Genomic DNA, 57,671 nt, shown 5'->3' with positions numbered 1-57,671 from the left:
GATTGCCTTCGCCGCTGCCGGTAAACCAGGTGCAGAGCAGATCGCCGTTATCGAGCTCGAGCAAATTGGCGGCGTGGCTGTCGTTCGGATGCAGAATCGGCAAATAGGCTTCGAGAACCCGAGGGTTCGTCTCGGCGGGAGCGACGATTCCGTTAAATCGGTTCATCCTTCCACCTCTTTCTTTACAAACTGGCTAAATTCAAGTTCTGTATGAGTCAGCGTGTCGCTGAAGAATGCAAGCTTGCCGTCAATGTACAGCCTGTAGCCTGCTTCCAGCCCGTGCAGTTCGTCCGGCACAAGCGCCCTCGGGTTCCGGTACGTGATCCGGACGTCGAAACCCGCCGCCTTCACCCGATCCAGGCAAAAGTAGTCGAGACCCGTATCGATGGGATCGAGCACGATCCGGTCTTGTTCGACGGTCAGCCCGGCGACATGCGTAATAATAAGATCGATATAGAACGAATGATTGTATTCTTGCTCGTCGCTGAGCGGTTCGCCGGTTGCGCTGTTGTAATGCTCGACGAGTGCGGGTTGACCCAGGTCGCGGTTAAGGAAGTGAAGGAACGAATATTCCCGCAGGAAGTGGGCGAACCGGCCGTCGAAGATGTGCCCTCTGCGCTTGCTTTCCTTTGCCAGCGCATCGAGCGCTATCGAGTTCGTATAAGGCCACGTTGGACCGTCCCAGACGCAGCCGTTCCGTCCTTTGACGAAATGGCCCATCCAGCCGCCCTCCTTGGAATACGCCGGGCAATCGGCGGAGACGGAAGGAAACGGGCATTTGGTGGCGAATTCGCGCTCATCGAGCAGATGGCCGATCATCCCGTTGTACCGGTCGTCAATCATCCGAGCCCAGCCAGGGTAGATACCGACGATATTTTTGACCATCGCCTTCTCGTCCGTCTCGTAATGAAGATCGTAGAAGTACTCCGTTTCTCCGTCCCACATTTTGCCCAGGATATCGCTCTTAATGCTGTCCGCCAGTGTACCGAACTTGTCCGCATCGGGGTCGTCCAGCTCCCGGCACAGTCGAGCCACGGCGAGCGTATTCAAATAGTGATACACGGCGCGATCTACGCGCTTGAGATGGGTGTATGTCGTCTTATCCTTCGGATTCTTCGGATAATTATGGAAGTACCAGTAGCTCGGCTGATACTCTTTGCCGGTTCGCGTATGCTTATGCTCGATAAGCAGCTCGTCGCGCTCGTTCCCGTGTATGCGCTTCCATTCGACGATTTGACTTTTCAACGATGGAAGCAGTTCGGCGATCGTATCGCGATTGCGGTGAACAAGATAGAGCTGGTAAGCGGCCCAGCACGTAAAGTTGGCGAACGAGTGCATCACCGTATCGACCGTCAGGCAGCAAAACATCCCCCCTTCTCCCGGCGAGTCGGCCATATTGCGCAGCGGCCCTTCGCCGTAATGCGGGTCGTGATACCATCTGGCGTCCATCAAATGAAGGGGAACCGACAGGTTGATCAGCTTGCTGAACTCCCAGCCGCCCTTGGAGAAGGGCTCCTTGCTTTTCTTGTGGGATCTGCCCTCATAGAACAACGGGTGCCTCAAGTTGCCGTATTTAGGATCGGCCAGATTGTGCCTCAGCACAAACCATCGGTACGCCCAAGTGCGGTCAAGCAGCGGATCGCTGCTGGCAAAGACAGGTGTTTTCTCGAACCAAGAACGATAGTGATGGATATGATCGTTCGCGACCTGGCTCGGCGTTCGGCCGGATTCAGCATAGGCCGCCGCTCTCGCGAGCAGCATGCCGTCTCCGTCTTGCCCAGCGATGCCCAGCGACGCCGCAATAACGAACGATGCGGTTTGCCCGGGCTGAAGCCGCATACCGGTTAATAGCGCCGGTTCGCTGACGGCGATGCAGCCGGCAATATCGAAGCTGTAATGCTCGATCGGAAACCGGCCGAACAAGTGCCGGCCGCTTTCACGGAAGGCGCCTTCGTAAGCAGCTAACCGCAGAACGAGCTCTTCGCCGCTCCTGTTCGTCCACGTTTGGCAGCTGACTGCGCAATCGTCCCAGGTGATGAATTTCATTTCGGTCAGCGATAGCCGATTTCCCCTATATTCCATAAGCAGATGACTCGGAAACCATTCGGTGCGGCACGGTTCATAGCTGTCGGTGAGGCTGCAATGGACCGTGAACAGCAGCGGAATGTTGACTTTGTGTATGAAATCGAATCGGCCGGAAAAGCCGGGTGCGGGATCCACATAATCGGCCCACAGCCGGGCCCCGGTCGAACCGAGCAGAAGCGCGTCGGGTCGTGTCCGCAGCGTCTTCCTTCCGGCGCGAAGCTCTTGTTCAGCGCGGGAATACGCTAGATCCGCCAGCATGAAGCCGCATCCTCCCAATGAATGTTCTGGAAAACTTTAGTTTTCTGATTCTCATTATATACCAGCTTGATGAAATATTGGAGGTATTATTTTACGAAAATATAGGTCAATCCTGCTTTTCTGAGATCGATATGTGCTGGAAGGCGATGCGCTCCCGTTTCCACGTATAGGTTATATAAATCTGTTGTCCTCTGGAAATGACGGCCGGATACGAATACTGCTTCTCCCCTTCGTCCAGGAGCAGCTCGTCTTCCCACGTCAGTCCGTTATCGCGCGACAAGCGCATAACTAGCGGCGTTCTAGGGCCCTTCTTCTTGCCGGGCTCCGGACGGGTCGGGTTGTACACCAGCGCCAGCGTTCCGTCGTCCATTCGGACAAGGTCGATTCCGCTGTTGTTATTGGGCAATTCGGTCGGATAGGCCGGGCACCACGTTCTTCCTCCGTCGGCCGAATCGCTGCGCAGCAGCGACCCTTCCATGCTCCTGGCCAGCATATGGACATGGCCCGGTGCGGATTCCCACAGCGCCGGCTGAATGATGCCTTTGCCCTGCAAGCGGCTGCGGTCGAGCGGAACGGTTTCGCTTCGGACCCACGTTTCACCGCCGTCATCCGACAGATCGACGAATGCATCCCATGCCGGCTCCACCGAGGCCGGGGCCGCAAGCGTCCCGTCGTGCAGCACGATCGGTTTGTTTTTCACGGGGCCTCTTCCGCCCAAATCTCCTTCCACCAAAGGAACCGGCTCGGTCCAAGAAACGCCGTTGTCGGCAGACCGCATCACCATCGTCGTCCAATCCCTTATCTCCAGGCCAAGCTTATAATACAGAAACAGCACGCCGTCGTTTCTTCGAAACAGGACGGGATTCCAATGGGGGATCCCCTCCTTGTCGGCCACCTTCACGGGTGGCGTCCAGCCGCCCTCTCTTCGGTGCGACGTCCAGATCGCGACATCCCCCGCCTTCTCCTTCGTCCCGCCAAACCATGCGCAGACGATGTCCCCGCCCGGAAGCAGTTCGAGCGTGGAAGCATGACAGCTTGCAAAAGGACGGTCGTCTTCAAAAATAAATTGCTTATCTTGTCTCATGTATTTCATCCGTTATTCGGCTCCTTGGCACAATATCGTAGATCTGTCCCGCTTCCGTCCCGAACGCAATGAGGTGCGACTCCGGCGATGATTGGATGACGACCGCCGTCCCGCCGTGGACCCGGACCGGGCGCTGCGTTCGCAGCCGGCACGGCTTCCCCGCTTCGGAGCGGATGCGGGCGCGAAGCAGCTTGCCTTCCTCCCATTCGATATCGACCTCGAACGCTCCGCGTGCGCGCAGGCCCGTTATTTTCCCCCGCACCCACTGAGGCGGCAGTGACGGCAGCAGCTGCAGCTCGCCGCCATGGCTCTGCAGCAGCATCTCGACGATGCCGGAGACGCCCGCCAAATTTCCATCAATCTGGAAAATGTCCTGCTGCACCTTCGGATGGCGGTGCGCATTCATCAAGTTCGGATGCGCGCCGGCCAGCAGCTCGCGCAAGTAGCGGGCCGCCTGCTGCGGCTGGCTGAGACGGGCCCAGAAGTTGATCATCCAGGCGCAGCTCCAGCCCGTGTGCGCCCCGCCGTTGGCCAACCTCCGCTCGAGCGCCGTCCGGCATGCCGCCGCGAGCTTCGGCTCCCCGCGCAGCGTGATCTGATCGAGAGGATGAAGCGCAGTAAGGTGGGCGGTATGGCGATGACCCGGTTCGCGCTCCTCGAAATCGTCGTCCCACTCCTGAAGCTGGCCGTATGCCCCGATGCGGTACGGCGGCAGACGCTCAAGCGCCGCCTCGATCCGCTCCGCAAGCGCATCCCCGATCCCCAGAATTCGCGCCGCCTCCAAACAGTTCGCGAACAAATCGCGAATGAGCGCAGTGTCCAGCGTGGCGCTTTGGGTCACGCTGCTGCTTCGGCCGTCCGGAGCGATGAAGCTGTTCTCGGGCGAGGTGGACGGGCAAGTGACAAGGCCCCCGTTCGGCGCCTCGACGAGCCAATCCAGACAGAACAGCGCTGCCTCGCTCATGGCCGGATACGCCTGCCGCAGAAACTGCTCGTCTTGGGTGAAGGCGTAATGCTCCCACAAGTGGCGGCACAGCCAAGCTCCGGCCATCGGCCAAAACGCCCAGCTTGCCGAGCCGGACGCAGGCGTCGCCGTTCGCCACAGATCGATGTTATGATGAGCCGCCCATCCCCGGCAGCCGTAATGAACGCTCGCTACGTCCTTGCCGGTGATCCGCAAATCTTCTATGAAATCGAACAGCGGACGATGGCATTCCGCCAGATTCGTCAGCTCCGCCGGCCAATAATTCATCTCCACATTAATATTGGTCGTCCAGCTGCTGCACCACGGCGGACGCATCTTGTCGTTCCATATGCCCTGCAAGTTCGCGGGCTGCGTCCCCGGACGCGAGCTGGACAAGAGCAAGTATCGTCCGTACTGATAGAATAGCGCGATCAGCCCCGGATCCTCCGCTCCTTCGCGCAGCGCTTGCAGCCGGATATCCGTCGGCAGCATGCTTCGGTTAGCCGCTATGCCCGGGCCTGCTCCGCCCAGCTCGAACGTCGATCTGCCGAACAATGAGCGATATTCCTGGACATGGCGTGCCTTGATGCGCTCGTAGCCGAGCGCCGCCGCCTGCGCGAGCCGATCCGAGCATACCACTCCGGGATCTGCGCCGGAAGCCGACGGGTCGACGCGGAACCCGCCGAAACTGGTCGCTGCTGCCAGCAGCAGCGTAACGGGGCCTGCGCCGCTGAAGCGGATTCTGCCGCCGCTCGCCTCCACCCGGCCGTGTTCGGCCATCATCCTCAGCTTCGCCTCGAAGCGGATTCCTCTCCCGTCGGCATATTCGATCGGATCGTCCGACTTCACCGTGTTCGGAAGCACCCGTACCGGGGCCTGGCCGGTGAGCGTCACCTCGCCCGGAGCCGATAGCCTTACCCGAAATTGCAGCGGACTGTGCAGTACAGCGGTGAATTCAAATTTCCGCTCGCATTCCAGCCGTACGGCCATCACTTGATCGGCCGCCGAGACGAGGAGCTCCCGCGTGCAGTATGCATCGCCGAGCCTGTAACGGACGCGGGCGACGCCCTCCGACAGATCCAGCTCCCTGCGGTATTCCGCCGTCTCGCCCGCTCTATCGAACACAAGCTCCAAATCCCCAAGCGGCAAATACGACTCGATGTCGGGCCCCAGCATATGCTCTTCAATTACCGCTTCCGCATCCGCATGTTTGCCTTCGAAGATGAGCGTGCGGACAAGATCCAGATAGCCGGCCGCCTCATGGTTCAGCGTGTCGCGGGGCTCTCCGGACCACAGCGTATCTTCGTTCAGGGCGATCCGCTCCCGCTCCGTCCCTCCGAACACCATGCCGCCGAGCCGGCCGTTGCCGATCGGAAGCGCTTCGAACCAGGAGCCGGCGGGACGGTCATACCACATCGTCAATTTGTTGTCTGACATAAGGCCTGCATCCCTCCGCGCTTACTCATACAGCCAATCCAGCGTATCGACGCCGTCGTTCTTGTGTTCCACATCGCGCACCCGCATGCTTTGGTCTTCGGCGATGACGCCAAGTATGAGATAAGCCCCCCTGCCGAAATCGAGCGTATGCCGTCCGGCCTCATACTGGAAGGCATGCACATTCACGGACGGATACGCGTACAACCGAAGCCCTTTGCGCAGGATCGGCGCGTAGCCCCCCCGATCGTCGGCATGGGTATTCTCCTCCAGACTCGGTACCTGAAGCCACTGCTGATCCGGAGAATTGAAATAGCCGATCAGCACCTTCGCCGGCCGCTCCAGCTCCAGCTCGACGGCCACGCCGCTGCGCCCCGCGTCCATTTGGCTGAAGCGGACCCCGGTAAGGCCGGCCAGCTCCTCGGCGCAGCCCACGATGTGAATATCGCCGTCGGTGAAGACGCAAGCGCCTTTGTCCACCCGGAACGCTTCCGCATGTGCCGACAGCAGCTTGAACGGCGCTTCCCGGTAAGGCACAATCGGTTCCTTTCGGTTCTTCAGCGCCTCCGGCATCCGGCCGGTTTGAAGCTCATGCAGATGGCTGCGGAAGTTGTCCAGCTCTCTCTCGTAAACAGGCAGACACTCTTTCCAGTGCCGGAATTCCATACCGCCCCGGATCGGCACCTTCCGCTGCGGCGTCTGCATGCTGTTGGCATACAAATATGTGCTCTCGGCCAGCGCGCTCAGCTCCTTGTAGCTGGACAAGCTTTGCTCCAGCTCTCTAGCGGCTTCCTCCAGCAGCTCTAGTCGCTGGAAGTAATCCCCTTCCGCCGTCAGCTTGTAAGTCAGCACGAGCATCGCCGCCCGGACTTTGTGCGCGTACGACCGGACCATATGACGGATCGCCGCGATATCGCCGGCCAAGCGTTCATATTCGTCCCGGTTTCTGGTCACGAAGGCGTCCGCCCCGGCGATGGCCACCGCCGCCGTTTGAGCGTGCCGCAGCGCATCCTCGATAATGTCCGGCGGCGTTTCGCCGACATGCGGCTCGCCGCTGAGCTCTCGGGCGATGTAGGTTTCCAGCCTTTCTCCCTGCGGCGACTGCGACTCCCACAAATCGGGCCACGGCATGTGCCGCTCCGGATTCGTCAGCTGGCTCATCGTCATCCCCAGACTCATCGTCTGGCGGTTGCCTTCGGTAATCCCGAATCTGCGGAGCAGCTTGGGGGCGCATTCGCCGGCGGCCTCGTAGGCATCCAGAATCGCAGCCCCCGCCTCCCGGCTCCCGAATCGTTCGGCGAGCACGCCGATCCAGTATTTCCGCTCGGCGTCCGGATCCCGGTCAGGGTTCCACGCATACCGGAACCATGCCGCGTACCAAATCCAATCTCGGTCCAGCTGCCGGAGCCTCGGCTCCGCCTTGTCCGGGGCGTACGGCCAATCCCAGAAAAAGAGCGGATACAGATGAAGGCCGTTAGCCTTGAGCCTGTACGCAGCGGCCTGCATGCACTTCTGGATAAACGACGGCGCACCGTACCGGAAAGGCTCGAGATTGGCGAGAATATGCACGTTGACGATATGAATCGTCTGCAGCGAGCCGAGCCGGTTGTGGATGTCCTGCCATTTGCCGCGCGGCGTATATGTCGTCAGCGACTCGCCGTTATATTTGGCTTCCGTATACAAGTTCGGGTAAAGCGGAAGCGCGGCTTCGATCACCTTCTGCGGCTCGATCGCATGCGAGCGGAGAATGATCGGCGGCTTTTCCTTAACTTCGGAATGCTTCAATCCCTCGAGCAGCCCCGCCAGTATCGTATCGGTAAACCATTCCACCCCGTAAATCTGCCCCTGCAGCGCTTCGCCGAGACAAACCATCAGCCCCGCGTTCGGGAACGAACGAACGAAGGCCGCAATGGATTGCCGGTAATAATCGCTCGTCAGCGGCAGCGGCTTCGGCTGGTGCAGCTTGAGTCCGTGCTTCTCGGCGAACGGAAGCGGAATATGGATGTTATAAAACTTGAGCACGATCCAGATGCCGCGCCGGTCGGCCTCCTCTGTCAGCCAGCGGAACGTTTCCACGTTGCGGGCGAACTCCTCTTCGGTCACCTCAAGCGCCTCCGGGTAATCGTCCAGCTTCACCAGCGAGGAGAACGGATGGCCGCTCCAGATATACACGACGTTGCACCGCTGCTCCAGCAGCATATCCAGAAAATCAAGCCATAGCCCGCGGTCGTAAAACCACGGAAAACGGTCCGGCGTAATCGGATACTCGTACGTTTGGCGCGGCGGCTCCACGGTCATTTTCTGCAAGCCGATCGCCGGCCCCCGCAGCGCAAACCGCGGCGCGTCGCCATATGCGATATCAAGCGGAAGCCGGCCTTCGGCACGAATGCGGCGCGCGAGCTCCAGACAGCCGTACAGCGCGCCGGAATCGCTGCCGCCCGACACCGCGGTCAAGCCGCCGGGCAGCGACGCGAGATAAAACCCTTCCTTGTCGGGAGCCTGAGAATGGTACAGCAGCACGTCCTTCTCCTCGAGCTGCCGCAGCAGCTCCGATTCGAAGCGGTTGCCGACATAAATCTTGCTCTCCGGAGTGGTGCGGTAGTTATTCCAGCTCAGGGACGATTGAGTCGTCACTGCGTCGTATCCGCACTGTTCCAGCGCTTCCTTCAGCCTGGCGATGCCATAAGCAATCCGCGGGGACGCGTCTTCTTCCATAAAGAGAACAACGGCAGGGGCTTCAGCTGTCGTCATAGGCGGTCTCCTTTCAAAAACAGCTCGATCACCGGAACGGCGACGTCCGGCTTCTTCACCGGCAGCGACAGCACCAGCGTGCTCTCGTCCCGTCCTTCCTTATAGGCGCCGTTGTCGATACCGCTTTCCACACGTCCCTGCTTGAAGCGGATTTCCGACGCGTCGTTCAGCAGCTGCGCATACTCCACTTGGCCGGCCATGCCATACAGGTGAATGCTCTTGAACGGCCAGCTATAGACGTGCACATACAGCCTGTTCGTTAGCGGGTTGTAGGTCAGCCTGCAATCCTGCGGAGTCCGGATATGCCCGGGAGCTTCCGTACAGCCGTAGATCGAGCGGCTGTGACGTTTCATCCAAGCGCCGATTCCCCGCAAGCGGTCGATGGAGCGCTCGTCGAACTCTCCGCGCCCGGTCGGTCCGACGTTCAACAGCAAATTGCCGCCTTTGCTCACCACATCGATGAGCATTTTGACCAGCATGTCGACGCTCTTCCACGACTCCTCATCGCGGTAATACCCCCATGATCCGCTGAACGTATGCGGCGTCTCCCAGACTACGCGCTTGCCATCGATCTGCACCCACTTGGTCGGAATATACTGCTCCGGGGTCGTGATGTCGCCGCCGATCTGCAGCCGGTCGTTAAGCAGAATGCGGGGCTGCAGCTTGCGCACGAGACGAATCAGCTCCTCGCTGCCCCAGTCGTCTTTGCCCTTGCCCGGCAAACCGTTCTCGGCCGGGAACGAGAAATCGTAAAAGAGCAAATCCACATCGCCGTATTCCGTGAGCAGCTCCTTCGTTTGCCCGAACATATAGTCGCGGTACAGGGAAAAATCTTTATTTTCGCTATCGGCGACAGCCTCCGGGTCTCCGCGCAGCGGATGCTTCGTATCGATCGTGTAGTGAGGGTGATGCCAGTCGAGCAGCGAATAATAGAAGCCCAGCTTCATGCCCCGGCTGCGGAACGCTTCGGCCATCGGCTTGATCAAATCCCGGCCGGTCGGCGTGTTCGGCGCTTTGTAGTCGGTCAGCTTGCTGTCCCACAAACAAAATCCTTCATGATGCTTCGCCGTAACGACCGCATATTTCATTCCCGCCTCGAAAGCTAACTGCGCCCATAGGTCGGGATCGTACAAATCGGGATCGAACTTGTCGAAGTATTTGCTGCGGTACTTCTCTCCGCTTAGCCGCTCTCTGGCCTGCAGCCACTCGTGACGCGCCGCAAGCGAATACAAGCCCCAATGAATAAACAGGCCGAACCTGTCGTGCGTAAACCAGGTGCTGTCTCCAGCCGGTTGTTCAGCTTCCCATGTCATTGCCAGCCTTTCCCCCTTATCGGTACAGATGGTTTTGCCTCGGGGTTCAGTGTACCTGATATTCGGAAGGCGACTATAGGCCGAATTTATCGCATATATAGGCGGCGCATTGCAGTTTTGCAGGTATGCGGGCAGTATTGCCGTGCCGCACTTGATGGATGATGGAATCACGCTAACCCGATTCCTCAGGTAAAGCATTCGGTTAGCCTAGCTGCTGCAGGGAATTTGTACTAACGTTATTGGGGCATTCTGTTCTCGCTTATCCCTCTATGGGAAAAGAAAGATCGCTGTCTTCCAGACGCGCGAGATTCACGGTGTAATATAAGCCGTCTTATTGGGCTCAGCTATATATGATAGTTACATATAAAGCGCGGCCTCCCGTTCAAGGGATGACCTCGTCTTTTCTCAACAGGGGGTTGAGGTGGCTGATGCGGTTCGTTAGCGGATTTGGAGGGTCTCATTTTAGCGTTATCGCACTTTTTCTTCAAAATAGCGGATTTTGGCGGTGCTATCGAATACCACTGGATGAAATTGGGCTTGATTTTTCCCGATTGCTGGAACATAACGCCATCAAAATCCGCTAAATCGGGGAGACATCAAATCTCGAGCCAAATAAAGGCTTCGGAAACCGTTAAAACTCACAAGTTTTTCCGCATACTGGATTTTATGACGGTTTTGCTTGAAGCAAAAAAAGCGTATACCCATTACGCCTGCGTACATATAAAAATCACTCAAACAGCTAGCTTGCCTGATTTTGATTGCAGCGCAAATGCAGGCATTTACTGCTGATAGCCGATGAATGAGCAAAATGGCTGCGCCTTCGCATGAAGCCTCCGATCAAACGCACCATTCAAATGAAGTCCATTCCGGCAAGAACGTGGCTAAACATAAGAAAGCCGCCGGAATCCGGCAGCCCTCTCCAATTTATCCCTAGCTCTCTCACTCCATGCGAGCTGCTCTCCTCCGCTCGTCACACGCCTCCGGTAACAGCCTTGAGCCATGTCGTCGCCATCAGCATGTCGCCAAGCGGATTCATATGTACGCCATCCGTTGTCAGATCCTGGCCGGTTCCGGCCTGCAGGAAGTCAAGGAACGCTTGGTGCGTCGGCACCAGCACGGCGTCGTACTCCTCGGCAAGCCGATTCACCGCTTCCACGTAAGGGACAAGCAGCCGGTTGCCCGTCGCATCGAGATATTCCCTGATAATCGTCGGCTGCATGAGAATCGCCCGGCTGCCCGGAACTTCCTCCTTCAGCCGCTCGAGCAAACGGCGGTAAACGGCCTCGTACCTGTCCGGGTACACTTGCTCCGCTTCCGGTGAATCCAGCTGGCGCCATACGTCGTTGATGCCGATCGACACGGACACCCATTGCGGACGGTGATCCAGTACGTCGAGCAGCCATCTTCTCTCCAAATCGATAATCCGGTTGCCGGATACCCCTTCGTTAATCACTTTGATAGACAGCTGCGGATACACCGCCGTCAAATAGTCGTGCAGCACCCGAACGTAACCCGAGCCCAGCTTCAGGGGATCCTTCTTGCGCCCTTTGTCGGTAATGCTGTCGCCGATAAATACGATTTTGTCGTTCTTTTGCAGCAGCATGGCTATGTGATCGCTTCCTCTCTGTTCGATAGTTTATGCCGTTGCGGCGGTAAGCTGCTTCCGTACGAGCCGGTACAGTGCGTCCAGCTGCTCCACTTCCAGCCTGTGATTGGCTTTGAACGCCTCCGCATCCTTCGACCGGCAGTGGAGCTCAAGCGGCAAGCCGCTTCGCTGCAAATGATATTTGGCATTGACGGGGTACTGCTGCAGCTCGATGAGCGACGCCGCTCCGAGATATGCCTGTACCGTTTCGGCGGTCTTCGGCTGAGAGCTCCAATGCTCCGTGAGCCAAACGTACAGGTCCGGGTGGAAATTGGCCATGACCCCGCTGAAGCCGGCCGCGCCTAAACGCAGCGAAGCAAGCAGCGTCGCCGAATTGGCGTTGAAAATGCTCAGGCTGCTGCCTTTGACGGCGTCGAGTTTGGCGGCAAGCTGTCCGGCGTCGCAGCACGTATCCTTCAGGAACGAAAATCTCCCCGTGTCGGCACACTGTCTAAGCAGCTGCGGCGTCATCAGCCTCTTGTACGGGTACGGGCATTCATAGACGCCAAACTGCACGCCCGGCACCCGATCCAGCAGACGCAGCGCACGCTCCAGCCAAATGCCGTCGCCCTCCTCCGGTGCGGCCAGACGGTTGCTGACCAGCACAACCGCCTCTACTCCCGTATCCGCCATACGAAGCAGCTCCTCTGCTTGCTCATCCTCCCCGTCCGAGACGTGCCCCGAGGCGATGACCGGCACCCGGCCTCCCGCCGACTCAACGACAAAACGGGCGATCCGCACTCTTTCTTCCAGACTCAAATAAAACATTTCACTCGACTGGCAAACGGCGAACAAGCCGTGCACGCCTTGCCCGATATACCAGTCGACAAGCGCCTCAAGCGCCGCATAGTCGACTTCGCCGGCTCCGGTAAATGGCGTCACCATTGTCGGCCACACCCCGTTCGGAATATTCCGTGCCATAAGCCTTCACTCCTTCGCGTACCGCCTTATGCCCCCTCATCCTAAGCTCCGCTGTAAGCGATGTCAATGCAATCGCAGGCTGTCGATCGCATCGGCCTATATATCCGATACGATCCCCCCCACTGTATGAAAGCGGATAATTGTACGCTGGATGCAAGTTCCCATCTAACCTACTATTTTCAGCGTTAAAGGAGCGTATCCGCTTGAATATCGAGCCCTACTTGACCCCTTACAAATGGGGCAAACCGGTCTTGACCGGCTCCGGCAGGCCCGGCGCTTTCGACGAGCGCGCTGTCGCTTGCCCGTTCGTCTTTCAGCATAACGGCAAGTTTTACATGATGTATGTCGGCTTTGACGGGATCGGCTATCAAACTGCGCTGGCAGTGAGCGACGATCTGCTGAGCTGGGAGCATCTTGATCTGATTTTGACCCGCGACGACAACGGAGCCTGGGACTCCGTCAACATCGCCGGAACATGGATCCTGAAGGAAAACCGGATTGATGCCCCGCCCGTGCTCAAGCGATGGAACGGCAAATATTGGCTCGTCTATCATGCCTACCCCGAAACCGGCTACGAGGAAGGCTCGGCCAAAATCGGGATCGCTTGGACGGAGGACGAGCGGCTGCTGGAATGGAACCGGCTGCCCGAACCGATTCTCACGCCGGAGGACGGCGCGGACTGGGAGAAAGGCGGCTTGTACAAAGAATGCCTGGTCAAGCACGAAGGTACGTTTTACTTGTACTACAATGCCAAGAACACCAACAAAGGGCGCTGGATCGAGCAGACCGGAGTCGCCTTCTCGGAAGATTTGCTCCATTGGCGGCGGTACGAGCACAATCCTGTCCTGCCGGTTACCCCGGAGCGCTGGGACTGCGGCTTCGCCAGCGACCCCTGCGTTTTGTACGACGACGCCAACAGGCAGTGGGTCATGTTTTATTTCGGTTACAACTACAAACAAGCGCAGGAAGGCATCGCCCTGTCGCCCGACATGCTGAGCTGGATCAAACACCCCGATCCGATCATTACGGTCGGAACGGGCGATGAGATCGACGCCATTTTCGCCCACAAGCCTTCCGTCATTACCCATCAAGGCATCCTATACCACTTCTACTGCTCGTGCCGCAAGTTCCGTGAAGGCGATCCGACCAAAAATTACGGCAAGGAATTCCGGACGATCTCCGTCGCAACTTCACAGCCGCTTGCCGTGCCATCAAACCCGTAAAGGAGCGCGCAGCCATGCTTGTTAGCGAGATGTTCGTCGACGGAAGAGACCGCCCGCTCGGGGTCGACGCGGAACGTCCGGCCTTCGGCTGGAGCTTCGCGCCGTCTGCCGAACGCGGCCAAGTGCAGACCGCTTACCGTATCCTTGTTTCGGATAACGAGGAACGCCTGCTTGGCGAAGGCGGCAGCGTATGGGACAGCGGCCGGCAAACCGGCTGCAGCCATGCGCATGTCCTCTATGAGGGTCCTCCGCTGCGGCCGAAGACCCGATACTATTGGAGCATTCAGCTCTGGGACCAGGAAGGGCGTATGTCGGAAAGCGCTGTCTCCTGGTGGGAGACGGGAATGCTCGGCGAGACCGGCGGCTGGTCGGCCAGCTGGATGGCCGCACCGGAAGCCGATGCCGGTGAACGCATCGTCCCGCTCCCGCTGTTCCGGCACGAGTTCCTGCTTGACGACAAACCGGTGGCCAAAGCGAGAGCTTACATATGCGGCCTCGGCCACTACGAGCTTCGAATGAACGGAAGCAAGATCGGCGACGGCGTGCTGGAGCCCGGATGGACCCGCTACGACAAAACGTGTCTGTATAACGTTTACGACGTGACCGGCCGGTTACATCCCGGAGCGAATGCCGTCGGGGTCATGCTGGGCAACGGATTTTACAACGTGACCGGCGGGCGCTACACCAAATTCAAGCGTTCGTTCGGCAGGCCCAAATGTTTGATCCAGCTCGAGATCGAATATGCGGACGGCACCGTGCGGACTGTCGCCTCCGGCACCGATTGGCGCACCGCCCCGGGACCGATCGTATTTTCCTGCATCTACGGCGGTGAAGATTACGATGCCCGCTGCGAGCAGGATGGCTGGGACCGGCCGGGCTTTCGGGAAGACGCTCGATGGGTGCATGCCGAGGAAGCGGCGCCGCCCGCCGGGAAGCTGAAGGCGCAAGCGCTGCCCGCCTTGAAAGTCATGAAACGGTTTCGCCCGGCCGCATGGACGCAGCCCGCTCCCGGCGTATTCGTCGCCGATCTCGGGGTGAATTTCTCCGGGTGGGTCGAGATCGAGGTGTCCGGCCCGCCGGGGGCGGTCATCACGCTGACCCCGGCCGAGCTGCTGAAGGACAATGGGAAGGCCAATCAAAAATGGAGCGGATCCCCTTACCGGTTTACTTACGTGCTCGGGGACGGCGAAGGAACCGAAGTGTGGTCGCCGCGGTTCAGCTATTACGGCTTTCGATATGTGCAGATCGAAGGGGCGGTGCCGGTCGGCGTCTTCGAAAGCGATTCGGACGACGCGCAGTTAATCCGGCTTGATGGCTGCATGATTTATCCGGATATGCCCGCATTCGGGTCCTTCGCATGCTCCGATCCTTTGCTGAACCGGATTCACGAGATCATCAACCAGGCCATTCTCAGCAACACGAAAAGCATCTTCACCGATTGTCCGCACCGGGAAAAGCTGGGCTGGCTCGAGCAGGTATACCTGATGGGGCCTTCCGTTGCCTTCAATTACGATGTGCAGCCGCTGCTCATGAAGACGATGGAGGACATTCGGGACGCCCAGCTGCCGGACGGTATGGTGCCGACCACCGCACCGGAGTTTGTCGTATTTGCCGAAGAGCTGCGCTGCTTCCGCGATTCCGTGTCGTGGGGGGCGGCTTATGTGCTGACCGGCTGGAATTTGCTGCGCATGTACGGCAACAGACGCATTCTGGAGGAGCATTACGAGGGAATGAAAGCGTATGTCGACTACGTTACCGCTGCGAGCGACGGTTTTATCGTGCGCAGCGGCCTCGGCGACTGGTACGACGCCGGCGAGCGGCCCCCGGGCTACGCGCAGCTTACGCCCGTCGCTCATACGGAAACCGCCGTGTACTGCCATATGGTCGATATATTTTCGCAAATTGCAGGGCTGCTGGGCCGTACGGACGACGCCTCCAAATACGGCGAACTGCGTGAAAGCATCAAGGCGGCGTTCAACGTCGAGTTCTTCGATCGTACAACCGGGCTGTATGCAACCGGCAGCCAAACGTCCCAGGCGATGCCGCTCGCGCTGGAGCTCGTAGCCGACCGGGACAAGGAAGCCGTATTAGCGCGGCTTATCGACAATATCGTGCGGCACGGATATCACACAACCGCCGGCGACATCGGCCACCGGTTCGTGCTGCTTGCCCTTGCCCGGAGCGGCCGCTCCGACCTTATTTACGAAATGGCCGGGCAGTCCGGTCATCCGAGCTACGGCTACCAGATCGCGCACGGCGCAACGTCGCTGACGGAAGCATGGGACGGTCCGACGGTGGGCAAGTCGCAGAACCATTTTATGCTTGGTCATATCGAGGAATGGTTCTATACAGGACTCGCCGGGCTTGATGGAGGGTACGATCCCGGCAGCGGCGAGTACCTCATTACCCTGCAGCCCGCTTTCCCTCCGGGGCTAAGCGAAGTCAGGGCGGAGCGGCGCATCCCTGCAGGCCGCGTCGCCGCCGCCTGGAAGCGTTTCGGGGACCATCGGCTGGAGCTGGAAGCGGACATCCCCGCGAACTGCACGGCGGTAATCCGGCTCCCCGCTCCATCGCCGGATACAATTACAGAAAGCGGTTCGGCCCTCGGCAGCGCATTCGGCGTGAAGCTGTCCGGCTATGAGGACGGCTGGGCCATCGTGCACGTCGGTTCTGGCCGGTACCGGTTCGAATCCGCACTTCGGGAGGTAACCGTATGATCGATCGCAAAGCGCTTGCGCAGCGCCACAATCCGGTAATCCGCAGCTTCGACCGCTTCAGCTCGCTGACCGTTGGCAACGGCAATTATGCCTTCACTGTCGACGCGACAGGACTGCAGACGTTTCCCGAGCTGTACGCGGACGGAGGCGTACCGCTCAGCCATTTGTCCAACTGGGCCTGGCATACGTCGCCGAATCCGCAGGGCTACCGGCCGGACACGTTCCCGCTGACCGAATTTCAAACCTACAACGGCAGAAGCATCGGCTTTCCGTATTTGCCTGCGGGGCAAACGACCGAAGAATACAAGTGGCTGAAGTTCAACCCGCATAAGCTGCATTTAGGCCGGATCGGCTTCCGGTTAGACCTCCCCTCCGGGGAGGAGGCGGGACCGGATGATATTACCGGCATCGAGCAGACGCTCGACCTATGGACAGGCATGATCGACAGCCGCTTCTCGCTGTCCGGAACGGAAGCCCGCGTATGTACCTGCTGTCATCCCGAGCTCGATCTCATTGCCGTTCGTATCCGATCCGGGCTAATCGGGCAGGGACGGCTGCGGATCGCGTTTCATTTTCCATACGGGACCTGGAAATTTACGGCTGCCGATTGGGGCAAGCCGGACCGTCACAGCACGCAGACCGTCCGCGAGGACGCTTGCTCGGTTGTGCTGCGGCGTACATTGGACGAAGACGAGTACGGCTTCATGGCGGCCTGGTCGGACGGCGGCAAGCTGCTTCGGGACGAATCCGACCCGCATCTGCTGGTGCTTGTCCCTCCGCCTGACCGGGACGAGTTCGAGCTGCGTTTTCGCTGCGTGCCCGAAGCTGCCGAAGGCGAGCTGCCCGGCTTCGAAGCGGTCAAGTCCGCCGCCGCCTCGCATTGGGCGGGGTTCTGGACGAGCGGCGCCGCCGTCGAGCTCGCCGGGAGCCGTGACCCCCGCGCAGCCGAGCTGGAGCGGAGAATCGTATTATCCCAATATGTGACCGCCGTCCAATCGTCCGGCAGCCTGCCGTCGGCGGAGTCGGGATTGACTCATAACAGCTGGGCCGGCAAGTTTCATCTGGAAATGCACTGGTGGCACTCCGTTCATTTCGCCTTGTGGAACCGGACGGAGCTGCTGGCCAACAATTTGTCCTGGTACGGAACCATTCTCGATCAAGCCCGCGCGCTGGCCGCCTCGCAGGGCTACGAGGGCGCGCGCTGGCCGAAATGCGTAGCCCCGGACGGCGTGGGCGGCCCGTGCTACATCGAACCGTTTCTGATTTGGCAGCAGCCGCATCCGATCTACTATGCCGAGTTGATCTACCGGATCAAGGGCGGCCGGGCGACGCTCGACGCCTATGCGGAGCTCGTGTTTGAAAGCGCGGACTTTATGGCGTCGTTCGCCGAGTGGGACGAAGCGCGGCGGCGCTACGTGCTCGGTCCGCCCGTCGCCCCCGCTCAGGAAATCTACGATCATGCCGTCACCATTAATCCGACGTTCGAGCTCGCTTATTGGGCGTTCGGCCTGTCCACCGCCAACGTATGGAGAGAAAGACTCGGACTGCCCCGCTCGGAGAAATGGGACCACGTCCTGCGTCACCTGTCCCCGCTCCCCGTCTCGGATGGACTGTACGATGCGGCCGAATCGGTTCCCCATACGCTCGCGGACGCTGCGAACCTGAAGGATCATCCGACGATGCTCGCGCCGCTCGGCTTCCTCCCCGGCGTTATGACCGACCGCGAGACGATGCGGCGCACGTTCGATGCGGTCATGCAGCGGTGGAACTGGGACGCCACATGGGGCTGGGATTATCCGCTGACCGCGATGACCGCCGCCCGGCTCGGCAAGCCGGAAGCCGCCGTCGACATCCTGCTGATGGACAAAACGACCAATACGTATTTGCCTAATGGGCACAACTACCAGCGCAAACCGCTGACCGTCTATTTGCCGGGCAACGGCGGGCTGCTGACGGCCGTAGCGATGATGGCCGGCGGCTGGGATGGCGCTCCCGGGACGCACGCCCCCGGCTTTCCGCAGGACGGCTCTTGGCACGTACAAGCGGAAGGGCTCGTCCCCATGATCTGACACGGAAACATTCAAACTAGATAACCGTGAGGAGCGTGTATGCGCCTCCCAGGCCAAAATACGAACGGCTATACGATTCAGACGGAAGCATTGAGTCATTCGTAGCAGTGAAGCCTGCAATCGTGCAGGAACCTGCGTCAGGCCGGCTCTCCACGGCTCGATATCTGCGAAAGTACAGGCCCCTGTACGTTTACATCGATCTGATAACTAATTTTCGGACTAAGCCCCCACCGCGTCTATTGGTGCGCCTTTAGTCAGGTGGAGTAAAGTCTCCATCTGGTTCCCCAAAGTCCGGTCTGAAATGAGCAATGCTGGACGTCGCATCATGTCGTGAAGTCGAACGGTTATTTCCTATCAACGAATAAAGGAGGGGCAGCCGCCCCTCCTTTATTCGTTCCATATGAAAAAGTATACAATTCCCGATGCGAATTACGATTACAGGCTGTTACCCGTATAACGGACCGAAGCTGCTGCAAGCCCGGTAATCGGCACCTACATGCTCCATCTCGCCGAAGCCGCTCCACGCGCTGGGACGGAAAATCCGCTCCTCCGCCACGTTGTGCATCGACACCGGAATACGCAGCATCGAGGCCAGCGTGATCAGCAGATGGCCGACATGGCCGTAGCTGACGGCACAGTGGTTCGAGCCCCAGTTGTTCATCACCGAGTAGACGCTGCGGAATGCACCGGTTCCGGTCAGGTTCGGAACGAACCAGGTCGTCGGCCATGTCGGATTCGTGCGCTGATCCAAAATATCGTGCACATCCTCCGGCAGCTCGACGGTATAGCCTTCCGCCAGCTGGAGCACAGGGCCAACGCCGTCGATCAGATTGATTCGCGCCATCGTTACCGGCATACCGGCACGGGTGGTGAAATCCGTAGAGAACCCGCCGCCGCGAAAGAAATCGACGGCCGGACACCATTGGGTGGCCTCCAGGCATCTCTTCACTTCCTCCTCCGTGATATCCCAGAACGGCTTCATCGCCGGCTGGCCGTTCTCCGTCTGCTGCCCCGTCGCGTCGAGCGAAGCAGGACCCGAGTTGGTCAGATGGATGACGCCGCCGGCCGCTATTCCTGTCAGCTCCTTGCCCGTCACCCGCTTAACGGCATCCGGACTCCAATATGTACGTACGTCTGCAAAAATCTGCGCTCGGTCCGTAAGCAAATGACCGATAAGCATGGTCGCGGCATTCAGCGTATCATTCTCCGTCGACATCATATAGGCCTCTCGGATTCCGTTCCAATCGAAGGAAGATGTCAGGATCGCTTCCATAAAGTCTCCGTTCGGATAATGATCCGTCCACATCCGCTGACCCTGGAACCCTGCCGCAATAGCGTTGTGCCCTAGCGACTCTTCGCCGAAGCCGAGCTCGGCCAGCTTCGGATTGCCGGCCATCAGGTCCCGGGCGATCAGCGTCATTTTCACTACGGTCTCCCAATCCCGGTCCTTCTGTTCCCGGGTCCGCTTCAGCTGCGGGGGATTCACATCGGCACCTTCCTTGCAGTTTTCCTTTACCCACTTCAGCGCCTTCTCGAACTCCTCCTGGTCGTAGATGCCCCTGTCCATGCGGCGCACAATTTCCGTCATATCCACATACTCGTTGCGCATGCCAAGGTACTTCTGGAAGAAGCCCTCGTCTGCGATGCAGCCGGCAATCCCCATCGAAACGGAGCCAATGGATAAATACGACTTCCCCTTCATCGTCGCTACGGCCAGGCCCGCTTTGGCGAACTGCAGCAGCTTGGCTTGAACGTCCGGCGCCAGACTCGTGTCCCCAATATCCTGGACATCCTTCCCGTAAATGCTGAAGGCGGGAAGCCCTTTCTGGTTATGCGCGGATAGCGCGGCGGCCAAATATACGGCACCGGGACGCTCGGTTCCGTTGAAGCCGAGAATGGCCTTCGGGATGCACGGGTCCGTATCGATGGTCTCCAGCGGGTAACACCAGGACGGGGTCACCGTGATCGACAGGCCTACTCCTGCCCGGGCAAACTTCTCCGCTGCCTGCGCCGCTTCCGCGACCCCTCCGATGCACGAGTCCGCCACCACGCATCGTACCGGTTCGCCGTTCGCGTGGCGCAGGTTCTGTTCAAGAAATGCCGCCACCTTGCGCGCCATCTCCATGGTTACGTCCTCGAGGGACTCGCGGATTCCGCCCCGCCTGCCGTCGATCGTCGGGCGTATTCCAATTGCAGGCATACTTCCGATGAGCCGGTTTCTGGTCATAAATGAATGATTCCTCCTAAACAGAAATGTGTTAACGATTACACAAGCGATATAATTAAACGGCTCCGCAAAAGAGCCGGTCTTGCTTATATTCATATCTTCGGAAACAAACACAGCCGATCCGATTAACCATCCTCAGATGCCGGCGACACTTCCAGCCTGGGAACGAGCAGCCTTTTCTCACGCTTTCCTGCGGATTCCGGCTCCCGGATGCGCCTTAGCAGCAGCTCAGCCGCCGCTTCGGCTACGGCATCGGGCTCCTGCCGGATTGCCGTCAGCCGATGACGAAACAACGATGCGAAATCCAACCCGCCGAAAGAGACCAGCTCCATATGGTCGATTGGCAGCCCATTCTCCTTCAGCCCGAGAAGGAAACCGAAGGTCATCTCATTGTTAGCCGAGAACACCGCCGTCGGCGGGACGGGCAGCTCAAGGAAATACTTCGCAGCGCGCTTTCCCGAGTTTCTTGTGTAATCTCCGTAGTAGCTGTACTCGGTATGAGCCTCCATCCCGCGGACTGTAAGGGCTTTCAATGCACCGCGGGCTCTCTCGGCCGCCGTTGAAATTCCTGCAGGACCGTTCAATACCCCTACCGTCCGGTGTCCTTTGTCCAGCAGATACATAACCGCCTCCTCGGCGGCAGTTTCATTGTCCTCCATCACGGCGTCCGCCGGAACACCGGGAAGCTGCCGATCAAGCAGCACGAGGGGAGTCCCGCCGGCCTGAATGCGCCGAATCAGCTCGAGATTACCGCCGGTGCCTGCCAAGAGGATCGCTTCCACCCTCTTCTCCAACAGGAAGTTTAACGCCTCCCGCTCCTTCTCCGGCTCTTCATCCGAGTCCATGAAAAATACGTAGTACCCTTCGCCGGCCAGCCGGTTATGCAGAGCACGGGCGATCCGCATGAAATAGGGGTTTGTCAGGTCCGGCAGCACGAATCCGATGCCCCCGGAACGATCCTGCTTGAGACTTCGAGCAATTGTATTTGGCTTGTAATGCAGCCGCTCAATGGTCTCCAGCACCCTCCTTCTCGCCTCCTCGCTGACATAGCCGTTCTCGTTCAGCACCCGGGAGATCGTAGCGGTGGATACGCCTGCCGCCTTCGCGACCTCCTTAATGGTCAGCTTGGTCATGATAGCATCCTTCCAATGATGTTATATGTTATCGTTTACATACCGTAAGTATATCATAAGGCCCCTTTATTTGGAAAGTTGGACGTTACTCGCCGGGGACACGAACGGCTCTATGCCTAATATGAACAAAGAGGCCGCCGATCTATCAGTCGGCAGCCTTATCTATTGATATACTGAGAGTTCTATAGGGAGCACTAATCCAGAGCGACCCGCCAGCCGAACGGATCCTCGATACGGCCGGTTTGGATGCCTGTCATCGTCTCGTACACACGTAGTGTAAGCTCCCCTGTCGATCCGTCGCCGATCGTCAGCTTCTCGCCCTGCCAATAGAGCGAGCCGACCGGGGAAATGACCGCCGCCGTACCGGTGCCGAACATCTCCTTCAGGCTTCCATCCTTCTGGGCCTGCGTCACTTCGTCAATCGAGATCAGGCGCTCTTCCACCTCTAGTCCCCAATGCCGGAGCAGATGAATGACGGAATCCCGCGTGATGCCGGACAGCAGGCTTCCTGTCAACGCAGGCGTTACGATCTTGTTCCCGAGGCGGAAGAACACATTCATGCTGCCGACTTCCTCCACGTATTTGCGGTGCACGCCATCGAGCCAGAGCACCTGGGCGCAGCCTTGCTCCGTCGCCCCTTCCTGCGCCTTCAGTCCCGCCGCATAGTTGCCGGCAGTCTTGACATGGCCGACCCCGCCCGCCACCGCGCGAACATACTCCGATTCCACATAGATCGATACCGGCTTGATCCCTTCGGCGTAATAGGAGCCGACCGGCGACATGATGATGATGAACTGATACTGCTTCGAAGGCGATACTCCCAGCGCGGCCTCCGTTGCGATCACAAACGGCCTCACATAAAGCGAAGTTTCCGGCGCGTCCGGAATCCAGTCTTTGTCGATCAGAACGAGCTGGCGCAAGGCTTCGAGCCCCAGCTCCTCTTCGATTGCCGGAATGCTCATCCGATCATTCGAGCGATTCAGTCTCTTCATGTTCATGTCGGGACGAAACAGCGCGATTTGACCTGTCTCGGTCCTGTAAGCCTTCAGCCCTTCGAAAATCGTTTGCCCATAGTGGAATACTTTGGCCGCGGGATCCAGGGTAATCGGCTGGTACGGCACAATCCGCGCGTCGTGCCAACCTTTGCCTTCCGCATAATCGACAATAAACATGTGGTCTGTAAAATATTTTCCAAACCCGAGTTCGCTTGCCTGCGGTCTCGGTTTGGGCGCTGTCGTGCGCTCGATACGGATTTGTATGGTCATTTCGTGTCACCCTTTTGATCAGTTTGTTAATTGAATCGTAACCGTTTTCAGGTTATATTGAAAATATCTATTTTGTAGAAATAATATACCGAAAAGGTATACTTCAGAGGAGACAAGTATCGTATGGATATTCGCCAGCTTCGCTATTTTCTTGCCGTCGCCGAAGAGGGACAAGTTACCGGTGCGGCCAAGCGCCTGAATATGGAACAGCCGCCGCTCAGCCGGCAGATGAAGCTTCTCGAGGACGAGCTCGGTGTCGCCTTGTTCGATCGCAGCGGCAAGCGCCTTGTTCTTACGCATGCGGGCGAATTGCTGCGCCGCCGGGCGGAGCGGCTGCTGCACCAATTTCAGGAGACGATTGAAGAGGTGCAGGAGCTGGACTCCGGCGTCCGGGGCATGCTCTCGATCGGCTCCGTCGTCTCTTGCGTCTCTCTGCTGCCGCAGCGAATCGAGCGTTTCCACGAGCGCTTCCCTCAGGTTACGTTCAAAATCCACGAAGGCGACCACTTCCTCCTAGGGGATCTGCTTGAGAAGCGGAGCCTGGAGCTTGTCGTCGCACGCCTCCCGTTCGAGGCCGCATTCGAGCCGGACCGCTATACGGTTCTTCACCTGCCTCCCGATCCGCTCGTCGCCTTGCTGCCCAGCAGCTGGCCCCAGGCTTCGGAGGAAGGAAAGCTGGGAATGGAGGCGCTGGCCGAGCATCCTTTTCTCAGCTTAAAGAGCAATATGACAACCGGCATGCACGATCGCGTGCTGAAGGCGTTTCACGAGTCCGGTCATGAACCGCGCATTCTGTGCGAGTGCTCCAGCGTCGCGATTATCCTGGCGTTGGTCGCAGCGGGCATCGGCGCAACGATTTTGCCGAAGTCGGTACTCGCTTCCTTCCCGCTGACAAGTATTACGATGTACGAACTTGCGCACACGCCTTTCTACTCGGAGGTCGGTCTGGTCTGGATCAAGGACAGGTATCTTTCCAAGAGCGCGCGAAATTTTATCGAGACATTCGCGGAATGAGGATACCGGATTATTCCATCCACTATATTTCGACACTTTTCAACATAATATGATAAAATGTTCGCATGTGCTTCCATACACACCATAGAGCGGGGGAAAACATCATGCAGGCAAACAAGGCGAACAAACTGGCGGCTGCGTCACGCTTTAAAAGCATAAAAATGAAAATGCTTACTTTTACGGGGATTTTATTAATTGGCGTCCTCCTGTTTGTTTCCTTCATCAATATTAGTTTCTCTACAAAGAAGGTTATGGAGCAGATCGACAGCAACCTGCAATCCCAGTCCGATCTTATTCTTCAGAAGATAGACCGATTTTTCGAATCCAAGCTCGTCGTCTTGGAATCGTTAGCCAAGCTTACTTCGGAACAGCTCCTTAGCAGCTCCAATCCGCTTGATTTATTAACCCAGCTACATAAACAAAATCCCAGCTTTAGCGGGATCGCCTTCTCTCCCGACTTTACGGGGAAGAATCTGTATAACAATTTAAATGCGCAGAAGCTGGACGTATCCGGAATTCCTTCTACGATGGCTGTCATCCAAAAATACGCCTCCGGCCATGCTGCGGTTCAAGACCCTATCGTATCCAAAGCCGCGAACCAATTGGTTGTCAATTTGGGGGCACCCGTTCATAAGGACGGCAAGCCTGCAGGCTTCTTGTCCGGCTCTCTGGCGATCAAAGAAGTATCCGATGCCCTCGCTTCCGTCAAAATAGGCGAAACCGGCTATGCGTTTTTGTTCGACTCTATGGGGAACATCGTGTACCATCCCAACCAAGAACTGATTATGAAAAGTACCGTGAAGGATCTTGCGGTTCCCGAGGTGCAGACCGCCTTCGAGAAGGCCAAACAGGGCGGCAGCGGCCTGTTTTCCTACGTCACAGCGGATGGCGAGGAAAAATACGGGATTTACCGTAAAACGTCTGCCGATTGGGTGATCATGCTTGCCGCTCCGAAATCGGAGCTGACCAAGCCGATTCGCGAAATGGAAATGACGATGGCCGGTATCGCCTGCCTCGTGCTCGCTGTTGGTTTGCTTCTTTCCTATTGGATATCCGTCCAGCTTAGCCGGCCGATCCGCAGCTTAAAGCAAGCGATCGAGGTCGTAGAATCGGGAGATTTGACACAGCAGCTTTCGGTCCATACCCATGATGAGATCGGGCAAGCAGCGGCCAGCTTCAACAAGATGGTCAATTCGCTGAAGTCCATGATGTTCGAAGTCAGTCAAACCGCCAACCAGCTCGCCTCCTCCTCGGAGCAATTGACGGCAAGCGCCGAGCAATCGACTAAAGTTACGGAGCACATCGCTGCATCCGCCCAAACCGTTGCAGAAGGTGCGAAGCAGCAAGTTGCAAGTGTACAAAGCGGAACCCAAACGGTTGTCGAGATGACCGCGAGTATCGAGCTCATCGCCGGCAATGCCCGCGAGGTTTCAGCCTCGGCGGCCGTAGCGAACGAGAAAGCGGAGAAAGGCTCGGATGCGGTTCATGGCGCCGTATCGCAGATGTCGAATATTCACCAGATGGTAGACGAATTGTCTAAGGTCATTTCGAAGCTCAGTCATAGAAATAAAGAAATCGGAAATATCGTAGCGATGATCTCCACGATCGCACAGCAAACGAACCTGTTATCTTTGAACGCTGCGATTGAAGCCGCAAGATCGGGAGAAGCAGGGAAAGGCTTCGCTGTCGTTGCCGCAGAAGTCCGCAAGCTGGCGGATCAGACGGCGAAGTCCGCCCGGCATATCGCCGAGCTGATCGGCAATGTGCAGACGGATACGGAGCAGTTGGAGGGAGCTATCGAAGCTGCGGTTATCGGGGTGAAGTCGGGAATGAACGCCGTTCACGAAACGGGAGCGTTGTTCCAAGATATCCGGCAGGGTATCCATTCCGTCGCAGTGCTTGTCGGTAATGTCAGTACGCATGCCGAACAAATGGTCGGTAACGCGGCGCAGATGGCTGCCAATATTCAATCGATATCCGGGGTTGCCGCTGCGAACGCAGGTGAAACCCAGGCCGTCGCGGCGTCTGCCGAGCAGCAGCTTGCCTCCAGCGAGGAAGTGACCGCTTCCGCCGTTATGCTCGCCAAGATGGCGGAAGAGCTCGGAACGCTCGTAGACCGTTTTAAGCTGTAATCAATAGACGTAGTGAAGCCTGCCGGGAACATGCTTGGCAGGCTTCTGTATGTAGAGCGTTCCTCCGGGCTGAACCTTCGTAAGCACCATACCGCAAGCCCCTACACCACCTGCTCCCTGGCCTTCTCGAACATCCTCACCATCTCTTCAACCTGTTCATGGTCCACCTGATCCATATCCAGGAAACGATACAGCTCGCCATAGCGCTGAACATAAGCTTCTTGATCGTACACGTTCTCTTCTGCCGCCTGAGCTAGACACTGCATCACATGAATGCAGTACTTGTTCACATACAGGATGCTCTTCTCGTGGCCCCACTCCAGATTCCCGTCGACAGCCTCTTGCAGAAACTGCGACGTGCTGCCTCCCCAGGTCGAGTCTGCCACAGAGTAAATGTCCGGCTTGGCCGCACGGAAGAGCAGCTTCATGCGAGAAAGAGGCTGATCCAGACAGAACGTTCGAATGAACGCTTTGTACAGATGCTCGTGGCCGAACAGACTTATATGTTTACGCAAAAAATATTCGGTCCGGTTCTGGCTCCGCGGCAGCATCCCGTGCTGCCAGTAAGTCGCCAATATCAGATCATTCAATCCGATCCGCAGCTGAGCGAGAGATGTGCGGACATGCCTGCGCTGCAGAAGTGTCTTAGCCTTTGCCAGCCGGTCGTCAGCCCGGCGCAGCGATTCTCCGACCTTGAGTCTCGTTACATTCTCATGGAATAAGCTCCAGTCGAACGTTTCTTTGAAACGGGCAAGCAGCCCTGAAGGATCGTAGACGATTTTGCAGCCGTAGATTTGAATCCGGAAGTCCAGCACCGACACGTCCGGCTCTACGAATTCGGCTAGAAACCGCTCGATTTGCGATCGCGGAAACTGGAAGATTTCGACGCCCATGCCCTCGATTACGTTAAAGTGTCCATACTCTTCGATCTTCTCCTCGACGAGCAGGCACAATTCCAGATCCGAATGCTTCCAGGCGACCCCTCGCCCCAAGCTGCCGCCGAACGCAACGCCCAGCACTCTCGAATCGCTCTTGAACGGCTCTGCAATCGTTCGGGCCGTATCGTATAATTTGGACTTCCAGTTCACGGTCATATCCCCCAGAAGAGATCAAATAGTAAATTTTTCCCTATTATAAAGTGCTTGGTGCTTGATTACAATCCAAAAAAAGTGGAACTATCCCCAAATGCCGTTACCTTGTTGATATACCCATAAACACCTAGAATGATGTTAGCGTTTACAAAAGAAATATGGGAGGCAAAAAAGAAGATGAAACGTATTTTCCCGCTAGCTACCGCCGTAATTCTGATGGGCTCCGTTCTCTCCGCATGCTCCGGCGGAAGCTCAAGCACTCCAAACAATGCAAGCGGTTCCGGCAGCAGCTCTTCCAATGCATCTAGCAGCAGTACCAGCAGCGGCACCAGTAAGCCTGCCGAAAAGGTCACCATCAATCTCTGGTCGTTCACCGACGAGATTCCAAAGATGACAACCAAGTATCTGGAGCTCCATCCCGAAGCAAACGTCGAATTCAAAACGACGATTATCGCAACTACGGACGGCGCTTACCAGCCGGCGCTTGATCAGGCGCTCTCCGCGGGAGGCAAGGACGCCCCGGACATCTACGCAGCCGAATCCGCATTCGTCCTCAAGTACACGCAGGGCGACGCCGTCACCTACGCAGCTAACTATGCCGATCTGGGCCTGACCGATCAGATGGTGAAGGATGCCGGCATCGCCCAATATTCGGTGGATATCGGCAGCAAGGACGGCAAGCTGAAAGGCCTCGCTTACCAAGCGACCGGCGGCGCCTTCATCTATCGCCGCTCTCTGGCCAAGGACGTATTCGGAACCGATGACCCTGCGGCGATCAAGAAGGAAGTCGGCCCCGGCTGGGACAAATTTTTCGAAGCGGCTGCGAAGCTGAAAGCCAAGGGCTACGGCATCGTGTCCGGCGACGGAGATATTTGGCACCCGATCGAGAACAGCTCCGATAAGGGCTGGATCGTAAACGGCAAGCTTCATATCGATCCTAAGCGCGAGCAGTTCCTGGATCTTTCCAAGAAGCTCAAAGACAACGGCTATCATAACGATACGACCGACTGGACGGAAGCTTGGTACGCGGATATGTCCGGGTCCGGCTCCAAACCGATCTTCGGCTTCTTCGGTCCTGCTTGGCTCATCAACTACGTGATGAACGGCCAAGTGAAGCAAACCAATGGCGACTGGGCTGTCACCGAGCCGCCGACAGGCTTCTTCTGGGGCGGTACTTGGCTCCTCGCCAACAAAGACGTCGTCAAGGACGCTGCCAAGAAGCAAGCCGTTTCCGACTTCATGAAGTGGGTAACACTGGATACCTCCGATAAGGGTCTCCAATATTTCTGGGCTAACGGCACGATGAAGGCCGGCGAGCAAGGGACGAAAGACACGGTCGCTTCCTCCGCCGTCATGAAGAAATCGGACGGCAAAGTCCCGCTGCTGGGCGGACAGAACATGTTCGACGTCTTCGTTCCGGCCAACGCCAACGCTTCGGGCAAGAACCTGACCCAGTATGACGAAACGATCAACAAGCTGTGGCGCGATCAGGTTCGCGAATACACCGCCGGCAATAAGAGCCGTGACAAAGCTATCGCCGACTTCAAGGCGCAAGTCAAAGACCAGCTCAACATCGCAAGCGAATAAATGCCGAAGGGGCGGGTGAGCTTACCTGCCCCTTTACATAATTTAAGAGGTGAGAGCATGCGCCGCAATAGAGTCAGCTATTCGAAATACGGTTATATTTTCAGCCTTCCCTTTATCCTGGCGTTCGTGGTGTTTTCGCTGTATCCCATCCTATATACCGCCGTTATCGGCTTTACCGACATGAAGGGGATCGTGCCTAAACCGATTCACATTTTGCCGGATCCGTTCCAAAACTTCAAGGACCTGATCTTCGATAACCCTTCGTTTCATAAGTCTATGGTCAATACGGCGCTGCTTTGGATTATGAATTTCATCCCCCAGATCGTTCTCGCGCTCTTGCTAACGGCATGGTTCACCAACCAGCGCTTGAAGCTCCGGGGACAAGGCCTGTTTAAGGTTCTGCTCTACATGCCGAATATTATTACGGCGAGTACGATCGCGGTGCTGTTCAGCTCCTTGTTCGCTTACCCAACGGGCCCTATGAACAGCTTGTTTCAGATGATGGGCTGGTCCGACTCGCCGATCAATTTCCTTCAGGATAAGTGGACGGCTCGAGGCATCGTGGCGTTTATCCAATTCTGGATGTGGTACGGCAACACCATGATCGTTCTGATCGCAGGCGTTCTCGGCATCAACCCCGCACTTTTCGAGGCTGCGGCGATCGACGGAGCCAGCGGATGGCAGATCTTCTTCCGGATCACGCTGCCGAGTCTGCGAACGATTTTGCTGTTTACGATTATTACGTCGATGATCGGCGGTTTGCAAATGTTCGATATCCCTCAGCTGTTCCTGATCGGCGGACCGGACAATGCTACGCTGACAACGTCCATGTTCATTTACGGGCAAGCCTTTAAAGGAAGCTATATGTTTAACCGAGCAGCGGCTGCAAGCATGATTATGTTCGTGATCGCCGCAGCGCTGTCCGGATTGCTGTTCTATATGATGCGCGACCGCGACGCGGCCCGGCTTAGGAAAGAAGAAAAGAAGCTCAAGAACGCTGCCAAAGCAGCGGTAAGGGGGGCGTAACCCATGGCTAACCTTCAAAGAAGCGGCAGCGTCTCCTTAAGCAGAGGAATCAACAAGACCGTTATTTATGTCATCTGCATCCTCCTGTCGCTGCTCAGCATCATGCCGTTTTTGATCATGTTTGTAAACGCAACCCGTTCAACGCCGGAAATTCAAAGCGGTTTATCGCTGATTCCTTCCACGCATCTGATATCCAACTGGAATGTGCTGCTGGATAAGAGCTTTGATCCGTTCCGCGGATTCATGAACTCGCTTATCATCTCGGGCTGCGCGACGATCTTGACCGTTTATTTTTCATCATTGACCGCCTATGCGATTGTAGTGTACAACTGGCACTTCCGTCAGCCTTTCTTCACGTTCATCATGGCCGTCATGATGATTCCGTCGCAGGCCAGCGCCATCGGATTTTATCAGTTTATGTATAAGCTCCATTGGACCAACAGCTACCTGCCGCTGATCCTGCCCGCGATTGCGGCCCCGGCGGTCGTGTTCTTCATGCGCCAATACCTGCTCGCAACTTTATCCGTCGAGCTTGTTGAAGCGGCGCGCGTGGACGGATCGAGCGAATTCTCTACCTTCAACAAAATCATCATGCCGATCATGATGCCGGCCGTAGCGACTCAAGCCATCTTCGCCTTCGTCGGCAATTGGAACAACCTGTTCATGCCGCTTATTCTCTTGACGCAGAAGGATAAATATACGCTGCCGATCATGGTGAGCTTGCTGCGCGGAGATATTTACAAGACGGAGTTCGGCTCGATTTATTTGGGCTTGTCGCTGACGGTGCTTCCGCTGTTCGTAATCTACTTCCTTCTGTCGCGGTACATTATTGCCGGTGTGGCGCTTGGCGGCGTTAAGGAGTAGACGATTTGATAGGTACAATGAAAACCCGGCCGCAATGGGTCGGGTTTCGTTGTTCGATCCGCGTTTTGCGCCTGGCTTATTGGCCCTGGCTCGGCAAAGTGTTTCGCGAGTATATGTCCATGACACCGAAGGAATATCGGATGAAGAAGGTCGAGTTCCCTCATGACGCGATTTATTACGGGTAGACGTATATTTTCCCGACCGGTCCACAAGGAAGCCGTTCCCGTACGAGAAAGCAAGCCGAATTCATCGCGAATCCGGCGTATTCCTTCGCATTACCGGAACGGCGCCGAGTGCGTCTCGCGGCGGCAAGCTGGCTCACTCGTAGAAAAACAGATCCATCCATTCGTCGCGCGTAACCGGACCGAAATAGTGCATCAGATCGAGCGTATCGACAAGCTCGCCGATTGCCTTGGCGTCGTACCTGACACCCGCCAGCTTCGCAGCGAACTCCGCTGCTTCGCCAACGCTGAAGAAGTCGCCGTATACGGCTGCCTCGCGGATGACGCCGCCTTCGACGTTAAGCCGCAGGTCGTATGTGCCCGCCGACAGACGTTTCGTCTTGCGCACATTAAACACCGGCGAGCGTCCGTAATTCCAATCCCAGCTCCGGTAGCGCTCGTCCGCCAGCCTCCGTACCGCGCTCCAGTCCTCGTCCGTCAGCACATACCGTTCGGGGGTCCGTCCCTCATAGATGGACGCCAGCAGCTTCGCCTTGAACGCCTCGATACTCATCGGCTCCGACAGAAACTCCGTAATATTCGCGACACGGCTGCGCACCGACTTGGTGCTCTTCGACTTGAACTTTTCCGGGTTGGCGTTCAAGGCGGCCGCTACGGCCTCCATGTCCGAATCGTAGAGCAGCGTGCCGTGGCTGAACATGCGTCCTTTCGAGGCAAACTGGGCGTTGCCGGATATTTTGCGTTCTCCGACCTGCAGATCGTTTCGTCCGGTCAGCTCAGCCTCGACGCCCAGCGACCGGAGCGCGCGAACAACCGGCTCGGTGAACTTGCGGAAGTTGTGAAACGACTTGCCGTCATCGTTCGTCACGAAGCTGAAATTCAGGTTCCCGAGGTCATGATAGACAGCCCCTCCTCCCGACAGCCGGCGCACGACATGAATGCCGTTGTCCTCCACGTAGCGGGCATTGATCTCCTCCGCCGTATTCTGGTTCTTGCCGATGATGATCGAAGGCTTATTGACATAGAAAATCAGATATTCGTGTCCGCCCGGCAAATGCCGAAGCGCATATTCTTCAATCGCAAGGTTCAGCGTCGGATCGTGAAGCTCGGGGTAATCGATCAGCAGCATGAGTCCGCCTCCTTCAACGTCGGTAGTAGCATCCATTGTACCGCAATTTCCGTACAAAAGAAAAACGGCGAAGCCCGCGTTCGGCTTCGTTCACTTCATGCCGGTAGTTGCAATTCCGCGAATGATTTGTTTTTGAAATACAATAAACACCACGATAAGCGGAAGCACCGAAAGCGTCGCCCCCGTCATCACTTGAATCCAGTTGCTGCTGTCCTTCGCTTCGCTGGAGAAGAACGCCATCCCGACCGGTATGGTATACATATTGTCGGATTGGGTCACGATCAAGGGCCAAATAAACGCATTCCAACTGCCTAAGAACGTTAATATGCAAAGCGTTGCCAGCGCCGAGCGAGTGAGCGGCACGACGATCTTCGCCAGAATCCCCAGCTCGCCCAAACCGTCGATCCGCGCCGCATCCAGCAGCTCGGACGGTATCGATTCCATGAACTGCTTCATGAGAAAAATGCCGAAGCCGGTAATGAGCCCGGGAAACAGCACCCCCCAATACGTATCCACCCAGCCCAGATTCGTCGAAAGCAAATACCACGGGATGATAAGCATCTCCGTCGGTACCATCAGTGTGCTGAGGATGAACAGAAAGATCGCCTGTTTCCCGACAAAGGAAAACTTCGCCACGATATACCCGACGATCGTATCGAACACCGCCACGCTGCCTGTCGCCAGGACCGCGACGATCGTGCTGTTTACGAACCAAACGCCATATTCGGTCTGCCGAAATATATCGGTATAATTGCTCCAAAGCACCTTCTTCGGAATCAGGCTTAGCGAAAACATATCCTCGGGCGCTTTCAATGAAGTCGCGATCATCCATAGGAAAGGAAAGGCGACAACGGTCAAGCCAAGCGTGAGAAGCCCGTAGCCAACCGCGGTCAGAGCCGACCTGGCGAAAGAAATGCGAATCGGGGTCCCCATCAGTGTTCCACCTTTCTTTCCACCAGCTTCAGCTGAACCGCTACCAGCGCCAGAATCATGACGAACAAGACTACCGAACCGGCGGAGGCATACCCCATATTGAAGCTCTTAAAGGCGGAATTATAAATGTGCAGCACGATCGATATCGTTGAATTCAGCGGCCCCCCTGCCGTCATATTGAGTATCTGCGTAAACGACTGCAGGAAGCCGATCGTGGCCATGACTACCGAAAATACGATGACCGGATTGAGCAGAGGCAGCGTAATGTGAATCCAGGTGCGAAAGCGCCCCGCTCCGTCGATCGAAGCGGCGTCGTAATAGATGGCTGGAATGTTATCGAGTCCGGCCAAAAAGATCAGCATCTGAAATCCGATATGTTGCCACACCATCACGGCTGTTATCAAAAAAATGGCCTGCGTGGTCGAGTACAGAAACGGCTGAGCGTCAAATCCCCATGCCAGCAGCCAGGAATTCGCGATCCCGTTCTTCATGAGAATCCAGCGGAATACCCAGCTGACGGCAACTACGCTGGTGATATATGGAAGGAAGTATACGGCCCGGAAAAATCCCCGCAGGAAGACGATCCGCCGCAGCAGCAGCGCGATCGCCATACCTGCGGCCAATTGACCGAGAACGCCCAAGACAACGTAGACGGCGGTATTTCGAATTGCCGTCAGAAACACCGCGTCTTCAAACAAGGCCCGGTAATTGGCTAACCCGACGAAAGGCTTCTCCTCCGAGAGCATATCCCACTGGTGAAAACTGACATTGAAAGAATACAGCATAGGAATGACCCGAACGGTAAAGAAAAATAAAAGGGGGAGCAGCAGACAGCCGTAAATAAACAAATACCGCTTGCGATGGTAACCGATAGTAAACCTCGGGGCCGTATGTCCTTGCTTACGCCCGATATCGACTTGCTTGATGGTCTCCTCCATCCTCTTCTTGCCTCCCCCTTCGGACTGCGCTTTTATTTTGCCGAGCCCGCTTTGGCCCAATATTCGTCATACAGCTTCTGTGTCTTCCCGACCAAATCCGCAAATGCTTGCTCCACAGGAACGTGATTGATCAGCACTTGATCGACCGCATCGATAAACAGCGTCCGCTCTTGCGTCTCGTCGACGAAGAAATGCGCCTTGCCGTCCGCCAGCTGGGAAATGAACGGCCCGAGCTTCTCATCCTTTACATATTTATCCTGTAAGGCCACCTCTTTCTTGGCAGGCAGCTCACCGGTTTTCTCCACCCATTGTTCCTGTACTTCCTTACTTGTCAAGAACTTAAGGAATTCCACCGATGCTTCCAGCTTCTTGCCGGTTACGTTCTTCGGAATCGCGTTGGCCCAGAACGACGCCGGAGCCGACTTTCCTTTGTAAGAAGGAAGCGGAGCAATGGCGTAATGTAAGTTCGGCGCGTCCTTCTTCAGCGAACCCAGCCGGTAGGAACCGTCGATATTCATTGCAGCATGGCCGGTTTTGAACGCATTCGCATCGTCATTGTAAAAACCGTTGATTCCCACTTTGTGCACCGTGGCGAAATCGAGCAAATACTGGAAGGCTTCCAGACCGGCAGGAGAATCCTTCCACAGCACTTTCCGCTTATCGTCGCTCGTATCCTTGCCCCCGGCCTGATAAACCAATCCGTCACGGTACCAGTGGTGAAGCTGAGCGCCCGGCTCCCAGGCAAGCCCTTCCGTTACGAACTGTCCGTTCGCGTCCTTTTCCGTCAGCTTCTTGGCCGTATCGACCAGCTCCGTCCAAGTCGCCGGCGGCTTATCGATTCCCGACTTTGCAAACAAATCTTTGTTATAGAAAAGACCGAGCGTCCGAACTCCCGTCGGTACGGCGTAATAGTTTCCGTTCAGCTTCGCCGCGCTGACGAACGGGAAAAATTCCTTCTCGATATCGGCGGCCGGAAAGCTGTTCACGGGCAGCGGCTGTAAGTACCCCGAGGCTACGTATTTCGGAAGCCAGCCGTAGTACAGGTTAATGACATCGGGACCCTTGCCTGCCGGAACTAGCGTAGCGACCTTCTGATTGTACTGGTCGTACGGAAAGTTCGTTTGCTTGACTTTAATGTTAGGGTGCTTCTGTTCGAATTCCTTGATCAGCGCATCGATCAGTTCGACCTTGGCGGCGAATTCATACTGCCAATATTCAATCGTAACCGGCTCGCTGCTGGCAGCCGAAGCTGCGGGAGTCGTCGAAGCGCCGGGAGAAGCCGTGCCTGCGGCTGTGCCCGATGTCGCTCCAGTATTGCTCGTTCCGGCGCAGCCGGACATGAGGGCAGCCAAGGATACCAGCACGATGAAAGATTGGTTAATGCGTTTCATGGTCATCATCTCCTTGAGAGAAATGGGATGGAGTCTCCAGTTGCAGCAGCTTCCTTGCATTGTTGCCGAAGATGAGCTCGATGTCGGATTCGCTGAACCGCAAATCCCTGCATACGCGAACCTGGTCCTGCAAATACCGGTACGGATAACCGCGCGGGAATCCCATCGCATCCGTACCGAACACGATTCGTTCCGGACCGATCAGCTCGTAGGTTTTGCGGAACAGCCGCTCCAGATCGAGCTCGTAGGGCATCCAGCGAACCCATTGGTTGGAGCCGGACGTGTCGACATACACATTCGGGCAGCTCCAGCACAGATGCAGCAGCTCCTGGAAATATCCCGCTCCGAAATGCGGGATAATAAACGGGATATCCGGATATTCGCGCGCCGTGTTAAAGATGGCTAAAGGGCTGATGTTCGGATGATGCACAATGCCTCCGGCGTGGCCGAGCAGTCCGAAATGGATCAGCACGGGGAGGCGCCGCTCGGCCGCGAACGTCCAGACCGGCTCAAGCGACGGATCCTCGAACGGAACCGGCGTGAGCGGACCGAACAGCTTATATCCGCGCAATCCAAGCTCATCCACCGCGATCTTCAGCTGTTTCGCCGCATCCTTCTCCTCAATGGGATGGGATGCAAAGCCGGTAAATTTGTTCGGATATTGGCCAATCTGTTCAGCCAGAACTTCGTTGTTTCGCGCGGTCAAAAAATTGATGCCGCCGATGGCATACTTATCGAGCTCATCGGACCACCGATCGATTAAAGGGCGGCTTGCCTCCTCCGCTTGATCTTCCGTTGAAGGAAAATCCCACGACAGCCGCATGCGTTCCGCCCGCTCGCCCGCATACTTGCCGATCAGCGGATGCTGCGGTTTTCTAGGCTTAGCCGGCTCCCGAAAGCCTAAATGCCCGTGAATATCGAATACGCTAAAATTCCGGTTCTGAAACATCGCGTTTCCTCCTGTCTCGGCTATGCCATTGCCAGCCATGATGCCAAAATATGATCCAGCTGCATCGCCGCGTTGCGAATCGTGCCCAGCCTCTCATCGTGCCATTGTTGAAGCGTCTGCCGCCTCTGTTCCTGATCCGCAAGCGCCCGGCCGACTTCCCTCGGACTAGGACCGCCGGGAAGCGAGCGAATGCGTACGAAATGCTCCGGGTCCAGCGCACGCTCAAGCTGTTCATCGGTTAATTGAAGCTTTCGTCCGACGGTCTCAAGCGCTGCATCGTTTACCTCGCGCAGCGTGATGTCCTGTACGGACTTGGCTTCCTTGGCGCCAAGCGCCGCGACTTTACTCGTCACCTCGTGGGCCTTGCGGAAAGATAGCCCTTCTGTCCGCACTAACGTATCCGCAAGCTCCGTTACCGTGGCAAAGCTTGTCTTCGCCCGCCGAGACAAAGCTTCTCGGTCAACCGACGCCGAAGCAATAATAGCTGCCAGCAAGCGATAGACGGCTTCTAGCGTCTCGAGACTCTTCCAGACATAAGGCTGCATATCGTCCTCCGTATCCACGATATCCCCATATGGGGTATTGTGAATCATCGCAAACACGGTTTGGGCATTGCCTTTACATGACGAAAGAAGCGACCGGGCATGCTCGAGTGCAACGGGATTTCGCTTCTGCGGCATAATGGAACTAATTTGTACAAAATCATCCGCTAAGCACAGAACACCGAACTCCTGCGTACACCACTGAAGCAGATCCTGGACGAATCTCCCCGCGTTCACGGCGGCGATCTGGGCCGCCGCCGCCGCCTCCCCCGCATAATCGGCTCCGCTGACGGCATCGTACGAATTCTCGATAATCCCGGAAAAGCCGAGCAGCCTCGCAACAAATTCCCTATCGAGCGGGTAGCCCGACGTCGTTAATGCCGCAGCCCCGAGACTGCTCACATTGCAGCTGTCATAGGAGCTTTGCAATCGTTTGATATCCCTTTCGATGAAGTACGCTACAGCCGACGCATAGTGGGCGATCGTCGTAGGCTGGGCCTGCTGAGTATGGGTAAGCGCAATATAGATCGTGTCCACATGTTCGGCGGCAAAAGTCAGTAAGGATCGATACAACCCTAAAGCGGAATCGATCGTCTGCAATATTTTCTCCCGAAGCACCATCCGGTACAAAGCGATTCCCATATCGTTGCGGCTTCGACCGATATGCAGATTCCCAGCCGCATCGCCGGCAGAAGAGAGAAGCTCGTGCTCCATCTCGAAGAAGAGATCCTCGAATTCTCCCGTATAAGCGCCCTTTCGATAGTGCTCGCGATCAACGGCAAGCAATGCCTCAGCCAATTTATTCGCATCAAGCTCCCCGATCAAGCCTTGTCTGCGCAGCATGATGAGGTGGGCCTTATGGATCGCGATCATCGGATCTAACAGATGAGCCTGCGCTTGCCGATAAGCCGGCTCCAGCACGATTCGGCCGTAAACTTCGCTCTTGCCGGCGGTTGACGTCATCGAATTCATCCCTTTCTACAAAAAAAAGACAAGAGCTTCACCGCGCTCAACAACACTTCGGTGAAATCTTGTCTCCAGTTAACCAGTAGACGCTGTGTGTAATTGCGTAAATTCCTATTTGTTTAGTAAGGATTTCTATATAGAGCGACTATATCATCCTTGTTCTGGATCGTCAACCGATTTGCTAATAGAATAATTCTATATCACGATCAACAATATCAATTCGAACCCTCGTGCTAAGCTGGGGAACGTGTACTCGCTAATGAAAAAAACCGGAGGCACTTGGCCTCCGTTCCTTGTATCATGGCACTCCTATGCGGCGAAACCCATCAAAGTCCCCGCCGTTATCAATTCGCTTCTCGTATCGCGACCCTGCGCTGGAAGGAGCCTTTGGACTCGGCGGGAACGATTGCAGGCGCATAGCCCTCTACGCTGCGAATACGCTCCACCAGCCTTTCGCGCAGCTTCCTGACGACAACTTCGTACGCATCAAGCCCAATCAGATTGGTCAGCTCGTAAGGATCGGCCTCGAGGTCGTAGAGGAATTCCTCCGTATACGTAGCGGATGCCGAATCGTCCCAGCCGTGCTTCTCCGGCGCCGATACGCTGTACTTCCAGCGCGGTGTACGCAGGGCTCGGCCGACCTGTGTCTCGCTGATCTGCACGAACACGTCGTCTGGCCGGTCTTCTTTCTCCTTGCGGACCGCCGGCAGCAGCGAATGTCCTTCCATCGATGCCGGCACCGGAATCCCGGCCGCATCCAGCAGCGTCGGCGGCAGGTCGATCAGCGAGACGAGCCGCTGCAATCTGCCTCCCCCCGTGAAGCCCGGTCCGATGAATGCGGTCGGTACCCGCAGCGAGCTGTCGTGGCAGGAGCGCTTGTATTCGCTGTTACGGGTTTTGAAGTGACAGCCGTGGTCCGACGTGAACATGATGATCGTGTTGTCCGACAGCTTCAAGCTGCGTACGGCGTCCATCAGCCGGCCAAGCGCCTCGTCGAGCCGCTTGACCATGCCGTAATAACCGCCGAGGTGCTGCGGAGCGCTGCCGACGAGCGCCGCCAGATCGGGCGGCGACCATTTGCCGGTATACATCCCTTCATAGCCATATGGTGCCGGGTAGTTATCAAGATGATTCTGGTGATGCGGCTCAATGTATGACAGGAAGAGAAAGAACGGATCGTTCCGATGGCGGTCGATATATCGGATGGCCGCATCCGTCATCGCATCGACGCGGTAGCCCGGCAGCTTCACCGCCTCATTATCGCCGTTGTACATGACCGTGTCGTACGAATCCGAGGTGAATTCGAGCAGATTGGATGCGAGCCAGTAATCGTAGCCGCCCCGCTGCTCCGCCGGGACCGGCTCTTCCCCGGCCAGGTGCCACTTGCCGATATATCCCGTCTTATACCCTGCCTCGGCAAAATAATGCGCCAGCGTCTTATGATCATCCGGCAGCGGAATCCCGTTCCGGTAGCATCCTGTTGTCGTCGCATATTTGCCGGTTTGCAGGCACGAGCGAGCCGGTCCGCACACCGGCTGGCATGTGAAGGAATGGGACGCATGCGTTCCCTCCAGCGCCATCCGGTCGAAGTTCGGCGTAAGGCCCAGCGGGTTGCCGTGAACGCCCGTTGTATCCCAGCGCTGTTGATCGGTAAAGAATACGATGACATTCGGTCGCTGTTCTGTCGTCATAACATCACCTCAGACGCCCTTAAGGGCGGTTATTTTTTCGTGCCGTAGCCGTTCTGCTCGTTCCAGCCCTGCGACGCTTTCAGCGACGCCGCTTCCTGCTTCGCCACCTGGTTCATTTTCGCGAGGAACGCATCCAATGGCAGGCTGCCGTCCAAATAAAGCTGTCCGTCCTTGCCGAACGTATCGTATAAATTTTTGCTGAAAGCCGGACCGAACAGGTTCATCTTGAACGGCTCGTTGACGGCCAGGAACTGCTTAATATTGTCCGGAAATTTAGCCGACTTGAGTACGGAGACGCGATAAATTTTTTCCGCAATCTGCTCCTGCACCGGCGGCGACGTCATATACATCAGGAAATCGATCGCCGCCTCCTGCTTCTCCGGGGCCAGCGTCTTCGGCATGACGTACACGCCGTCCGGGTTGCCCGAAGCGACCTCGTAGTATTTGCCCTCCGCCATCGGGTGCGTCTCCTTCGTCAAATACGGCACGCGGATAACGCCGACGTTCATGCCCTGCAGCTGCTTGGTGAAATCCGGCGTGTTGAGCGTCATCGCCGCATCGCCACGGATAAACATATCGTTCGCGTCGTCGACGGTGATGCCGTTAAAGCCCTTCGGCCAGAAGCGCGACCAATCCTTCAGGATTGGGAATACGCTCTTCCAAGGCTCCTTCGTAAAATCGATCGTTCCCGCGTCGATTGCAGCGACGATTTCGTTCGAGCCGATCAGATTATTTTTGTCCAGATCCATTTGCGGAACGAGCTGCTCGACGGTCTGGTCGGACAAGTACCGCGTGATCCAGTTCGGACGGTCGCCGCCCTGCTTGGCGAATCCGACAGCCATCGGCGTAATTCCGGCGGCTTGGATTTTCTCCTGTACGGCGATGAAGTCTTTCCAGGTCTCCGGCAGCGTCGTGACGCCCGCTTTCGCGAATAAATCTTTGTTGTAGAACAGCCGGATCGTACCGGAATACGTCGGGATCCCCGCCAGCTTCTCCGTACCGGGTACATACATGTTCTTGAGGATCGTGTCGGACAGCGTGCTGCGCCATACGGCGCCTTCGGAATACGGGTTCGGCTTTGACAGGTAGTCGGTTACGTCCACGACCAGTCCCTTGCCGAAATCCTCCTGTGACCATAAATATTTCGACTGGAACAAATCCGGCGCGTTGTTGCCGGTCAGCTGTGTCGTCACCCAGGTGCGCTGATCGGTGCCGTTATCGCCCCAGTTGGCGAGCGTCAGCCTGATCTCCGCCTTGCCCTCCGGCTTCGCGTTATAGTCTTGGATAAGCTTCTCGTACACCTTATTGTCTTCTTCCAGCTTGTTCTTGCTCGTTGCAAACGCAATGACGACTTTCTTGCCGGCCTGCGCGCCGTTGGGGTCCCCCGATGCGGATGTCGAGGCGGAAGGCGAACTGCCTGGCGCTGCGCCGGGGGCGCAGCCCGCCAGCAGGACAGCGACGCCGGATGCGATAGCCAGCGCGGATCGGAACTTGCTCTTGTTCATGTCGTATTCTCTCCTCTTTACGATGTATGTTGGTTCTCCGTTACCCCTTCATGGAGCCGGAGGTTAATCCCGCGATGAACGGTTTCGTGGCAAACAGAAACAAGATCAGGAATGGAATCGAGGCGATCACGTAACCGGCGAGCTGCAGGGAAACTCCCTGCTCCACCGTGCCCGATATTTTGCCAAGCACGAGAATGACCGGTTTGAATCTCTCATCCGAAATGATAACCAGCGGCCAGATGTAATTGTTCCAGCCGTTAATGGCGGAAAGGATTCCGACGACGGACATAATCGGCTTGGCCAGCGGCATCGCCATATTGGCGAACACTCTCCACGGGCCCGCTCCGTCAAGCTCCGCCGATTCAAACAGCCCCTTCGGCAAGCCGGCGAGAAACTCCCGGATCAGCATCGTCCCCATCGAGGAGCCGACGGCCGCCGGCGGCAGTATTTGTCCGGCAAAGGTGTTGAGCAGGCCAAGCGACTTCACCAGCACGAATTGCGGCACGAGCAGCAGGAACCCGGGAATCATCATCAGCATAATCACAAGCACGTACAGCCAGCCCTTGCCCGGAAAATCATATACAGCGAAGGAGAAGGCCGCCATGGACGACAGGAGGAGTACAACTAGTACGATCCCGACCGTGACGATCGCCGAATTCGCCATATACGGCAGCAAGTATCCGCCCGCAGTGACATAGTTATCGAGAAAATATTGCTGCGGCAGCCCCCAGAAATTTCGCAGAAAGTCCATCCGGTGCTTAAATGAATTGATAATTGTCATGTAGAAGGGATAAACCGTTGCCAGCAGCAGAAGCGCCAGCACCGCGTAATGAACCGTTCCCTTGAGCGTAATTTTGCTTGCCATAAGGCTTCCCTCCTTAATCCATCGTCTCCGTCGGCTTGAGCGCCTTCTGGACGAATATCGTCAGCAGCAAAATAGCGGCGAACAGCACGATGCCTAGGGCCGACGCATAGCCCATCTCGTTGAACGTGAACGCCCGGTCGTACAAGTAGAGCGCCGGCGTCAGCGACGATTCGCCCGGACCGCCGCCGGTCAGGATGAGCGGCAGCTCGAAATTTTGCAGCTGGCCGATCAGCACGAGCATTACGACAAGCCGGACTTGGCTGCGAATCAGCGGCAGCTCCAGGTGAACGAGCCGCTGCCATACGTTCATCCCGTCGAGGCTGCCGCTTTCGAACAGCTCCGACGGAATCGTCATCAGTCCGGCCAAATAGATCAGAAAATAAATGCCGCCGATCCACGGGAAGTTGTAGAAGACGAGCGCCCAGATCGATGTCGCGCTCTCTCCCAGCCAGCTGTGCGTGAGGCCGCCCAGCCCGAGCAGCTTCAACAGCGCGTTGAGCAAGCCGTTCTGCCCGGCGTAAATCCATGTCCAAATCTTGATAACGACGATGGACGGAACGATAAGCGGCAGGATGAACAGCACGCGGGCCCATTCCGCAAGCCGCTTCCGTCGAATATGGAACACAAGCAGCGCCGCCAGCAATGGAAACGTCAAATGCGCGACAAGTGCGCCCCCGGCCAGGATCCCCACATTGCGGATCGAGCCGAGGAAGGATGCATCGCCGGCGACCCTTACGAAATTGGCGATACCGACGAACCGGTCGATATTCGCTCCATTCCACTCGAAGAGCGATTTCTGCAGCGCAACCAGAAACGGCCCGTACTTAAAAGTACCCAGCACAGCGAACACCGGCAGCAGAAACAAATAGGCATGCTTAGATTTCCATATTTTGCGAAGCAGCGGGTTACTGCTCATATCTTCACCTCCTTCGTGGAATCGCGTACGATGAGCCGGGCCGGCAGCACCGTCTGGACCGGCTCGTATGACTCCCGCTGCAGCAGCCGCTCGAATTGCTGCACCGCCGCTTTCCCGATGCCGGAGATCGGCTGATGAACCGTCGTCATCGGAGGATTCATCAGCGGCGACACCGCGTAATCTCCGAAGCCCGCGACGGACACATCGTCAGGAACCTTAATCCCCAAGCGCTGCAGCTCGGAGCTGACCGCAAGCGTCCCCCGGTAAGTCGTGCAGAACATCGCTGTCGGCCGCTCTTCCTTCCATACCTTCTTTAGCGTTTCATGAAGCCGGTCCGCCTCCGCGTCCAATTCGTATACCAAGGCAGGGTTAGGCGCAATTCCCGCATCCTTCAACGCATTATTGTAGCCTTGTACCCGGTCTACATCGCACGGGTGAAGAATAGGAGCGTGAAACAGCGCGATACGCCGGTGACCGAGTGCGATGAGGTGCTCCACCGCAGCCCGGCTGCCGCCCGCATTGTCGATATCGACCCACGACACCTCGGTATGCGGATAAGAGGCCGCCAATATCGTGTGCGGAATCCGGTTTCGGACAAGCGCTTCCGGCAGCTGCGAATTCAGCGGGGGATTGATGACGAGCAGCCCCTTCAGCCCGTTCGAACGGCAAAAGTGGGCAAGGTCGTTCGTCTCATTCAGCGCTTTGCCCGCATAAGGAATCAGCGTCAGAAGCATATCGAGCGAATAAGCGGTTTCCATCATGCCGTTCATCAATTCGCCCATATATTCCGGGAATGAAATCGTCGGCGTAATGACCCCAATCGTGTCCTGACGGTTCGCCACGATTGTCGGCTGAAATCCATGCTCGTTCATCAGCCGAATAACTTTGTTTCTTGTTTCGGCGTTGACGTCGGGCTTGTTGTTCAAGATGCGCGATACCGTCGAGACGGAGACGCCGCACAGCTCGGCGATTTTGCGTATATTCACCGCCATGCCTCCTTTCCTGAAATCGGCTCATGCCTCCCCCTTCTTCGAAACTTTTCCGGTACAGTACCGAAAAAGACATAAAAAAAAGGAGACTACGCGCTGATTGCTTCGCGTGTCTCCGGTTGGCCGGTCAACAAGGCTATTCGATAATGCCTTAATTCCTAGCTGTTTAATTGGATTTATTGTAGCAAGTCCGACTGAAGCCGTCAACCTTTATTTTTCAGGCGTCGATCGTTCGGACGGAACGTCCGCGGCACAGCGGAACCCGATGTTCCCGGTGGAGCTGTCCGGGGTATTGGAGCTTCGCGCCGCGACCCGATACCGATTGCAGTACGACTTATGGCACAAATACGAGCCGCCCCGCATGACCCGCGACTGCCCTGCGCTCGGGCCCTTCGGGTCGCTCTCCGGCGATTCGGCGTAATAGGTCTTCGAGAACCAGTCGGCGCACCACTCCCACACGTTCCCCGACATATTGTACAGACCGAACCCATTCGGTTCATAGGTGCGGACGGGAGCCGTACCGGCGTAGCCGTCGCTCAAGCTGTTTTTCACCGGAAACTTGCCCTGCCAAATGTTGCAGCGGTGCTCGCCGTCCGGCTTCAACAGATCGCCCCATGGATACCGTTTCTGCACAAGCCCACCGCGCGCGGCAAATTCCCATTCGGCTTCCGTAAGCAGGCGTTTGCCCGCCCATCGGCAGTACGCCGCCGCGTCGTTCCACGAGACATGAACGACCGGGTGATCCATCCTTCCGTCGAGATGAGAATCCGGGCCCTCCGGCTGCTTCCAGTACGCCCCTTCCACGTTCCACCACCAGGGAGACCCTTCCACGACGGAAGTCACCCGCTCCCCAACGGACGAAGAGACGAACAGATGGAACACGAACGACCAGCCGTACGTTTCCGCATCCGTCTTGTACCCGGTTTCCTCGACGAATGCGGCAAATTCGCGGTTCGTGACGGCACAAGGATCGATATAGAAGGGCTGTAAGGTCACTTGGTGGACCGGGCCCTCCCCGTCATTCGGAAAGCCCTCCTCATCATCGGTGCCCATCAGGAACGTCCCGCCGGGGATATATACCATGCCTTCAAGCGGATCTTTACTGCGCATCGCCAATGGGAGCTGCCGCTGCACGGCTGTTTGTTCGGCTGCAGTTCTTCTCGCTGCACAGCACGGTTTGTCGATCCTATCCATCTGTACTCCACCTTATTTCAATCTGATATTGCTTCTTAGTATACAAGAACCGTGCGCTTTCGTCTTTACATCGATTCGATCAGCGCCTTCTCCTGCATTTCCGTCCAGATGCGGTGGACGGTTTCTTCCGGAGTTAACTCCGATGAGTCCAGCCACATCCCGATTCGGGGCGTCTCGTTTCGCAGCACGCTGTCCAAGCCTTCGACAGTCCAGATGCCGTACCCTTTCTTAGGGCGGGAAGCTTCCCTGGAATCGACAACAGACGGACGGGGACAAAGGACCACGACATACAGAGGGCGTTGATGAACTGCGGCAATAAAATCGTTCAACATCGGGCCTATCACAACGTCCTGAACAACGACGGTGAAGCCTGCTTCGCAGTAAGCATCCGCACAATGTGCGGCTAACCGATACCGGAGACGAAGCTGATCCAGCTCCTCCTGTTCCGCTTCCGGCCGTACCTCCTTCCTGTTGTTGACGATCATTCTCCGAAACAGATCCCCCCGGATGTGGACTGACTGCTTGAACCGTTCGGAAAGCAGCTGCGCCACCGTCGACTTTCCGCTGGCCATAATTCCGGTGATCAAAACGATTCCCCTGTGGTCCGCGCGCATCGAAACATCTCCTCTTTCAGCTTTTTCTCCTATTGTAGCTCCTGAACGTTAACTCATGGCTGTAAAGTTTGGATACATTCGTTTTTTCAACCGAACGGCACAAAGACATGCCCTCCGACAAGGAAAGCATGCCTCTGTAATCGCGATTAGCTATTAAACAATAAGGTAAAACGCTTTTAGCGGCCCATGAACTCCTACGACGAGATTCATTTCGATATCCGCGGAATTACTCGGTCCCGAAATAAAGTTTATGCATGAGGGAACTGCATTCCCCAACTCAACCTGCTTATTCATGTCATGGACTGCCTGAGTGATACGAGGCACAATCGTCTCCCGCGGGATTATCGCTACATAGATGGTTGGCAAGAAATGAAGCGCACGCCCCTGTCCTTCCCGGGTCTTAACCACGATCGTTCCGGATTCCGCCAGCGTATAATCGCTAAATACAATGCCGAAATTGGCCTTTTCCGCAATGTGAAAGTTCTCTTCCTTCTTCGCTGCATCCCATTGATAAACATCAATATTTTCTTCCGGCCATTCCTGCTGAAGCAGCGCTGTTAAGCCATATTCTTCAAATCGCGGATCTTGAGAAGCAATAACCGGCCCGCCGCCATTATCGGCAACAAGCTGCTTGAGAACTTCGGACAATTGGGCTTTAGAGGTTTCAATAACCGTCGTATGAATCTTGTTACAGTGCTGCTTAAACACTTCCACAAGTTCATCGCTGCTGCAGTTCGCAAGGACGTCCCAGTTGACGTCATGCTTCCATTCGGGGCGCGTGACACCGCTTGTCTTCCGTTCACGCCCAAGCTTGCTTGCTATATCGTTTAGAAAGGAATCTCTATTCTGGATTGTCCCCGGCATGATTACTCTCCCCCTTGGTTATGATTTTTAAACCAATCCCGGAATCTTTCTTTACTCGGTGCGGGGAACTCCCGAATTTCCGTCCAGTTTTTCAAGGGTCCTACCCCTTTGGAGACGCGGTCGCCCGATGTAAAGGGACTCAGTGCCGAAGGTGCAAGCTTGGAGCCCATGCGGTACATGGCCGCGGAAGACGCGCCCATACTAAACATTTTCATCGCCAATTTTTCCGCTAAAGGCGCACGGCCTTCTTTTTCTACAATCACTTGGCGATGCTTGAGCAGCAAATTATGAAGCGGAATTTTTACCGGGCAAGCCTCCGTACACGCTCCGCATAAGCTCGAGGCATACGGCAGCTCTTTATAATCGTCATAGCCGCCCAGGAGCGGAGTTAATACCGCACCAATAGGACCCGGATAAATGGAACCATACGAATGTCCTCCGATATGGCGATAAACCGGACAGACGTTAATGCATGCCGCGCAGCGAATGCATTGCAGAACGGATCTGAACTCCGATCCCAGGATCTCGGACCGGCCATTGTCCACGATGACTAAATGAAACTCCTCCGGCCCATCTCCTTCTCCTTCGGCGATAGGACCGGCAACCGTAATATAACTGGTCAGTTTCTGGCCTACCGCACTGCGGCACAACAGACCGACCAGAACATCCAGCTCTTCCATTGTAGGCACGAGACGTTCCATTCCCATAACGGCAATCTGGGTTTTCGGAATCGCCATGACAAGATCCGCGTTCCCTTCATTGGTCACCAAGCAAAGCGAACCCGTATTCGCCACCGCGAAATTGCAGCCCGTAACCCCGATCTCCGCCTCCATGAATTTCTCGCGCAAGATGTTACGAACAAACTTCGTCATTTCATAAGGATCCTCGGTTTTCCCGTACCCCAGCTTTTCCTTAAATACGTCACGGATTTGTTCCTTATTCTTATGAAGTGCAGGAGCAACAATGTGTGAAGGCGGGTCATGATCATCGATCTGAAGAATATATTCGCCAAGATCGCTTTCCACAACCTCACAGCCGATCGCTTCCAGCGCCTGATTCATATTGATTTCTTCCGTGACCATCGATTTCGATTTCACGACCTTCTTCGCTTGCTTTCGTTCCGCAACTTCCTGAATATATTGCGCGGCTTCCTCTTTCGTCTTGGCGAAAAAGACATGGCCTCCTCGCTTGGCAACATTATCGCTGAGCTGCATCAAATAATAATCCAGGTTCTCTAGCGTATGCTGACGGATCTGTTCGCCGAGGTCGCGCCACTGCTCCCAGTTACCAAGCTCTTCGGCTGCCGTCAATTTCCGCGTAAAAAGCCGCTCTTGTGCGGACGATACCGAGCGGCGCATCACCTCGTCATGAATCCCGTCATCCATCCGTTCTTTAAACTTCTTTTCACTTGTTTTCATGGACATGGTTTACATTCTCCTTATCTGCTGTTCAGGACTTCGGCAATATGCATGACTTTCACGTTCTTCCCGAGCCGTTCCGATCGACCGCCGATATTCAGCAGGCATCCGCAGTCCGCGCCGATCAAATAGTCGGCATCCGTCTTCATCACACATTCCACTTTCTCATCCACCATTTGCTCGGAGATCGGGGTCATCTTCACAGAGAACGTGCCTCCGAAGCCGCAGCAGTTTTGGGCATTGGGAAGCGGTACAACCTCTAAACCTTTCACTTGATTCAGCAGAGCAAAAGGAGCATCCTTGACGCCCAACAAACGGGTCATATGACAAGAAGTATGGTACGTCGCTTTTCCGGGCAATTTGGCCCCTACATCGGTTACTTTAAGCACTTCGACGATGAATTGCGTGAGTTCATAGGTTTTATTGGCCAAGGCTTCAGCGCGCTTCTTCCATTCCGGATCTCCCTCAAATAGATGAGGATACTCAACGAACATGGTCGCACAGGAACCGGAGGGAGTTACTACATATTCGGCATGTTCAAAAGTGCGGATCATATTTTTGGCGACGTCGATCGTGTCTTTGACATATCCGCTGTTGTAGGCGGGCTGTCCGCAGCATACCTGGGATTCCGGAAATTCGACTTCGCAGCCTAAGCGTTCCAGCAATTCCACGGTGGATTTTCCGACATTGGTCTGGAACATGTCGACTAAACAAGTAACAAATAACGATACTCTCATAAAATAACTCTCCTCACTTTCGGCTCTACCTTCATATCATGTGATCAGGTTATCTGACAACTTGATGAATCAACGATATCAATAAAAATCTCTCCAGATGATTATACCTGTTTTTCTCTTTTCGTAAAAGCCACTTTGTTCCGTTTACAATCTTTTCTTTCAGAAATAACGCCGACGCTGCTTCTAATACAGAAAAAAGAAGAGGGTTTCCCCCCTTCACCGTTTCGCTCTTATAAAACTCGAATGACCCCAATATTCTCTTTATTTTTGTATATCCAGGCAATCGCAATGGAATAACCGATAATTGGAGAAATTCCATACCCCATGATTGGCATTGGGAAGTGTCCGAAAAAGGTGCTTATCAGCGTAATAAGATAATAAACTCCTATCGCAAAGAAGACAGGGCTTTCTTTAGCATATTTGGCAAACGGATATAACAATAAAATTTGAGCAGCAACTCCGAGTACTAGCCAGATTACCCCCATATCCGCAACCAAATCCAATATATCTTCTACGTAGGAGACGGGACCGAGATGATCAAGGTTCATCCATGCAAGCACGATCGCCGTAATGATTAAGGCTAGAGTAAGTATCATCCCTTTACGAAGTTTGCATGTTCTCAGCATAAGCGCGGCAGCTGCACATCCAAAAGCACTAACTTGACTTGCATCCGGTTGGAGCAACAATAGAAATATGGTAATCATGGTAACCGCCATAAATAGAAGCTCTTGCTTGTTAACCGCAAGTATATAGAGATTTATGATCAGTAAAGGCAATAGTAAGCTTGCGACATGTATATTTATTGGGCCAACTGACACCCATCGATGTACGCCTTCCAAGTCGCTGGTCCAAAAAGTAAATAGCAACAGAACGATTACCATGCATATCTGGCTTATGCTTGTTTGCAGACCTGATTTCTTGGAGCGTATGATATACACTGCACATATCATCGTGGTTATCAGCCAAATCGATATATTTTGTGACCAAATCAGTGATGTTACGCCATGAGCTATCATGGCAAGCATCCCTAAGAGGATAGCGGGCAGCATAATATAAAATGGTGCTATTTTCATTCTTTGTTTAAATCCTCTCGACCTTCTCTTTTACAAACAGACACGTCAATATGCCGCGATTTTTAGAATTCGAGAATTGTTTCTCCAGTTTCATGCCCAGCTTTTCAGCCACTTTTCTTGAAGCTGTATGGCTCGCGGGCATATTGGCGCATATCCGTTGTAAGTTCAGCTGCTCGAAACCATATTTCATGACGGCTTCCGCCGCTTCATATCCAAAGCCGCGCCCCCAATATCGCGAATGAATGATATAGCCTAAGTCGTTTTCCAACACTCCATCGATCTCGAGGCTGAGAAGTCCCGCATCCCCAATGAATGTTCCGGTTTCCTTCAGTTCAATCGCAAATCTGCCAAACCCGGTTGGGTAGTTCTCTATGGCTCTATGAATCATCCAATTTTCACATTGCTGATCATCAAATGGTTTTGGCCAGAAGCTCATCGTTTCCCGGTCAGATAGCAGGGTATGCAGCGAAGGAAGATCCTCTGTTGTATATTCCCTTATTCGAAGCCTGTCTGTTTCAATTCCATTCATTTACATCGCCCCAATCATGACCAAATTTATTTGTGTGCAATCGTGCCGCGGCAGCGCTCTTCCTGATTTTACGGTTTGGCACAGGCCTGCTGTACATACTTTTTAAGTTCCTCTACGGAGGTAAATATCCGATCGGGCTTCAAGGATTTTAGCTGCTCCAGTTCAGCCGTTTCCGCCCAAGCCGCCGATAGGACCGGTACCCCAACTTCTCTGGATGCCAAAATATCGCTTGGCGCATCGCCGATATATACGCTTTCGGAAGGCAGTACTCCCAACTGTTCGACTACACTCCTGATCCCGTTTACTTTTCGAGGACCGTAAGGCGAACCGGTCTCGATCGCATCGAAATAGGCTTCGATGCCAAAGACTTCGAGAGTAATCTTTGTGCTGTGTTCTCCCTTCCCTGTCACCATAGCTAGCCGTATCTCATTATTTTTTGCGAAATCAAGAATATCTACAATTCCGTCGAACGGTTCCGCACACATGCCATGCAGCTCGCGGTAATGGTCGAGGTAAGCCGCAATTCCTTGCTCATATTTGTCCGGGATCAGAGCATTGACGGTACCTTCTTCGGATGGACCGAAAGTATCGATAATTTCCTGATTGCTTAACGATCTGCCGGCAAGCGGCTCTATGGACCTTTTGAAAGCGGCAATGCAAAGAGGCAATGTATTGCCGATCGTACCGTCCAGATCGAAGATGATCAATTTCAGCATACCTGTTCAGCTCCTTCGCTACCCCTATATGGCGTTATTTGACCTGCCTGTTTCCATGCCTCGGAGCCGAATAGGATAAAAGCAGCTCCCCATAGCAACGGTCCAAAATCGGATACGGCCGGAATAAAATTCAGAACCGGCGTGGCAAGCAGCAGTACAGCGGGAAACCTGGAAAATATATTCGTCCGAAAGATACAGAGCGGAAACAGGATCATGCTAAGAATTAACAGAGGCATAGACGTCATCCCCGCAATTGCGATCGGCAGCGGCGGCGTCGGGGAGTCCAGCATTGCGGGCTCGTACACCCGGAAGGTTAGCGATTCGAATACGAGCGCCATCAGCAGAAAGCTGGCAAAAGAATGAATGGCAAAGGCCGCGAATCCAAGCTTCCCGGCTTGGCGGATGTGCAGAAAGTAAAGCCCGAACATGCCGATCCCCATAAACATCGTTCCTAGCACACCTGTAACCAGCTCCGGGATGCTGTTCAGGCCCAGAAATAGAGCGAATGGCGTCATCACAGCCCTGAAAAAACCGCCGATCATGCTGCATACAGCTAAAAAACGTATCACTGTTCGTATACTCAACTTTAATGCAGTTCCTTTTCTATAATTGATTTCTGACTCGCATAACGAACGATGAGCTCCCCAAGCGCTTCCCGGATATTTCCTTCGAACAGCCCTCCATGATAGCAAATCAGCCGATCGATATCGTATTCAAGGAGCAAGCGGACCGACCGTACGGCTTCTTCCATATCCAGGGTGTATTGGGGGTTGGCAATCTCCAGTCTTCCGTCCTCAATAACGACAACATCTCCGGCGATCAAGGTTTTACTGGACGACAGATAGAGCGAAATGTGACCTGGCATATGACCGGGGGTGTGAATGATTTCAATTCCTCCGCACCATGGGAGCCGCTCGGCATGGGTCACCGCTTTATCGACGGCAGCCGGTTCGATCGAGCGAAGCATTGCAATGAATTGCTCGGCATGAGCCTTCGCCTCGTCCGGCATCTGGCTAAGCGTGGATTCCGCTTGTTCAAGGCGCAGCGACTTTTTCAAGCCGCTTATATAAGGGATTTCCAGCTCATGAGCGATGATCTCGATATGCGGATAAGCTCGTTTGAAAGCGGCAAGACAACCCATATGGTCAATATCGTGATGGGTCACGATCATTTTATTTACAGCGTCCAGCTTACAGCCGTAACGCTCTGCCGCCTCTTGCAGCTGAATGATAAAATGCGGATAACCGCAATCTACGAGAACCGTGTCTTGATCGTCTTTGATTAACACCGGATAAATATGTTGATGCCCTCCTTCATGAGTAAGTGAAATTTCCAATGCATATACGTCCGCCATACGTTGTTCTCCTTTACCAAGCGCTTTTTCGTGCACAACTCTTATCGTAAGCGAGCAGAAGAAAGCTGACTATGGCCCTTTCGGGTATTCGTTCCAAACAGAAGGTATTCTTTCGGGTACGATTCCGCGCTTACTCATTAATTTTGCCGTTAATTGCGAGCGGTTGCGAATTTCAAGCTTGATGTAAATCGATTTCAGATGTTTCTTGACCGTAGATTCGCTAATATATAACCGTTCGGAAATTTCTACGTTGGAATAACCGGCTGCAGCTTCCAGCGCTACCTCGCGTTCGCGGTTACTCAAGAGCGTGAGCGAAAGCGGCTCGCCGGAGTGAGGAAGGCTATTCGAATAGCCTTCCAGCTTCAATTCCATCCCTGTGCGTTGAAATAACCGGTTGATAAATTCAGGGAGCTTGTCGCCTCTTGTATCGAGCACGTAGGTCGGCGATGGGGTCCGGCCGTCGTGATGGCAGTGAGTAGCTCCTTCGACCGGGCTAAAGCCAAAGGCGGTATACGACTGACGGCCGATCTCGCTGTCGTACGGCGTCGTAACCAAGATGCCTCCCCTGCATAAGTAAGAATATATAAGGCGGATCCCCGCTGTCCGAATCATCGGATTCAGAATATCGGCAAAGTCTATAGAGCGAAGGAACCAGCCAGCCGGACGCTCACTCGGCGCTGCTAACAGGCACCGCTCTGTTTCCGTTAGCGTATGCAGATAAGGCGTGAAGAGCGGATCCGTCTGCAGCCAGGTCATCGTACCTGCGTGAATCGGGATACATATGGCAAGAGCGCAAGCTTTGTCCTCTTCATCCCGAAGCAGCCTAAGCGACATAGGCTCAAGCTTGTACAGCACCTCCAAGTCCAAAGGCGCCGCGTTGAACCTTACTTGCTCCGCCGTATATTCGATACGAAAGGACTTCCCCGTAATCGGGTCGACATGGATTCCCGACACCGGATCCGTGTTGCTCTCCCGCCATTGGGCGTAAGCCGTCGCATCGCGAAGCGTCGTTTCCGTCACCGCTTCCCAATAATAACGGCGATCATCATCCGAAGTGAGCGCACGCAGAACATCGACATCCGCATAACGGAACAATTCGCCGACTTCCCAATCCATTGTACTTCGGTCGGCGCTCTCGAGAATGGCCTTCGCATAATAAAGCGCGCAGCTCGTCATGAGATCCCGATACCGCTTGGGCATTCGTGCTTTCAATCGGACAAGCATCGACTCGCGCATCTGATCGTGCATTTGCCATCCCCGCTCCGTACGCCGAACGAACGATAAGGCCACAAGACGATCGAACAGGTCCGGGGAAAGCTCTTCCTTCATAATGGAGGAAAGCTTCTCTTGATCAAATACCCGCATGACCGATGCCGCTTCGATAAAACGAATGAGCTCCCGATCCCGTACCTCTTGCAGCCATAAGGAAGCCAGCTGATCAAACCAATCCGACGCATCGAGAGCATTGGCATGCGGCATTTGCGCATATGATGCAGCGGCTAACGACATGGCCAACGGATGGCCATTGGTGCGGCGCCATATTTTTTCTTTGAGCAGCTCGTCCGTAATACCGCACATGGTGAGATATTCGGTGCACGCCTCATGGTGAAGCTCGGTTAGCGGCAGCTGTTGAGTCCGTTCCCGCCAAACCGGCGAAAGCAGCCATCCTCCTCTTAGCGGGTGCCGACCCGCTGTGAGAATCAGCATTCGAGGCGGAAGCATCGGGATGAAGCGGTCCCGCAGCCAGTTTTCCATATCCTGCATCTCTTCAAATGTATCGATTGCCAGGACAATAGGGCATTCGTTATTATCCGCGTGCCGGGCCAATTGGTCTACGGACAACCGGATCGGATCGCAAACAGGCTGGGGATTCACACCCAACTGAGGCAGCAGAGCCATGCCAAACCCGCGCTCGGAATGGTTAAAATCCCGGCTGTCCAGTTGAAAGTACCGGGCTCCGGATTGCTGCGCTTTTTGCCGGCACAAACGTAAAAAAGTGCTTTTGCCTACCCCGCCGGTACCGTAAAGATGAAGCAGTCTGAGTGTGCTGTCCTGCTGCATAGTACGAAGCATTTTCTCAAAGCTGTCAAGTTCCCGCTCACGACCGACGATAAAGCGGAGCTCTCGCTCGACTAGGCTTTGCTTACAATCTTGATCCATCATCTCACCAACCAAATTTCATACGAAGACCTGAGCAATGTAAGCTCTGCGATTACCTTCAAACCGGTGCAGCGATACGAATATCCCGCATGCACTTGAAGGCGAACGCTCTCCGTTGACAAGAGATACGCTCGCCTTTTCACGTCGTTTATTCTTTTATAGAACACCCTGCTTCTATTTGATAGCCATATGGATTAAAGGATAAGGCCGCCCCGAAGCATCCACTGCAGAACGTCCTTCCGGAGCGAAACCATATCGGGTGTAGAAGCGGACTGCTTGTTCATTCTGCTCATTCACGTCAACTTGGAGATGCAGCCCCTTCACTTGTTGTGCGTGCCGGAGCAAGCGAGTACCAATTCCTCGTCCATGGTGGCCCGGACTGACGAATAGCATTTCAACCTTGCTGCCATCCACCCCGATGAACCCTAACGGGCGCTTCTCGTTATCGCAATAAATCCACTTTTCGACCTCGTTCAAGGCGCCGCCCCGGACCAATTGGTAATAAAAATTGAAATCTTCTTCTTTTAAAAATGTATGGGTTTGCAATACAGCGTGATACCAGATTTCCACTAGAGCTGACTGGTCTTCTTCTTGATAAAGACGGATAGAATGAACCACAATCGTAGCCTCCTTACTGCACCTACTGAAATGGTATCACACATGAAATTGGAGAAAAAGTACTCTTTCGGATACTTTTTGAAAAATGTTACATTCTTCCTATTTCCTTAAGCTTTCCCGATATTCAAGCGGTGTCAACCCGGTTAATTTTTTGAAAAATCGAGTAAATGAATGGTGGGTTTCATACCCCAGCCGTGCGCCTACCTCCGCAATCTTCAGTTCGTCTTGTTTCAGCAATTCTTTGGCTTTCTCCATCCGCACTTCATCGATATAATCGGATAGATTGACGCCGCATTCCTGCTTGAACAGCCGCGACAAATAAGAGGGATTGAAATGGATCACACCGGCTAGACGCACGAGAGACAAATCCTCGCCGATATGTGCCTCAATAAAGGAACGGATCTTCCCGATCGCTGCGGCCGCCCTGTTTTTTTCACCGCACGAACGGAGCTCGAACAACGACTCCGCAATCTGTTTCAAATAATCGAAGCTTTCTGTCCAGGAGGCATGCATGTCTCTTTGCATGAGTCCTTTTGTCCCGACCTTATCATGCAGCTCCCAGCGATTGATGTAGGATAGCAGCAAGAGTGCGATTGTATAATAGAGCTCCAGGAGAAAGGGGGACCGATTTCGATGATCGTCGAAAGTGAGCGCGGCCAGCTCCTCCAGCACAACAAGAAATCCTTCTTTCCTTCCGCCTTCCAGATGGACGGCCAAAGCCTCCGCCTTTTCCCTCAGCGATCGTGAAAGGGCCGCTGTCTCAATCGTTTCCATATTGACCGTCTGTACCATCAGTGCTCCGTCGCCTGCCCGCATGTGCTGCTGGCTGCGGATTCGGTCGTAAACAGCGGAAAGCTGATTCCACTCGCAAGGTTCGGCGCAGAGCGTGATGGCAAACGTCAGGCCCAAAGAATCTTTGGAAGCTTGCTGGATCAGCTCGAATTGTCCTTCCAGGAACGTTACCGCTCGGGGATAGGCGTCGCCGGCATCCATTCCATGGCCTGGCTGCGGTTGGATGAGCCAGACCAGATCGCCATAGCGGTCGATGACGCCAAGACTTTGTGTCCGTTCCGTCAGGAATGACTCCGCCAAAAATTTAACGGCGAGCGCATACTCCTGACTTTCGGCATACGACTGATGCATGCCGTTCGTACGCTGCAGGTTACCGATCGCGACAAGCACGGGAAGCGTTGGATCAAGCGCAATGCCCAAATGGCGGAAATCGCGCTCCAGCTGCTCCGCGGCTCGCTCCCCCTGCAGCAAATACCGGAAATAGTTGCCTTGGGCGAGCGTTTCGAGCGTAGTTAGCTTTTCTCTGGATTGATTAACCAAATTGTGGAACTTCAAGCTGTTTTCCAGCTCCGTAATGGCACCGGTTACTGCCTTGATAATCTTATCGTATCCCTCACTTTTAAGGAGATAGCGAACCCCCGGTGTTTGGATCGCCTGATATATATAATCAAAGTCGTTATACCCGGTTAAAAACACGATTTTGCAATGCGGCCAATGACTCCGTATGTTGGTCATGAGCTCTAAGCCATCCATACCGGGCATCCGTATATCGGAGAGCACGATATCCACTCTTGTCCGATTCATCAGCTCAAGTGCTTCTTCTCCGGAATACGCTTTGTACAAATCAAGACCGAGGTTCAATTGCTTGAGTACTTCAAAGAGTCCTTCCGTAATAATTTCCTCATCATCGACGATCAGCAGTCTAATCACAGACAACACCACCTGTAAAGGGAAATGAAAGAATGACCTTCAGCCCCCCGAGCTCGCTTCGGCTTACCCGCAATCCGTAATCTTCGCCGAACGTAATCTTCATGCGTCGGTGAATATTCACCAAAGCTGTCGTCTCCGTATGGTCATCACCGCTATCCAAGGTGTACGCTATGCTCTGCAACGTCTCATCCGTCAAGCTAGCACCGTTATCCTCCACGACGATACGGATTTCCGTCTCTTCGCTCTCGAAGCGAATGACAATCCATCCGTTACGTTTCATTTTCTCCAAGCTGTGCTCGAAGGCGTTTTCAATAATAGGCTGGACGATCAAGCGGGGGACCGCGATCTGTTCCATTTCCTGCGGAAGGGAATCGAACTGCACACGGATGCGCCGGGCAAAGCGAAGCTCCTGAATCTCCGTGTACATCCGGGCGTGGTGAATTTCTTGCTTCAGCGATACTTCGTCCGAAGCGTTCCGGGTCACGAACCGGAAATACTCGCCAAGCATGGTCGTGAATTCCTCAATCCGTTCGACATCCCCCGTCTTCGCCATCGTGTTCAGAATAAAGAAGCTGTTGTATAGGAAATGGGGATTAATTTGGGATTGAAGCTGTTTCAGCTCGGCCCGCTGGGTCATGATTTTGTGCCTGTATACTTGATCGATCAACGAACGCAGATTGGCGACCATCTGATTAAATCGTCCATATAAATAGCCGAACTCGTCTTTGGATTCGTGTTCGACGGCAAAGTCAAGATCTCCGCCTTCCATGCGCCGAAAGCTCTTCACCAGCGTTAACAGCGGTTTATGAATAAAATAGACTCTCGGAGTTAAGGGGGCTTTTGAGGCTGAAACAAGGCATACTTCCTGAAGAA

Annotated in this window: 47 protein-coding genes (1 of these 47 running past the window's edge); 9 read left to right on the top strand and 38 right to left on the bottom strand. The window is 55.4% G+C overall.

The window, feature by feature from the left end:
- From ACFFK0_RS11045 to ACFFK0_RS11010, 8 genes are all read right to left on the bottom strand, one after another.
- Positions 1-166: the 5' end (the start) of a sialidase family protein gene (locus ACFFK0_RS11045; protein ID WP_377470231.1), read on the bottom strand. The gene continues 902 nt to the left of window position 1, outside the view; the window shows 166 of its 1,068 coding nt (coding positions 1-166); the start codon lies at positions 164-166; its stop codon lies beyond the left edge, outside the window.
- Positions 163-2,343: an MGH1-like glycoside hydrolase domain-containing protein gene (locus ACFFK0_RS11040; protein ID WP_377470230.1), complete on the bottom strand. Its 2,181-nt coding sequence runs from the start codon at positions 2,341-2,343 to the stop codon at positions 163-165. The genes ACFFK0_RS11045 and ACFFK0_RS11040 overlap by 4 nt, the downstream gene beginning before the upstream one ends.
- A 106-nt stretch (positions 2,344-2,449) precedes the next feature.
- Positions 2,450-3,436 (bottom strand): sialidase family protein, encoded by a 987-nt coding sequence (locus ACFFK0_RS11035; protein WP_377470229.1) that lies wholly within the window; start codon positions 3,434-3,436, stop codon positions 2,450-2,452.
- The gene (locus tag ACFFK0_RS11030) at positions 3,414-5,828 is read right to left on the bottom strand and encodes a glycoside hydrolase family 95 protein (protein ID WP_377470228.1); all 2,415 of its coding nucleotides are present in this window, start codon (positions 5,826-5,828) and stop codon (positions 3,414-3,416) included. The genes ACFFK0_RS11035 and ACFFK0_RS11030 overlap by 23 nt, the downstream gene beginning before the upstream one ends.
- A 21-nt stretch (positions 5,829-5,849) precedes the next feature.
- Positions 5,850-8,576 (bottom strand): hypothetical protein, encoded by a 2,727-nt coding sequence (locus ACFFK0_RS11025; protein ID WP_377470227.1) that lies wholly within the window; start codon positions 8,574-8,576, stop codon positions 5,850-5,852.
- On the bottom strand, positions 8,573-9,889 hold the full coding sequence (locus ACFFK0_RS11020; protein WP_377470226.1) for an alpha-L-fucosidase: 1,317 nt from the start codon (positions 9,887-9,889) through the stop codon (positions 8,573-8,575). Before ACFFK0_RS11020 ends, ACFFK0_RS11025 begins: the two co-directional genes overlap by 4 nt.
- 970 nt (positions 9,890-10,859) lie before the next feature.
- The gene (locus tag ACFFK0_RS11015) at positions 10,860-11,492 is read right to left on the bottom strand and encodes an SGNH/GDSL hydrolase family protein (RefSeq protein WP_377470225.1); all 633 of its coding nucleotides are present in this window, start codon (positions 11,490-11,492) and stop codon (positions 10,860-10,862) included.
- 33 nt (positions 11,493-11,525) lie between these two features.
- A complete protein-coding gene (locus tag ACFFK0_RS11010; RefSeq protein WP_377470224.1) occupies positions 11,526-12,455 on the bottom strand; it encodes a dihydrodipicolinate synthase family protein in 930 nt (309 codons plus the stop codon).
- A gap of 203 nt (positions 12,456-12,658) precedes the next feature.
- Between ACFFK0_RS11010 and ACFFK0_RS11005 the strand changes: the two genes are divergently transcribed.
- Genes ACFFK0_RS11005 through ACFFK0_RS10995 form a run of 3 tightly spaced genes read left to right on the top strand, consistent with a single transcriptional unit; the run spans position 12,659 to position 18,464 of the window.
- Complete coding sequence (locus ACFFK0_RS11005; RefSeq protein ID WP_377470223.1) at positions 12,659-13,678, top strand: glycoside hydrolase family protein; 1,020 nt, start codon at positions 12,659-12,661, stop codon at positions 13,676-13,678.
- Between the two features lie 14 nt (positions 13,679-13,692).
- Entirely contained in the window at positions 13,693-16,395 is a 2,703-nt protein-coding gene (locus ACFFK0_RS11000; protein ID WP_377470222.1) for a family 78 glycoside hydrolase catalytic domain, read from the top strand.
- Complete coding sequence (locus ACFFK0_RS10995) at positions 16,392-18,464, top strand: glycoside hydrolase family 65 (protein ID WP_377470221.1); 2,073 nt, start codon at positions 16,392-16,394, stop codon at positions 18,462-18,464. Before ACFFK0_RS11000 ends, ACFFK0_RS10995 begins: the two co-directional genes overlap by 4 nt.
- A gap of 445 nt (positions 18,465-18,909) precedes the next feature.
- Here ACFFK0_RS10995 and ACFFK0_RS10990 read toward each other — a convergent pair whose 3' ends face one another.
- From ACFFK0_RS10990 to ACFFK0_RS10980, 3 genes are all read right to left on the bottom strand, one after another.
- A complete protein-coding gene (locus tag ACFFK0_RS10990; protein ID WP_377470220.1) occupies positions 18,910-20,691 on the bottom strand; it encodes an L-fucose isomerase in 1,782 nt (593 codons plus the stop codon).
- A 125-nt stretch (positions 20,692-20,816) separates the two neighbouring features.
- Positions 20,817-21,824 carry a LacI family DNA-binding transcriptional regulator gene (locus tag ACFFK0_RS10985; protein WP_377470219.1) on the bottom strand — a complete coding sequence of 336 codons (1,008 nt, stop codon included), beginning with the start codon at positions 21,822-21,824 and terminating at the stop codon, positions 20,817-20,819.
- A gap of 194 nt (positions 21,825-22,018) precedes the next feature.
- Positions 22,019-23,089 (bottom strand): branched-chain amino acid aminotransferase, encoded by a 1,071-nt coding sequence (locus tag ACFFK0_RS10980; RefSeq protein WP_377470218.1) that lies wholly within the window; start codon positions 23,087-23,089, stop codon positions 22,019-22,021.
- A 123-nt stretch (positions 23,090-23,212) separates the two neighbouring features.
- On the opposite strand from ACFFK0_RS10980, the gene ACFFK0_RS10975 reads away from it, so the two are divergent.
- Positions 23,213-24,103, top strand: coding sequence for a LysR family transcriptional regulator (locus tag ACFFK0_RS10975; RefSeq protein ID WP_377470216.1), 891 nt, complete (start codon positions 23,213-23,215; stop codon positions 24,101-24,103).
- Positions 24,104-24,207: 104 nt separating this feature from the next.
- Complete coding sequence (locus ACFFK0_RS10970) at positions 24,208-26,235, top strand: methyl-accepting chemotaxis protein (RefSeq protein WP_377470215.1); 2,028 nt, start codon at positions 24,208-24,210, stop codon at positions 26,233-26,235.
- Positions 26,236-26,336: 101 nt separating this feature from the next.
- Here ACFFK0_RS10970 and ACFFK0_RS10965 read toward each other — a convergent pair whose 3' ends face one another.
- Together ACFFK0_RS10965 and ACFFK0_RS10960 are read right to left on the bottom strand one after the other, a co-directional pair.
- A complete protein-coding gene (locus ACFFK0_RS10965) occupies positions 26,337-27,323 on the bottom strand; it encodes a hypothetical protein (protein WP_377470214.1) in 987 nt (328 codons plus the stop codon).
- A gap of 65 nt (positions 27,324-27,388) precedes the next feature.
- Positions 27,389-27,727, bottom strand: coding sequence for a hypothetical protein (locus ACFFK0_RS10960; RefSeq protein WP_377470213.1), 339 nt, complete (start codon positions 27,725-27,727; stop codon positions 27,389-27,391).
- Here ACFFK0_RS10960 and ACFFK0_RS10955 point away from each other — a divergent pair.
- The 4 genes from ACFFK0_RS10955 to ACFFK0_RS10940 are packed head-to-tail and all read left to right on the top strand — an operon-like array spanning position 27,717 to position 30,988.
- On the top strand, positions 27,717-28,913 hold the full coding sequence (locus ACFFK0_RS10955) for a carbohydrate ABC transporter substrate-binding protein (RefSeq protein WP_377470212.1): 1,197 nt from the start codon (positions 27,717-27,719) through the stop codon (positions 28,911-28,913). The genes ACFFK0_RS10960 and ACFFK0_RS10955 overlap by 11 nt on opposite strands.
- A gap of 57 nt (positions 28,914-28,970) precedes the next feature.
- Positions 28,971-29,939, top strand: coding sequence for a carbohydrate ABC transporter permease (locus ACFFK0_RS10950; protein ID WP_377470211.1), 969 nt, complete (start codon positions 28,971-28,973; stop codon positions 29,937-29,939).
- Between the two features lie 3 nt (positions 29,940-29,942).
- Positions 29,943-30,803, top strand: coding sequence for a carbohydrate ABC transporter permease (locus ACFFK0_RS10945; RefSeq protein ID WP_377470210.1), 861 nt, complete (start codon positions 29,943-29,945; stop codon positions 30,801-30,803).
- A gap of 5 nt (positions 30,804-30,808) precedes the next feature.
- Complete coding sequence (locus tag ACFFK0_RS10940) at positions 30,809-30,988, top strand: hypothetical protein (protein ID WP_377470209.1); 180 nt, start codon at positions 30,809-30,811, stop codon at positions 30,986-30,988.
- A gap of 133 nt (positions 30,989-31,121) precedes the next feature.
- Here ACFFK0_RS10940 and lplA read toward each other — a convergent pair whose 3' ends face one another.
- The 25 genes from lplA to ACFFK0_RS10815 form a co-directional block, all read right to left on the bottom strand.
- The gene (lplA, locus tag ACFFK0_RS10935) at positions 31,122-32,114 is read right to left on the bottom strand and encodes a lipoate--protein ligase (RefSeq protein ID WP_377470208.1); all 993 of its coding nucleotides are present in this window, start codon (positions 32,112-32,114) and stop codon (positions 31,122-31,124) included.
- 90 nt (positions 32,115-32,204) lie between these two features.
- A complete protein-coding gene (locus ACFFK0_RS10930; protein WP_377470207.1) occupies positions 32,205-33,047 on the bottom strand; it encodes a carbohydrate ABC transporter permease in 843 nt (280 codons plus the stop codon).
- Positions 33,047-33,985: a carbohydrate ABC transporter permease gene (locus ACFFK0_RS10925; RefSeq protein WP_377470206.1), complete on the bottom strand. Its 939-nt coding sequence runs from the start codon at positions 33,983-33,985 to the stop codon at positions 33,047-33,049. Before ACFFK0_RS10925 ends, ACFFK0_RS10930 begins: the two co-directional genes overlap by 1 nt.
- 32 nt (positions 33,986-34,017) lie before the next feature.
- Positions 34,018-35,376, bottom strand: a complete 1,359-nt coding sequence (locus ACFFK0_RS10920; protein WP_377470205.1) for a sugar ABC transporter substrate-binding protein — start codon at positions 35,374-35,376, stop codon at positions 34,018-34,020.
- A complete protein-coding gene (locus tag ACFFK0_RS10915; RefSeq protein WP_377470203.1) occupies positions 35,363-36,325 on the bottom strand; it encodes an amidohydrolase family protein in 963 nt (320 codons plus the stop codon). Before ACFFK0_RS10915 ends, ACFFK0_RS10920 begins: the two co-directional genes overlap by 14 nt.
- Before the next feature lie 20 nt (positions 36,326-36,345).
- Positions 36,346-37,830, bottom strand: a complete 1,485-nt coding sequence (argH, locus tag ACFFK0_RS10910) for an argininosuccinate lyase (RefSeq protein WP_377470202.1) — start codon at positions 37,828-37,830, stop codon at positions 36,346-36,348.
- Between the two features lie 347 nt (positions 37,831-38,177).
- Positions 38,178-39,524: a sulfatase family protein gene (locus ACFFK0_RS10905; RefSeq protein ID WP_377470200.1), complete on the bottom strand. Its 1,347-nt coding sequence runs from the start codon at positions 39,522-39,524 to the stop codon at positions 38,178-38,180.
- 29 nt (positions 39,525-39,553) lie between these two features.
- Complete coding sequence (locus ACFFK0_RS10900; protein WP_377470199.1) at positions 39,554-41,029, bottom strand: ABC transporter substrate-binding protein; 1,476 nt, start codon at positions 41,027-41,029, stop codon at positions 39,554-39,556.
- Between the two features lie 40 nt (positions 41,030-41,069).
- Positions 41,070-41,894 (bottom strand): carbohydrate ABC transporter permease, encoded by an 825-nt coding sequence (locus ACFFK0_RS10895; RefSeq protein ID WP_377470198.1) that lies wholly within the window; start codon positions 41,892-41,894, stop codon positions 41,070-41,072.
- 13 nt (positions 41,895-41,907) lie between these two features.
- A complete protein-coding gene (locus ACFFK0_RS10890) occupies positions 41,908-42,810 on the bottom strand; it encodes a carbohydrate ABC transporter permease (RefSeq protein WP_377470197.1) in 903 nt (300 codons plus the stop codon).
- Complete coding sequence (locus tag ACFFK0_RS10885; RefSeq protein ID WP_377470195.1) at positions 42,807-43,796, bottom strand: LacI family DNA-binding transcriptional regulator; 990 nt, start codon at positions 43,794-43,796, stop codon at positions 42,807-42,809. The genes ACFFK0_RS10890 and ACFFK0_RS10885 overlap by 4 nt, the downstream gene beginning before the upstream one ends.
- A gap of 213 nt (positions 43,797-44,009) precedes the next feature.
- Entirely contained in the window at positions 44,010-44,993 is a 984-nt protein-coding gene (locus tag ACFFK0_RS10880) for a formylglycine-generating enzyme family protein (protein ID WP_377470194.1), read from the bottom strand.
- Positions 44,994-45,058: 65 nt separating this feature from the next.
- Positions 45,059-45,607 (bottom strand): phosphotransferase-like protein, encoded by a 549-nt coding sequence (locus ACFFK0_RS10875; RefSeq protein WP_377470193.1) that lies wholly within the window; start codon positions 45,605-45,607, stop codon positions 45,059-45,061.
- A 153-nt stretch (positions 45,608-45,760) separates the two neighbouring features.
- Positions 45,761-46,471 (bottom strand): LutC/YkgG family protein, encoded by a 711-nt coding sequence (locus tag ACFFK0_RS10870; RefSeq protein ID WP_377470192.1) that lies wholly within the window; start codon positions 46,469-46,471, stop codon positions 45,761-45,763.
- A 2-nt stretch (positions 46,472-46,473) separates the two neighbouring features.
- Positions 46,474-47,895 carry a LutB/LldF family L-lactate oxidation iron-sulfur protein gene (locus tag ACFFK0_RS10865; protein ID WP_377470191.1) on the bottom strand — a complete coding sequence of 474 codons (1,422 nt, stop codon included), beginning with the start codon at positions 47,893-47,895 and terminating at the stop codon, positions 46,474-46,476.
- A 14-nt stretch (positions 47,896-47,909) separates the two neighbouring features.
- Complete coding sequence (gene lutA, locus ACFFK0_RS10860; RefSeq protein ID WP_377470189.1) at positions 47,910-48,626, bottom strand: lactate utilization iron-sulfur protein LutA; 717 nt, start codon at positions 48,624-48,626, stop codon at positions 47,910-47,912.
- Between the two features lie 230 nt (positions 48,627-48,856).
- A complete protein-coding gene (locus ACFFK0_RS10855; RefSeq protein ID WP_377470188.1) occupies positions 48,857-49,699 on the bottom strand; it encodes a hypothetical protein in 843 nt (280 codons plus the stop codon).
- A gap of 7 nt (positions 49,700-49,706) precedes the next feature.
- Complete coding sequence (locus ACFFK0_RS10850) at positions 49,707-50,228, bottom strand: GNAT family N-acetyltransferase (RefSeq protein WP_377470187.1); 522 nt, start codon at positions 50,226-50,228, stop codon at positions 49,707-49,709.
- Between the two features lie 68 nt (positions 50,229-50,296).
- Complete coding sequence (locus ACFFK0_RS10845; protein ID WP_377470186.1) at positions 50,297-50,944, bottom strand: HAD family hydrolase; 648 nt, start codon at positions 50,942-50,944, stop codon at positions 50,297-50,299.
- Entirely contained in the window at positions 50,938-51,486 is a 549-nt protein-coding gene (locus ACFFK0_RS10840; protein ID WP_377470185.1) for a hypothetical protein, read from the bottom strand. The genes ACFFK0_RS10845 and ACFFK0_RS10840 overlap by 7 nt, the downstream gene beginning before the upstream one ends.
- 44 nt (positions 51,487-51,530) lie before the next feature.
- Positions 51,531-52,298: an MBL fold metallo-hydrolase gene (locus ACFFK0_RS10835; RefSeq protein WP_377470184.1), complete on the bottom strand. Its 768-nt coding sequence runs from the start codon at positions 52,296-52,298 to the stop codon at positions 51,531-51,533.
- 69 nt (positions 52,299-52,367) lie between these two features.
- On the bottom strand, positions 52,368-54,461 hold the full coding sequence (locus ACFFK0_RS10830) for a LuxR C-terminal-related transcriptional regulator (RefSeq protein WP_377470183.1): 2,094 nt from the start codon (positions 54,459-54,461) through the stop codon (positions 52,368-52,370).
- Between the two features lie 171 nt (positions 54,462-54,632).
- Entirely contained in the window at positions 54,633-55,076 is a 444-nt protein-coding gene (locus ACFFK0_RS10825; protein WP_377470182.1) for a GNAT family N-acetyltransferase, read from the bottom strand.
- A gap of 99 nt (positions 55,077-55,175) precedes the next feature.
- A complete protein-coding gene (locus tag ACFFK0_RS10820) occupies positions 55,176-56,798 on the bottom strand; it encodes a response regulator transcription factor (RefSeq protein WP_377470181.1) in 1,623 nt (540 codons plus the stop codon).
- Positions 56,791-57,671, bottom strand: an 881-nt coding sequence (locus tag ACFFK0_RS10815) for a sensor histidine kinase (protein WP_377470180.1), incomplete at its 5' end; no start/stop codon positions are given. The genes ACFFK0_RS10820 and ACFFK0_RS10815, both read right to left, overlap by 8 nt.

The organism is Paenibacillus chartarius, assembly GCF_042432825.1.
GTDB lineage: Bacteria > Bacillota > Bacilli > Paenibacillales > NBRC-103111 > Gordoniibacillus > Gordoniibacillus chartarius.
Note: the sequence above shows the minus strand (reverse complement) of the source record. Positions and strands in the feature narration are given on the sequence as shown.

What these genes read in the sequence shown, in the direction of transcription:
- ACFFK0_RS10845 (WP_377470186.1), bottom strand. Translation starts at nt 50,944, where the DNA reads ATGCTGAAATTGATCATCTTCGATCTGGACGGTACGATCGGCAATACA.
- ACFFK0_RS10850 (WP_377470187.1), bottom strand. Translation starts at nt 50,228, where the DNA reads ATGAATGGAATTGAAACAGACAGGCTTCGAATAAGGGAATATACAACA.
- ACFFK0_RS11035 (WP_377470229.1), bottom strand. Translation starts at nt 3,436, where the DNA reads ATGAAATACATGAGACAAGATAAGCAATTTATTTTTGAAGACGACCGT.
- ACFFK0_RS10990 (WP_377470220.1), bottom strand. Translation starts at nt 20,691, where the DNA reads ATGACCAGAAACCGGCTCATCGGAAGTATGCCTGCAATTGGAATACGC.
- ACFFK0_RS11040 (WP_377470230.1), bottom strand. Translation starts at nt 2,343, where the DNA reads ATGCTGGCGGATCTAGCGTATTCCCGCGCTGAACAAGAGCTTCGCGCC.
- ACFFK0_RS10955 (WP_377470212.1), top strand. Translation starts at nt 27,717, where the DNA reads ATGACAACCAAGTATCTGGAGCTCCATCCCGAAGCAAACGTCGAATTC.
- ACFFK0_RS10840 (WP_377470185.1), bottom strand. Translation starts at nt 51,486, where the DNA reads ATGATCGGCGGTTTTTTCAGGGCTGTGATGACGCCATTCGCTCTATTT.
- argH (WP_377470202.1), bottom strand. Translation starts at nt 37,830, where the DNA reads ATGACGTCAACCGCCGGCAAGAGCGAAGTTTACGGCCGAATCGTGCTG.
- ACFFK0_RS10865 (WP_377470191.1), bottom strand. Translation starts at nt 47,895, where the DNA reads ATGTCCATGAAAACAAGTGAAAAGAAGTTTAAAGAACGGATGGATGAC.
- ACFFK0_RS10875 (WP_377470193.1), bottom strand. Translation starts at nt 45,607, where the DNA reads ATGCGCGCGGACCACAGGGGAATCGTTTTGATCACCGGAATTATGGCC.
- ACFFK0_RS10920 (WP_377470205.1), bottom strand. Translation starts at nt 35,376, where the DNA reads ATGAAACGCATTAACCAATCTTTCATCGTGCTGGTATCCTTGGCTGCC.
- ACFFK0_RS10970 (WP_377470215.1), top strand. Translation starts at nt 24,208, where the DNA reads ATGCAGGCAAACAAGGCGAACAAACTGGCGGCTGCGTCACGCTTTAAA.
- ACFFK0_RS11030 (WP_377470228.1), bottom strand. Translation starts at nt 5,828, where the DNA reads ATGTCAGACAACAAATTGACGATGTGGTATGACCGTCCCGCCGGCTCC.
- ACFFK0_RS11020 (WP_377470226.1), bottom strand. Translation starts at nt 9,889, where the DNA reads ATGACATGGGAAGCTGAACAACCGGCTGGAGACAGCACCTGGTTTACG.
- ACFFK0_RS10980 (WP_377470218.1), bottom strand. Translation starts at nt 23,089, where the DNA reads ATGACCATACAAATCCGTATCGAGCGCACGACAGCGCCCAAACCGAGA.
- ACFFK0_RS11010 (WP_377470224.1), bottom strand. Translation starts at nt 12,455, where the DNA reads ATGGCACGGAATATTCCGAACGGGGTGTGGCCGACAATGGTGACGCCA.
- ACFFK0_RS11025 (WP_377470227.1), bottom strand. Translation starts at nt 8,576, where the DNA reads ATGACGACAGCTGAAGCCCCTGCCGTTGTTCTCTTTATGGAAGAAGAC.
- ACFFK0_RS10995 (WP_377470221.1), top strand. Translation starts at nt 16,392, where the DNA reads ATGATCGATCGCAAAGCGCTTGCGCAGCGCCACAATCCGGTAATCCGC.
- ACFFK0_RS10950 (WP_377470211.1), top strand. Translation starts at nt 28,971, where the DNA reads ATGCGCCGCAATAGAGTCAGCTATTCGAAATACGGTTATATTTTCAGC.
- ACFFK0_RS10900 (WP_377470199.1), bottom strand. Translation starts at nt 41,029, where the DNA reads ATGAACAAGAGCAAGTTCCGATCCGCGCTGGCTATCGCATCCGGCGTC.
- ACFFK0_RS10880 (WP_377470194.1), bottom strand. Translation starts at nt 44,993, where the DNA reads ATGGATAGGATCGACAAACCGTGCTGTGCAGCGAGAAGAACTGCAGCC.
- ACFFK0_RS11000 (WP_377470222.1), top strand. Translation starts at nt 13,693, where the DNA reads ATGCTTGTTAGCGAGATGTTCGTCGACGGAAGAGACCGCCCGCTCGGG.
- ACFFK0_RS10925 (WP_377470206.1), bottom strand. Translation starts at nt 33,985, where the DNA reads ATGGAGGAGACCATCAAGCAAGTCGATATCGGGCGTAAGCAAGGACAT.
- ACFFK0_RS10895 (WP_377470198.1), bottom strand. Translation starts at nt 41,894, where the DNA reads ATGGCAAGCAAAATTACGCTCAAGGGAACGGTTCATTACGCGGTGCTG.
- ACFFK0_RS10985 (WP_377470219.1), bottom strand. Translation starts at nt 21,824, where the DNA reads ATGACCAAGCTGACCATTAAGGAGGTCGCGAAGGCGGCAGGCGTATCC.
- ACFFK0_RS10945 (WP_377470210.1), top strand. Translation starts at nt 29,943, where the DNA reads ATGGCTAACCTTCAAAGAAGCGGCAGCGTCTCCTTAAGCAGAGGAATC.
- ACFFK0_RS10830 (WP_377470183.1), bottom strand. Translation starts at nt 54,461, where the DNA reads ATGATGGATCAAGATTGTAAGCAAAGCCTAGTCGAGCGAGAGCTCCGC.
- ACFFK0_RS10870 (WP_377470192.1), bottom strand. Translation starts at nt 46,471, where the DNA reads ATGCCGGGGACAATCCAGAATAGAGATTCCTTTCTAAACGATATAGCA.
- ACFFK0_RS10890 (WP_377470197.1), bottom strand. Translation starts at nt 42,810, where the DNA reads ATGAGCAGTAACCCGCTGCTTCGCAAAATATGGAAATCTAAGCATGCC.
- lplA (WP_377470208.1), bottom strand. Translation starts at nt 32,114, where the DNA reads ATGCTGCTGATCGATTACCCCGAGCTTCACGATCCGACGCTGAACCTT.
- ACFFK0_RS10855 (WP_377470188.1), bottom strand. Translation starts at nt 49,699, where the DNA reads ATGAAAATAGCACCATTTTATATTATGCTGCCCGCTATCCTCTTAGGG.
- ACFFK0_RS10905 (WP_377470200.1), bottom strand. Translation starts at nt 39,524, where the DNA reads ATGACGACAGAACAGCGACCGAATGTCATCGTATTCTTTACCGATCAA.
- ACFFK0_RS10915 (WP_377470203.1), bottom strand. Translation starts at nt 36,325, where the DNA reads ATGTTTCAGAACCGGAATTTTAGCGTATTCGATATTCACGGGCATTTA.
- ACFFK0_RS10835 (WP_377470184.1), bottom strand. Translation starts at nt 52,298, where the DNA reads ATGGCGGACGTATATGCATTGGAAATTTCACTTACTCATGAAGGAGGG.
- ACFFK0_RS10975 (WP_377470216.1), top strand. Translation starts at nt 23,213, where the DNA reads ATGGATATTCGCCAGCTTCGCTATTTTCTTGCCGTCGCCGAAGAGGGA.
- ACFFK0_RS11015 (WP_377470225.1), bottom strand. Translation starts at nt 11,492, where the DNA reads ATGCTGCTGCAAAAGAACGACAAAATCGTATTTATCGGCGACAGCATT.
- lutA (WP_377470189.1), bottom strand. Translation starts at nt 48,626, where the DNA reads ATGAGAGTATCGTTATTTGTTACTTGTTTAGTCGACATGTTCCAGACC.
- ACFFK0_RS10930 (WP_377470207.1), bottom strand. Translation starts at nt 33,047, where the DNA reads ATGGGGACCCCGATTCGCATTTCTTTCGCCAGGTCGGCTCTGACCGCG.